Below are 56,552 nucleotides of genomic sequence, written 5' to 3' on the forward strand. Positions count from 1 at the left end.
AGTTGCCGTTATATTATTTGAAGGAAGTTTAAGCCTTGATTTTCGAGAAATACGTGGCTTTAAGAAGTCCATATTGCGTATTTCCACAGTAGGGGCAGCCATCGCTTGGATTGCAGGCTCTACTGCCGCGCATTTTGTTGCAGGGCTATCATGGCCAGTCTCTTTTGTCATTGGTGGATTATTTATTGTGACAGGTCCAACCGTTATTTTGCCTTTATTGAGACAAGCAAAATTGAAGGAGCGACCAGCAGCTATCTTAAAGTGGGAAGGCATCGTTGTAGATCCTTTTGGCGCATTGTTAGCGCTATTTGCGTATCAGGTCGTTTTGGGTATATATCATTTAGAAGGTGGGACATCTCTTACCGTTTTCTTTGTTTCCGCCTTTTTAGCCGCCCTGTTAGGAGGGGTCGTCGGTTATGTAATGGGGCAATGCTTGGAGCGTGGTTTAATTCCAGAGTTTTTGAAATCACCTTTGTTACTTGCTACTATTTTACTTGTTTTTGCCCTAAGCGATGCCATCATGCACGAGACGGGCTTACTGGCTGTGACAGTGATGGGGCTTGTGATGGCAAATATGCATTTAACAAGCCATCATGAGCTGTTGCATTTTAAAGAAAATATTTCGGTTATTTTAATTTCAAGTGTCTTTATTATGCTGACGTCGTCTTTAACCATCGATACGTTATGGCAAATCGTTGATTGGCGTATGCTACTATTCGTGCTAGCAATGATGTTTATTGTTCGACCGTTATCAATTTGGATTGCAACCATTAATACGGGCTTAACATTGGAAGAACGGGCCTTAATTGGGTGGATTGCACCGAGAGGGATTGTAGCATTAACCGTTTCAGGTTACTTTACAACGGCACTACAAGACGTAGGTTTTCAAAGTGCACAATTATTAACAGCGCTCACATTAGCACTTGTTTTTGCGACAGTGGTTGCCCATGGCTTTAGCATTGGCTGGCTTGCGAAAAAATTAGATCTACAAGCTTCCACTGGGAAAGGTATTGTGATTGTAGGCGCTTCTCCATTTACAACACAGCTTGCAACGTCCCTGCAAAATAACGGAATTGATGTGTTGATGATGGATCGTGCATGGGAAGATTTATCTGCTGCTCGACAAAATGGTATTAAGACGGAAACAGGTGATATTTTAAGCGAGCATACTGAGTTTTATGTTGATTTAACCCCATATGATCAACTAATTGTAGCAACAAAGCAGGACGCCTATAATGTCCTTGTTTGTGCAGACTTTGTTCCAGAATTAGGGCGTCTCAATATTTTTCAAACGGCTTTACATTCTACAGACCCTAAAAATTACTCACGGAAGTACGGGGGACAGCTTCTTGTCGATGCACAGCATGATATTCATCAGCTCAATGAACTGATAGAGCAAGGTGCACAACTTCGTCAAACGAAAATTACAGAAGTATTTACATGGAAGGATTATGTAGAACAAAATCCTCATGCCGTCTGGGTGTATGCTATAACACAGGATGGAGCTATCGTGTTGGATATGGTCAATAAATATGACGATATAAAACATGAACCACATACTATTATTAGTTTAATTCGCTAAAACCAGCCACCTGTTTGTGCAGGGCGGCTGGTTTTTTGATGCAAGAGAAAGGAGACTAGTTGACTGAAAATGACCATGCTTGGAATTAGTGTTCTGCCTGTTTTATACAAAACAAGAACAGCTAGCTTAAAGAGAGCAACTCCATATTCCGATGATGAATAATGGTAATCCCACCCCGAGAGAGCATTTAATTAGGAGATTTTTCTAACCCATTTCTACTAAAAATCGCAGTGTTAAATGGCTAGCCATACTTTCCTCCTCATTACGCAATCTGCTGTAAATGTGTCTTCTTAAAAGCGTCATCATATTTTAAACCATAGCCAAGTGCGCGATCTAAGAAAATATGTGCGAGCCAAATCAGGGCAGCCATCAGAGGTATTGATGTAGTCGTTAGCAAACCAATCACCATCAACATGGCAGGTAACACAAAACTATGCCCCATATTATAGAAAAGAGCGCCTATTTTCGTATTGATGAGATAGCCAACCATGGTGATGTCTGGGAGCAATAAAAACACAATAAAATAAAGCCATGGAAAATTTAGATGACCATAGAAAGAAGCTGTGATGATGAAAGCAAGGATATATTCGATTGAGATGATTTTACGTAGTGACATTTAACCACGACCTTCCAGTAAATTTTGATACATATCCTCAATGAGTAAGGCAATTTTTTCTTGATTTTCTTCAAATTGTCCGTCAGCCATTAACGTTTTTGTCAGTTGTAACGAATGAAGCGCATGCTGATAGAATCGTAGTTGCTGCTCAATTTGGGCAATCTTTGTGGAAAATAGCTGTACCGTTTCTTCATTACATGCTGTTGAAATAGGCTTTTGTTCGAGTGTCAGTAAATGTTTAATTTCTTGAAGCGTAAAGCCTAGCTGACGTAAAACGATAATAAATTTCATTGTATGTTCACACATGGCATCATACACACGGTAGCCATTGTCTTGTTTTTGCGGCTGTAAGAGTCCCTCTTTTTCATAGTAGCGAACGGTATCAGTTGTTAATTGAAATTTCTCGGCGAATTGTTTAATTTTCATGTAAGTACCTCCTAAATTCATCCTAACATTGGAGTATGCTCCAAGGTCAAGGTGCTTGAGGAAAAAATTTAAAAAAATGAAACGGTCATTCAGTGGCAGTCGTTTATAGTGTAAGAAGGGGAGGTGGACGGCATACTTGAGGAAATGATCGAAGAACATGCAGCACATTTATTACGTCTCGCCTATTTTTATGTAAAAAACCGACAAACCGCAGAGGATATTGTGCAAGAGGTCTTTATTAAATTTTCTCAGCGTGGTTATGAAGAACGCGGGCAGTTGCGTGCGTATTTATCCACTCTAACGATTAATCAAAGCAAGGATTATTTAAAAAGCTGGCATTATAAGAAATTACTATTACAAGAAAAAATATTTCCTATTCAGGGGAATAAACAACGAGATGAGCTTGTGGCAGCAGAGGAACGGTCTCACATTGGGGCAGCTATTTTAAAGCTTTCACTTACCTATCGGGAGCCTATTATCCTTTATTATTTTGAAGAAATGAAAATTCGTGATATTGCCCAGCTACTTGGCATTGCGGAGAATACGGTGAAAACAAGACTGAAGCGGGCAAGAGAAGCATTAAAGCCTCATCTAAAGCAGGAGGAATGGGAGGTGCTTAGACATGAATGAGATACAGAAGGAATTACTCAAAGTCGCTGGTGATATGACAGCAAGCAAAGAACGAGTCAAAAAACAAGTACTAAAACAGTCTATCAATAGAAGGAAGCCTTTTCGTTTCACTCTATTAACCATCCTACTGACACTTTGTGTGGTGGGGTTTATGATGGTGCAGCTTCTTACGAACGAAACAGAGCAAACAACCTCACTATTTCATGAAAGACAGCTTGAGCATTTCGAACGGATTAATCGGCTAATGTGGCCAGGGAAAGAGCAGGAATTTTATAAAGAGGAAGCCTATCTATCGTATGAGAAGCTCGTTGCCGCCTACTATTTTGCGAAATCATTAGGGATTGATTATTCTAAGGCAGAGCTAGAGGCGGAGAGAAAGAAGCAGGTAGAACAGTTGGAAATGCTTTATCAAGCATCTGAATACGAAGCACTATTTCAGGGATTAGCACCGAAACAGTATGTTGAAACATATCTCGAGCCCCTACTGCCGATGTATACAACGCGAACAAAGCTATATGCCTTCTATAAAGAAAAATATCCAACTTTTTATGCTTACCAAGAAGTAGCCAATATTGATGCCAAACGATATTTCCAAGCGCATTATACTGATCAGGCAACAGCCTTTCAAGAGGAGCATAAAATCGTAATACGGACCAGTTCACATGGCTCTTCAATGGTTGGAACAGTTGCAAAGGTTGAAGCGAATGTTTTCTTATTTATTGAAGGAGTGATTCCCGAGGACCTTGATCATATGACGGAAGAACAGCTTGCTGAAAAATATGAACAGGCCAATTGGTATCCTGTGCTGGATGATTTTCCTGTCAAGCAGGGGGATTATATTACTTTAACTTCTATGGGAACAGGCAGTATAGAGGAAAACGGGGTCGTAAGAAATTATGGTTTATTATCTAAACTGGAAAAGCTAGAGCCAACCATTACAAAAAAGCTTGAGCTAGAAAATGACAAAGAGGTCGCTCAGTTTTTACAGGATATCCCTTGGCAGCCCGCAAATTATATGAAAAGGCCACCCGAATATTCATTTGAAGTAGAAGGCGTCCGTATTGAAATGTGGAAGGGCTATGGGGGTTCAATTTATCTCCAAAAGGCTGGAAGCGGAGAAATTCACCTTAGTGCCAACAGAGCGAAGGCATTAATAGCCATCCTAGGCATAGAAGAATCTTAACAAGTCTCTTGAAAGAGGCTTGTTTTTTGTTTAGGGGAAAATTATAGTGAAAGTACCATGTTAAAATAACCTTTAATTGAATGTAGGAAAAAATACACAGTGATTTTCTTTATTAGGCCGAATTACTTAATGTCGAAAAAATAAATGAGTCCAAAGAATTGTAATATTTTAAGGTCAAAGGTAGTATTAAAGAAGTAAGGATGAAGAAAAGGAGGGGCGGTATGAACGCACAAGAATTTGAAGAACTATGGATTACGCTTAATGAGTTATATAATGCGGATCGTTTTTTAGAATATATAGAAATAAGTAGTGCCGCAATTGAAAGTGCCATTAAGCTTGAAATGTATGATAAGGCTATCCTTCTATTACGTTATAGCTGTGCCAGTTATTTTCAAACGGGTGATTTACAGCTTTCTATAAGTGTCCTTGAACAATATCGTGAGCTAACTTTTCAACATGGCAACGATATTGATGTAATTCAATATTACAATTTAGCAGCCATTTATTGGGGAACATTTGGTCATTTAAAGAAATCAGAAGAGTTGATGCTGAAAGGCTTAAAAATTGCTGAAGCAATTCAGCACGTGGAGAGCATGGGGAAAATCTATAACAATCTGAGCGACTTAGAAATATCCATGGGAAGCTATCGGACAGCTAAGGAATTTGCCTTAAAGAGTTTATATTATGCGAATGCGTTTGAAATAAAGCATAAAGAGCCTTATACAGGGATTATCCATCCGAAGACAAACCTAGCTGTTGCACTTATTTGGCTTGAAGAATTTGAGGAAGCCAATACGATATTACAAGAATTAATGGCAACGATTCATCATCCACCCTATTCGAAAGTACAACTTGAGGTACTCAATGCCTATGCCTTCCTGTGTGAAAGACAGGGACGTATAAGTGAGGCCATAGATTTATATCAAAAGACAAAGCATTATGCTTTACAAAACAATGACCTTTCTTTACTTCAACTAATTTATAATTCTTTAGTGAAGCTAATTGAGGAGCAAGGCAATAAAATTGTATTATGTGCGATACAAAAGGAATATATAAATATTTTGTTAGAAATCCAGCGTGAAAACTATTCACATGTATTGTTTGAAATGGAATATAACGATCATAAGAAGCAGTTTGAAAAAAATGCCTATATTGATCCTCTGACGAATATTTACAATCGTCGCTATTTTGATGAACAGGCCAAAAAGATGGTCGAAAAGGCGACTGAAAATCATCAGCAATTGGCCCTGATGATGGTGGATTTAGACCATTTTAAAGAAATCAATGACATGAATGGCCATTTATTTGGCGATGATGCTTTGACGAATACAGCCAAAACTTTACAGGACTATTTTCAGCCCTTTGATTCCATTGTTGCCCGTTTTGGTGGGGATGAATTCATTGTGTTGAGTCAAGTAAAGGAAGGTGAATCAGTGCAAACATTGGCTGACAACCTGTATCAAACCTTAGCGGCACTGTCACTAACAGTGAATAATCAAACGGTTCAGTTGGAATTTAGTATAGGTGTCAGTACGAATGATCATGGCAAAATTCAGAAAGTAGAGGAGCTTATCCAGCATGCGGATGAAGCGCTCTATAAATCAAAGCGTAACGGCCGCAACCAAATTACGCACTATAATCATTATTGCGATGTGGGAAATGGTATTTAAAAGAGAGAGAGGCATATCTACGCGGAAAGTGCCTCTTTCGTAAACGTGTTGCTAGTGTGATGGATTAAGCAAGCCATAAAACACAATATCTTCAAAAGTCCCATTTTTATAAATATGCTCCTTTAAGGTTCCCTCATAGTGCATGCCACATTTCTCCATAATTTTCCCAGAGGCGGGATTAGATTGGAAATACCGGGCATAAATACGATGATACTGTTTCACCTGAAATGCAAATTCAATCATCGCTTGAGCAGCCTCTGTTCCGTAGCCATTACCCCAATAGGGCTCTCCAATCCAATAAGCGATTTCTCCTCTTTGATGTTGGGATTGATTTGACAGTCCTATCGCTCCATATAATTGTCCACTTTGTTTGTCTGTTATCGCAAATTCGTAACTTCGATTTTCCTCAAAGTTTTGTTGATGCGTGGAAATCCATGATAATGCACATTCTAATGTATAAGGATAAGGTAAACTCAATGTGCTTTTATAGATCGCATAATTGTTACATAAAACACTTACTTCCTGTGCATCTGCATTCGTAAAAAGTCGAAGTATTAAACGTGTCGTTTCTATCGTCTTTTCGGTTGGCGAATAAATCATCGAATACCCCCTTTTCAATGGTTGGATTGATTGTAGCACAATAAAAAGTAAAGTAAACCAAATAATGGGTGTTATAACGCATCATGAATTGGAATAAAAATTTATTGAAAAACGATAAACTATATGATAAATTAAACAGGAGAATAAATAAAAGAGGTGCGTAAGATGAAACGAGAAACGCTCTTTTTAAAGATAGCTGTTTTTCTAATAGGTATACCCGTTCTTGCCTTATGTGTATGGGTGGTGCCTCGTGTTGCTTTGAATACAGTGGAGCATTCTCCCATTTTAACCATTGTTGCTTTAATTGGCGTCTATGCAACGGCTATTGCTTATTTTGTTGCGCTATTTACGACGATCAAACTATTAAGCTATATTGACCAAAACATTGCATTTTCAGAGCTGTCTGTCAAAGCTTTAATCAAGATCAAATATTGTGCAATTATTATTAGTAGTGTTTACGTGGTTGGCATGCCACTGATATACTATGCTGCGGAAGTAGACGATGCCCCAGGTCTTATCCTTATCGGAATGGTCATTATTTTTGCTTCCTTTGTCGTGGCAGTATTTGCTGCTGTGCTGCAAAAGCTTCTAAAAAATGCCATCGATATCAAATCAGAAAATGATCTAACGGTTTGAGGTGAATACAATGGCAATGATCATTAACATTGATGTAATGCTGGCGAAACGAAAAATGAGTGTTACAGAGCTTTCAGAAAAAGTTGGCATCACGATGGCGAACCTTTCGATTTTAAAAAACGGCAAGGCCAAAGCCATCCGCTTTTCAACATTAGAGGCTATTTGTGAGGCATTGGATTGCCAGCCTGGCGATATTTTGGAATATCGGAAGAACGAGGAACTACAAAAATAAGGATCTGCGTAAAGCAGATTCTTTTTTTTGTAGAAATTATTGCCAACAGAAGTAGTCCTATGCTAGGATAAAGAAAAGATATATCGACAGGCAGTCGGTCAATTATAAGGAGTTGTCTTATGAGAGAAATAAAAAAAGCGGAAGAACGCAGAAATGAAATATTAGATGCAGCGGATGAATTATTTGCACAGAAGGGATTTGATGGCACTAGTACGAGTAATATTTTGGAAAAAGTAGGCATTGCTCGAGGTACCCTCTATTATCACTTTAAATCTAAGGAAGACATTATGGATGCGCTCATTGAGCGTTATACAAGCACAATGCTCGCAAAGGCGAAAACCGTTGCAGCAGACAAGACTATAGCTGTAAATGAGCGGATATTGCGTGTTGTCATGGCATTGAATATGCAAAATGAACAGGGTGGACAGGAAATGATGGAGCATGTTCATAGACCGCAAAATGCCTTGATGCACCGTAAAATACAGCAAGTGGTCATCAATCAAGTGCCACCAATCCTTACTGCCATTATTCGGGAGGGCATTGAGCAAGGTATTTACCAAACGCCTTATCCCTATGAGTGTATGGAAATGATTATCGCTTATACCAATACGGTATTCGATGATGATCTCGTCTTGATGACAGATGAGGAAAGAGCTGCTCGTATTCCGGCATTGATTTTTAATATTGAACGAATGCTAGGGGTGGAAAGTGGTAGCTTATTGTATATGATGCAAATGTTTGGAAATAAAGGAGAAGGCAGTCCGAACTAAATATTTTAGGTCTTGTTAGATTTGATGGCGATTAACAATATACAAAGAGGTGACTTATGTATTGGAAAATTGTGCGAAATGATATGGCAAATAGCAAGCTAATTACAGGTATGACCATGCTATTTGTGGCGGTAGCAGCTTTACTTGTCACACTATCAGCAGTACTTATGGTCCATTTGACAAGCGCAATTGACACACTGATGAAACAAGCAGAAACGTCTCATTTTCTTCAGATGCATGCAGGGGAAATCGATAAAGTGCGGCTTACTGAATTTGCAGAGCAAAATAAATATGTAGATGAATATCAAATGAATGAATTTCTAAATGTGGAGGGCTCGAAGATCCATATTGCGGGTACCACATTGGCACATAGTGTGCAGGACAATGGTTTCAGCACACAAAGTGAGAAATTTGATTATTTACTTGATCTTGATGGTCATGTGATTGAAGTGGCAAATGGTGATATTTATGTACCTGTAAGCTATTGGAAGGACGGTATTGCTGACTTGGGGGATACTGTCATCGTTCAAGATCAAACCTTTACAATAGCTGGATTTCTAAGGGATTCACAGATGAACTCAATGCTGGCTTCCTCCAAACGCTTTCTTGTCAGTGAACAAGATTATGCAGCAATCCAGGAAGCGGGAACAGTTGAATATTTAATTGAGTTTCGTTTGAAAAATTTGGCGGATTTAAAGAATTTTGAAGAAGCCTATACAAGTGCAGGGTTAGAAGCAAATGGACCAACCATTACCTATAAGCTTTTTCAAATGCTGAATGCCATATCAGATGGGCTTATGATTACTGTTATCTTGCTCATCAGTGTCCTTGTAGTCGCTATTGCGTTTATGTGTATTCGATTTACATTGCTCACTAAAATTGAAGAGGATACTCGAGAAATCGGTGTGATGAAAGCAATTGGCCTACGAGTGGCAGATATTCAGAAAATGTATCTAGCCAAATATGGCGTTATAGCTGTGATTGGTTGTATGCTCGGTTTTGCCTGTTCCTTCTTCCTTCGAGATATTCTATTAGAAAATATCCGTCTGTTCATGGGAGAAACGGACAATGTTTCACTCATTTGGTTGTTCACAGGTCTGGGGTTGTTGCTCGTGTTTATCGTGATTATGGGCTATGTACAATCGGTACTGAAACAGTTTCGCAAGCTATCAGCCACGCAGGCTCTGCGCTTTGGCACAATGCAAGGAAAAGGGCAACATGCAAAATTATTGAACCTCAGCGCCAATAAAAGGCTACCGATTAATCTTTTCCTTGGCATAAAGGATGTGCTATCACGAAAAACACTTTATGCGACAATGCTCGCAGTATTAGTATTGGCAACATTTATTATCATCGTCCCTCAAAACTTACACAACACAATTGCAGCTAAAAGCTTTATTACGTATATGGGTATTGGGAACAGTGACATCCGAATTGATATCCCACAAGGCAAGCAAAATGAACAACAGGTTTCAGCGGTGATGGATAGGCTTGAGCATGACACAGCCATTAAGAATTACACTGTTTTGACAACAAAAAAATTCACAACGATTGCTGAGGACGGAACAGCGCAAAACCTAAAAATAGAGCTGGGTGACCATACGATTTTCCCCTTAGAATATGCACACGGAGAGGCTCCAGTTGCTCCTAATGAAGTGGCACTTTCGGTGCTCAATGCAGAGGAGCTTCAAAAAAAGGTTGGCGATAGTTTAGCAGTGGTCATTAATGGACAGAAGAAAAATTTGAGGATTAGCGGTATTTATTCAGATATTACCAATGGAGGCAAGACTGCGAAGGCAGCTTTCTCTGACCATTCTACGGATAGCATGTGGAGTGTCGTCTATAGTACGATGGCAGATCCATCTCTTGTTGCAGATAAAAGGGCGGAATATGCAAAAACCTTCTCATTTGCCAAAGTGTCAGGTATTGATGATTATATTTCTCAAACTTTTGGTACGACGATTCATGCCATCGAAAAGGCAGCTCGTGCAGCACTCGTCATTGCCTTATTGCTGTGTGTGCTCGTGACATTATTATTTATAAATATGCTGATTGCGAAGGATCAAGCGCCCATCGCTATCATGAAGGCATTGGGATTCACGAATGTCGATATAGCTACACAATATGCTGCACGTTCGATTTTTGTATTACTGCTTGCTATCTCGATGGGGACGTTGCTCGCAAACACGTTAGGTGAATATTTAACTAGTACGGTCATTGCCTCGTTCGGGGCGGCTTCCTTTGATTTTATGATTAATCCACTAGCAGCGTATGTTTTTTGCCCACTAGCGCTTACAAGCGTTGTTCTGCTAGCTACGCTATTTGGTACGTCAAGGGCAGGGCAGGTAAAAATTATTGAGCATATAAAGGAGTAGAACCTATGAATATCGTAAGTGGTGAGCAAATAGCAAAGACGTTTCAGGTAGGCAAAGAACAGCATCCCGTTTTACTGGATGTATCAGTTGCCATCAATCAAGGGGAGTTTATTTCCATCATGGGCCCATCAGGCTGTGGTAAATCGACACTGTTGTATGCCCTTAGCGGGATGGACAGTATTGATCAAGGTCAGGTCATCTTTGATGGAACGGATTTAACGACATTAAGTGACAAAGAACTGGCTGATTTGCGTAGAACGAAAATGGGCTTTGTCTTTCAGCAGCCGACCTTTCTAAAAAGCTTAAATATCCTCGATAATATCCTGTTACCTGCGATGCGTGATGAGCGAAAAAATGTCAGGGCCTTGACAGAAAGGGCACTACAGATCATGAACAAAATGGGGATTGCAGACTTGGCAAAGCGAGATATTACACAAGTGTCTGGTGGGCAGCTTCAACGGGCAGGCATCTGCCGCGCCTTGATTAGCAACCCGCAAGTGATCTTTGGAGATGAACCCACAGGCGCATTGAATTCAACGTCTGCACAGGAAATCATGGATTTATTAGCCTCCATCAATAGTGAAGGCACTACGGTGATGCTTGTGACCCATGATCCAAAGATTGCCGCAAGAACAGAGCGTATCCTTTTTATGTCTGATGGTGCTATCGTGAATGAATTGAGATTGCCTCGATTCACAGGCGCCGATTTAGACGATCGAATGGTCAAAGTTGTCTCTACTATGCAAAAAATAGGTATTTAGCTTGAAGAAATCCGTAATGATTTAAAAATTACGGATTTTTTTTGATAAAATGAATCGCATTCTTTACGGCGACCGTCAGTAGTGTAGAAAGTAGGTGAGGGCAATGATGGCTATTGAACAGATAATCGAGGAGCACGGTGATTACTTATTAAAGGTCGCCTATCTATATGTAAAAAATAAGGCAACGGCGGAGGACATCGTGCAGGATGTGTTCATCGCCTTTTATCAAAAGCAGGGACAGTTTCGTCAGGAAGCATCCTTACGTACATATTTAGTGAAAATGACGGTTAATCGAAGTCACGATTATTTACGAAGTTGGAAAAGTAAACGACTGACATTGTTTGAAAAGATCACGGGGCGCACAACAGCTATGACACCTGAAAAGGAGATGCTAGAGAAAACTGTAAAAAAAGAGCTGGTGGAGGCACTGTTTACATTATCAGTTGCCTATCGAGAGGTCTTGATTTTGTATTATTTTGAGGAGATGTCGACAGTGGAAATTGCACAGCTTGTACACTGTCCGGAAGCAACGATTCGCACAAGATTACAGCGAGCTCGTAAACAATTAGCAACAGCAATGGGTGACTTTGATTGGGAGGTGCTACGCCATGAATCAATTTAAAGAGGAACTATTAAAGGAGCTACAAGATGTCAAGCTCTCACAGCAGCGCAAACAAGTAATCGCGGAAAAAGCACGACGAAAAGTTCAACGTAAAGCAGATGGTCAATGGACGTATCGCATCGTGTTCGCAACCTTTACTATTTTTGTTATCGGTTTTAGCTATATCTTGACACAACAGAAGGGGCAACAGGGTTCAGGCCATCAGGCGGCTAGCCTACAGTCCGATAATTGGCATTGGTGGTCGCTATTTGCTTCGGATTATGTAAGAGGAATGATTTTACTGAGCATTTTTATAGGCGCTACATTTATTGTCAAACGCTATCTATTGAAAAGGGGGTATGGTTTACCTGTTTGTATTGAATGTGGGGAGAGTTGGTCTGAGAAGGATGCACGTAAATTATATCGCAAAAATAGTGAAATTGTGTGCCCTCATTGTGGACAAAAACAATATCGCACAAAAAAATCCATGCAAATCAGTGGTGTAATGACGATGCCAGTGCCACTGCTGATTATGCTACAGCATGTTTTCCATCATTTTGTTATCGGTCTCATTTTCTTTTTAGTGGGCATGTTCTTCTACCATTATCAAATTGCGCCATATGTGTTTAAGCTACAAGAGAAAGACCCGATGAATGAACCTTTATGGTAATGATTTTGGCAAGAAATTGCTAGGCTAATTAGCAATTTCTTTTTTTATTCTAAAATAGATTGACAATGGTTTTCATTTGCTTTATCTTTGTGTTAACTTATTTTTATTATTAGTTAACGCACAAGGGGAGGCTTTTTACATTGAAAAAAGGAAGTACATATCAATATGTGTTAGCAGCATTTGGGGCAGCAATAATCGCAGTTTTAGCACAGGTAACAATCCCACTACCACTTATCCCGATTACAGGTCAAACGTTAGCGGTTGGAATTATCGTGACGATTTTAGGGACAAGATTAGGCACGTTATCTGTTCTATTATATATTTTACTAGGGGCAGCAGGTTTACCTGTATTTAGCGGTATGTCAGGTGGACTAGGAATTTTAGTTGGTCCAACAGGTGGATATATTGTAGGCTTCCTTGCCACAGCCATTATTATGGGCTTATACTTAGATAAATTTGGTATTACATTTACTCAAGCTATTATTGCGAATATCATTGGGATGATTGTTACATTAGCGTTTGGGACAGTGTGGTTAAAAATTGTAGCAAATTATACATGGACAGCTGCCTTTATGGGTGGTGTTGCACCATTTATCGTGGTTGGTATCGTCAAAGCGGTACTTGCAGCATGGATTGGTGTGATCGTTCGGCGTCGCTTAGAAAGAGCGCACTTAATTGAAGCAATAGCATAGGACATGGGAGGAATTGTTTTGGCAACATTATGGACAGGTGGTAAGATTTACACGATGGCTCAGGTTGGTGAAACAGTGGATGCAGTCCTTGTTGAAGATGGAAAAATTGTGGCGACAGGCTCAGTGGAGAGCTTGTCGCCACTAGCTGCTTCTATCCAACATTTAGAGGGTAATATCATGTATCCAGGCTTTGTCGACAGCCATTTACATATTATTGGCTACGGAGAAAAACTCAAGCATCTTGATGTATCGGCAGTTACGAGTAAAGAGGCGTTACTTGTGAAGCTTCAGGAGCGAATGGCTCAGGCGTCAGCACATGAATGGGTCATTGCGATTGGACTAAATGAAAACCAATTTGAGGAGCCCGTTTTTCCGACCTTAGCAGAGCTAGATGCCCTTGGAGATGCTCATTTAATCATTAAACGGAGCTGTCATCATTTGATTCTAGCCAATTCCAAGGCACTCGCTTTTGCAGGAATTACAAATAGGACTCCTTCGCCAGAGGGGGGTGTCATTGACAAAGTAGATGGTCAGCTCACAGGGATCCTAAAGGATGCTGCATTGTATTTAATTGTTAACCAGATGCCACATATTACACCTGCTTATATTGAGGATGCACTGACAAAGGCGGTGACCTCATTGCAATCCTATGGTTTAGTAGGGGGACATTCAGAGGATTTAAGCTATTATGGACCGCCAAGCCAGCCGATTCAGGCTTATCGCAAAATAGTAGAGGCACAGCAATCCTTTAAGGTGCATGTATTACAGCATCATACAGTCTTTGAAGAGGTTGCGAAGATGGATTTAGTTTCCTCACCATTTTTGGAGTTTGGTGCGATGAAAATTTTTATTGATGGAGCCTTTGGAGGTCGTACGGCTGCACTACGTCAGCCTTACTGCGATGATTCGGACAATGCAGGGATGCTTATTCATACAACTGAGCAATTAACAAGCTATGTTCAGCTGGCACGTCAATATGGACAAACCGTTGCCGTGCATGCCATTGGGGATTTAGCAATCGACACGATTTTAGACGTTTTTGCGGCATATCCTCCTCAGGAAGGTCAGCTTGATCGCGTAATTCACTGTAGCTTAGTCGATGAGGAACTATTAGCCAAGCTAGCTGCATTACCAGTGGCAGTGGATATGCAGCCGCAGTTTGTACAGGGAGAATACCAAGCAGAGCTATCGAGACTTGGAGAGGAGCGCGCACAGGGCTTACATCCTTTAAAATCGCTTCTTGACAGAGGGCTGATTGTCGCAGGCGGCAGTGATGCGCCAATTGAAGTGCCAAACCCGTTGCATGGTATTTATGCGGCTGTCACTAGAAGAAATTTTGAGGAAACACATGATGGCTATAACCCTCATGAGAAAATTTCCCGATTTGAGGCAGTCCGTTTGTATACAGTAGGAGCGGCTGAAATCATTGGACAGCAATTGATGCGTGGCAAAATTGCAGAAGGCTTTGCTGCAGACTTTACGATTTTACAAGAAGACGTTTTTACGGTAGAGATGGAGCAGCTTCCACACATTCAAGTCGCATGTACGGTTGTGAATGGTCAGATAGTATATGAAAATCGCTGAGAAGGTTATCCTTCCCAGCGATTTTTTTATGGGACTATTGTTTGTCAGTTAATTGTTTTACTTGTTGTTCTAGGGTCGACACACGTTTTGATAAGTCCTCTACTTGCTGTTGCATGGTTGGTGGAGGAGACACAGGGGCAGTGGATTTCATTTTTTTGATCATATGGATCATTACGAAAAAGATCGCTAGAAACATACATAAAAGAACGGTTGTACTAATGATATCACCAAGGTTGAATTTCATGTTTGCGCTCCTTTCTGTAGCGGGTATCTAGTTATATACAGGGTAGCCTGCTAAAAAGTTTCAAAAAAATGGTGAATGTCACGATTAATACAAAAATTGACGCCTACTTTGGTGTAGAGGAGTGCTATTTTATTGGCTTCGAGGAATGGGTCATAGCAGTCAAAACATACGTTAGTAGTGAGCGATTTTAACAGCATGATAGGGGTGAGTATGTGCACAAGGCAGGACAAGTAATGCGACAGGCTGTCCATAATATTTATGTTTATCGATTCGATTATGTACAGGTTTTCGCATTAATTAGAATCTTTCAGTTTTTATTAATGATCCCTGTAACCTCTATCGTTTTGAAGCTCATGCTACGAGTAACAGGGTTTACACATATTACTGAGCAAAATTGGCAAAGCTTTGTGACGAATCCCTTTGTGATGATAATGATTTGTCTATTAATTTTGCTGTTTTTATTATTTGTATATTATGAGATGGGCTTTCTATTTCTCATGGCCTTTCATCAGCAACGAGGACTTCGCTACCGATTTCTTCCTTTATGGCAACAATTAAATCGCAAGGTTGTCTATTTTTTTAGTGTGCAAGTTCTATTTCTCATCGTCTATTTAGCACTATTAATGCCACTAGCTTCCTTTATGCTACCCCTTACATTGACTCAATCCATCTCCCTACCACATTTTCTAACTGAAGAAATCATGAGTAGTCGAGCGGGTAGGCTAGCATATGCTGCGGTGGCAAGCATCATCGTGATGATAGGTATTCGAAGCATCTTAACGTTACCCATCTTTACAATCCAGCCGAACATCTCTATTTTGCGTTCTTTTAAGCAAAGCTGGCGATTTTCCAAGCGTGGATTATTTGAACTAGTCGTGCTACTAGCTATGCTTTTAACAGGTCATCTGTTGATGATGCTTGGTATCACAGTGGTCGCTACGTTTCCCCTCTATTTAATTGAACGTTTAATGCCAAGTGCAGCCTTGGTTACGGCTGGGCTGACACTAGCCTTTTTAGAAATGGTCTTTGTGGTGCTATTTAGTTTATTACAGGCGATGTTTTCACAAGTTATGGTCGCCATCACGTATAATACGCTAGTTATAGGCAAAGTGAGCGGAACTACACATCGGAAGCGGCACTATAAGCCATTACTGTTGATCAGTGGCATTGTGTTTCTCGTATTAAGTATGATGAATATCAATTCATTAGAGAAAAGTGTCTATGCGCCAGATACCAAAATTATTGCCCACCGCGGCTATGTAGCAGGCAATGTAGAAAATACAATTAGTGGATTGGTGAGTGCAGCCAATGCGGGGGCAGATTTAATTGAAATCGACATTCAACAAACGGTGGATGGGGAATTCGTCGTCTTCCATGATCGAACATTACGAAGGTTAGCAGGTAAAAATGGTGTTATTGCGAATATGACCCTGAGCGAACTAAAAACGTTAACCATTCATCAAAATGGCTTTAGCGATAAAATTGCTTCATTAGATGATTGTATTGAAATTGCCAAAGCGTTAGATGTGGCGCTTCTAATCGAATTAAAGGTGCATGGTCAAGAAACAGAAGATGTTTTACCTAAATTAGTAGAGAAGCTACGAAAATACAAGGTGCTAGATTCCTATTATGTGCAATCCGCTGATGGACAGAAAATGACGCAATTAAAAAAATTGGTGCCGAATTTGCGAGTCGGTATTGTCTATGCACTCAATATTGGACCGATGGAGGAAAATGTTGATTTTATCGCACTGGAGGAATCCTGGGTAACGGAGCAGCTTATCCAAGAATTGAAGCAACATCCGACCGATTTATTTGTTTGGACACTCAATGACGACCGCTCCCTGCAAACCTTTATCGAAAAAAATGTCAGCGGCGTCATCACTGACCACCCCGACGTCGCCCGCGAGCTAAGAACCCAGCAAAGCGAAAACCAGTATTTCTTACAGCGCATCCTGAATCGTCTGAGATTTATCTTTTGATCGGGGGAGAATAAAATTGCGAAGAAGCGAATATCCAAAAGCAAAGCACCGCCATCTAGTAAATCGAATATTCAAGAGAAGTCGCTCGCAAATCGCTATCGCTCAAAATGAGGAAGCAAAGCTCTAGCCATAAAAATGGAGACAGTTTGTAACCTTTTTCGTGTGAACACGACTACTTTATTGAATTCGGGAAAATGAAGGAGATGCTTTTTGTATGAAAATGACGAAAGTCGTACCATTTGCTATGTCAGCATTATTATTAGGGGGCGCGATTGGAGCTCCAACTGCATCAGCGAACGAAGGAGAGGCTACTGTGATTAACGCAGAAACTTCGGAGCAACAAGTGCAGCCTATTTTTATTAAAGTGACAGGTACAGTTGAAAACGTAGAAGTACGTGAAAATGCCACATACTATACAGTGGTTGATGGTGACAATACAAATATTGTGATTGCCAATAAAGACTCATTAGTTTTTGACAATATGGGAAAAGAAGCCAAGCTTCAAAAAGGAGATAAGGTGTCAGCTTACTCATATGCCAAGAAGCCGATGCTTGCGATTTATCCACCACAATACAACCCAGAAGTAATCATTGTAGAAACAGAAGAAATGGGTAGCGTGGAAGTGGATTTCTTCAATAAAGATTTAGTGGATACTGAAAATAACCTCAAGTTAAATGTTGGGGAAGACACGAAGCTAGCAAGTGCTACTGGCAAAGCTGTGAAAGTGGACGATTTAAAAGAGCAACATTTAGTGGTGTTCTACACAATCGCAACGATGAGCATCCCTGCTCAAACACCGCCATCAAAAGTGATAGTATTAGATACAATTGAGAAGGAAGAGCCTGTTGAAGTGGATCCAGTTCCAACACCAGAACCAGCTCCAGTTGATTCAGCGGTTCAAGAAATTATCAATAAAGACTTTTACGAAGTAGATGGGACAAAAATGGTGCCGCTACGCTTAATCGCTGAAAAGCTAGGCTTTAAAGTAGAAGTAACGCCAAAAGGTGCCATTGTTTCAAAAGGAGCCCTTTCGTATACAATTACGCGAGGTCAAAAAGAATATGGTTATAATAAAGCGCTTCGCCAATTTAAAGTAGCCCCTGCTTTATTAGAATCTGGCAAAACATACGTACCTGTTGAATTTGTAGAGGAATTAACAAAATAATCTCGTCATCTCCCTTTATGGTTTCAACCATGAAGGGGGATTTTTTATGGGAAAAAATAGTTGTAGAAAAATATTTTAAAAAAGGTTTTAGAGAGCAGTTGGAGACAACTGAAATTGGTTTTTTGTGGAGTTTTCATTTTACGCTTAAGAGAAATAAGTGGCTTTAGAGAGAAAAAATCATACAGAAAATAAGATTCAGAGTATTGACAATTATTAAACTATTATTTAAAATTCAAAACAAATCCACATAAATACAGAAATAAAGTGTTGGATTTGTGGATTTTGTTGGATTTAACTTTGTGTTTGGAGTGATGATGTATGTCTCTTTCGTTTGAGGAACGTAAAAAAGTGATTTTAGATATTTTAGATTTAGAAGGAAAAGTGAAGGTAAGTGATGCAGAGCAGCTATTAAATGTATCAGGCGAGACTATACGTAGAGATATGGATCGATTGGAGAAGGAAGGGCTTCTACACAAAGTCTATGGGGGGGCTGTGAAGGCAAAGGAAAAGTATGAGAGGACCTTTGAACAGAAAACGTCACTTAACAATATAGAGAAGAGAAGGATTTGTAAGGCTGCTGCAAGTATTGTGGAAGACGGTGATGTTATCTTTATCGGTCATGGTACAACAGCCTATGAAATTGTTCGTTATTTAGGTGATAAGCCCAACGTCATTGTCGTCACAAATTCACTCCCAGTTCTATCATTAGCCGCAGAATGCTTTCAAGGGAAGGTGCTCTTTGCGGGAGGAGAATATGAACATCGACAAAAATTTATGGGAGGTCCATTAGCTGATTTATTTTTTAATCAACTAAAGGCAAATAAAGCCTTTGTTGCTGCAGGCGGAATTTCGTTAGCAGATGGTATTACCGACTATGATATTACGGGCGCAGCGATTTCAAAGAAATTAATAGAGCGGGCAGAAAATACGATTATTTTAGCAGACCATACGAAATTTGGTGTCTCTACATTTGCGCATATTTGTCATTTAGAGGACGTTTCGATGGTGATTACAGATCAAAAGAGCTCCACACAATGGCAGGAACGATTACAGCAGAAAAAAGTGGAATTATTCATTGCAGGTGAAATGTTGGATGACGTCAATGTATAGGAAGGTGGAAACTATGGACTATTTTGCAAATAAACAGGCAACCTTACAAAAATCAATTGACTGGTGGAATCCAGGAAAAACGAAACAGTGGCAAATCGATGGTGTTGATGTCGTTATCGGGAAACGAGAGGGCTATTATTTCTACGATGTGGATGGCAAAAAATTAATGAATGCGCATCTCAATGGCGGAACATATAACCTTGGCCATCGTAATCCAGAAGTCATTGCTGCATTAGTGGAAGGAACCAATTATTTTGACATTGGTAATCATCATTTTCCATCTACTGCACGTGCACAGTTAGCTGAAAAATTAGCAGCCTGCACACCAGAAGGCTTAACATATTCTATTTTCTCTAGTGGTGGAAGTGAAGCAATTGATGTGGCTCTAAAGTGTGCGCGTTATGCTACAAAACGTAAAAAAACGATTTCCATTAAAAATGGATATCATGGACACACAGGTCTTGCAGTTTCGCTTGGCAATGAACGCTATTCAAAACCATTTTTAAGTGAGGGCAGTCCCCATGAATTTGTGCACGTACCTTTCAATGATCTGGCGGCAATGGAACGAGAGCTTGCTAGAGGGGATGTAGCTAGCGTAATTATCGAGACTATTCCTGCGACATATGGTTTCCCCTTGCCCACTGCTAATTACTTGGCTGATGTCAAATCACTTTGTGAACGATACGGGGCATTATATATTGCAGATGAGGTGCAAACGGGCTTGATGAGAACAGGTAAGCTGTGGGGAATTGAGCATTATGGCGTGAAACCGGATATTCTGGTGACAGCAAAGGGGCTAAGTGGCGGTATCTATCCAATTGCAGCTACAGTGGTCAATGAACGAGCAGGCGGCTGGATGGAAGAAGATGGACTAGCCCATATTTCTACATTTGGTGGAGCAGAACTAGGTTGTGTAGTGGCGATGAAAGTATTAGAAATCTCCCAACGTCCTGAAGTAGTAAAGAATGTAGAATATGTTGCTCGTTATCTACGAAGTGGTTTAGAGCGTATTCAACAACAATATCCTGATTTCTTTGTGGGCATTCGTCAGCTTGGCGTTGTTATGGGCCTAGAATTTAATCATCCTGAAGGGGCTAAATATGTGATGAGCTCCTTGTACAAACATGGTGTATGGGCCATTTATTCAATGCTGGATACACGTGTGTTGCAATTTAAGCCAGGGCTATTATGTGATAAAGCGTACTGTGATGAATTGCTTGAAAAATGTGAGGCGGGCATAAAAGAAGCAGCGCAGCTTGTGAAATTTGCACGCTATTAAAGGAAAGAAAGCTTGTCAATTTAGTAAACAGGGGGTTTTCTAGATGGGTCAAATGGATTTCATAGATTTAGAATTGGTCCTTTCCAACTTTCATCAAGCAGCAAATGATGCATTAAAGGAGTTTAGTTGTTTACTAGAAGCATCTTGTAAAATGATTGATTATTCCGAAAATGCGACGTATCTCGTAGAAGATGGGCAGGGCAAAAAATATATTCTGAGGATCAGCCGACCAAATTACCATAAAAAAGAGGAGATCGAAGCGGAGATTGCCTGGTTAAACTCGCTCCATGAGCAATCTCCTATTGATGTATCACTACCGATGCGAGCAGATGACGGTGACTACGTACATGCTCATTCGTATAATGACACGATATATTATAGCACATTATTTACATTTTTGGAGGGTAATGCTCCTGATGAGAATAATGAAGATGACTTAATTCAGCAATTTGAAACATTAGGCGAAATTACAGCCATGTTCCATAAACACACAATCGAGCAGCATGATTATTACCAAGCCTTTCAGCGCATGACATGGGACTATGACACGATTCTAGGTCAATCTCCAAAATGGGCGAGATGGCAGGATGGACTAGGAATGACCCCTGCACGAATCGCTTTATATGAGGAAGCATCACATATCATTCAAAAGAAGCTTGAGGCATTTGGGAAAGATAAAACACGATTTGGTCTTATCCATGCGGATTTACGCTTAGCTAATTTACTCATCTATGGGGACGAAATTAAAGTGATTGATTTTGATGATTGTGGTTTTGGGTGGTTTTTATATGATTTAGCAACATCGGTGAGCTTTATTGAGCATATGCCTTATCTTGATGAGTTGATCGCTTCATGGGTTAAGGGCTATAGCAAAATTCGATTATTAACAGACGCAGAAAAAGAAATGATTCCAACTTTTATATTAATGAGAAGACTACAGCTTATTTCGTGGATTGGAAGTCGTGATAATGAGACAACGCGCTTACTTGGTGAAAATTACACGCTTCAGAGTGATGATTTAGTGAAAGCCTATGTAGAAAAGTATCAAGACTGTACCAACTAAATAACGATAAAAGGTGGCGAATAACATGTCTTCGAAAAAGGATGAAATCATCGTATTAAAGAAAGCCCTTACACCCATCCATTTATGGACAATTGGCGTCGGCATTGTGATTTCTGGGAACTACTTTGGCTGGAATTTTGGTTTAAGTCAATCTGGTTTTTTAGGAATGCTCATTGCCACATTATTTATGGCGATTATGTATTTAACGATGACCTTAGGTATTTCTGAATTATCGACGATGTTACCTTATGCAGGAGGACCTTACTCCTTTGCTCGACGGGCGATGGGGCGTTATATCGGTTTTATTACAGGAGTTGGTGTCGTGCTGCAATATGTCATTGCCGCACCAATTATCGCGATTGGTATTGGGGGCTATATCAGCTTTTTGTTTCCAGCCGTACCGACAGTGGTGGCAGCTGCCTTTATGTATGCTCTGTTCATGGGGGTTCATATTATTGGCATTAAGGAATATGCCACGATCGAAATGGTGCTTGTTTTTATCGCTTTAGGCTTACTAGTCTTAATGTATTTTGTTGGTTTACCGCAAATTAATGTGGTCCATTTATTCCCTGAGAATGGCGATCTTATACCAGGTGGATTTAAAGGCATCTGGTCAGCATTGCCCTATGCTATGTGGCTATTCCTAGCAATCGAGATGTTGCCTATGTTATCGGAGGAGACGAGAGATGTGCAGAAGGACATGCCGAAGGGGTTAATTTCAGGTATGGTGACTTTGCTGATTTTATCCATTTTGACAACAACTGTTGCCATTGGGCTAGCTGGCATCGATGTCATGACGGTTGCTGAAGATCCATTGCCAGCAGCGATTGCCGCTGTTTTTGGAAATACGTATTGGTTGGCGCAGATTTTAGCATCTGTTGGCTTAGTAGGACTAATTGCAAGCTTTTCAGGTGTGATTTTGGCTTACTCTCGTCAGGTCTATGCTTTATCACGTGCAGGCTATTTGCCAAGCATGTTATCGAAGATGCATAAAAAGCGTCAGACACCATATATGGCCATTATTTTGCCAGGCTTTATCGGGTTAGTGTTAGTCATTTTATTTAATCCAGATGATTTAATTTTAATTTCTACATTTGGGGCATTAGTATCGTATATTACGATGAATTTATCGGTGTTGATTTTGCGTAAAAAAGAACCTCATTTAGTACGTACCTTTAAGACACCGCTGTATCCATTTACGCCTATTGTCTCACTTGTGCTAGCCGTCATTGCTATCTTTGCGAGCTTCTTTGCGAATTTGACTTTTTTCATCGTTTGTTTGGCTGTTTTTGCTGTGGCAACGATCTATTATTGGGTGTGGGCAAGACACCATATTAACGAGGATGCACCAGAGGAACGCTTTGCGAAGGACGCTACAGTGCAGGTAGAGGTGCAAGCACCAGTATCGACAATAGAGGCTATACGAGAATAAATAAAGGGATGGGTTTTCCTATGACAAAAGTGGAATGGGTCATTTTTGATAAGGATGGAACAATCATAGAAATGGATTCTTTATGGATTGCCTGGGCCAAAAATTTATATGCTAATTTAACTGAAAATTCAGACTTAGAGATCTATTTTTCCTTACAAACTTTTTTAAGAAACATAGGGGTTAATGACAATGGAACAACGATTGACCCAACGAGTCCTCTAGCTATTGGAAGTATACAAGAAGCTGAGACGATCGTGGCGTTCTTACTCTATCAGCAGGGAATCCCATGGAGCAGAGGGGTAACACTTGCGAGAGCAGCTTCCAACTTAGCCACATCGCAGCAGGAAAATAGCAAGGTACAGGCATTACCAGGTATTCGTAATCTCTTAATAACCTTAAAAAATAAAGGGATGAAATTAGGGGTGATTACAGCTGATCAAACGGCACGAGCCAAATCACATTTACAACAGCTAGAGTTATTAGCTTTGTTTGATTTCGTTCTAGGAAGTGACCAAGCTACATCCAGTAAGCCCTTCCCAGACTTAGCCTATGTGGCAAAGGAACAATTTCAAGTATCGCTTGAGAAAGCCGTGATGATTGGCGATTCGAATGCAGATATGCTCTTTGCTAAAAATGCTGGCATGTGCTTTTCAATTGGCATCATTCCTAGTGCCACATACCCAAAGGATTATTTACCTGATGCAACCGTAATTATTGAAGCGTATGACGAATCTGTTCTCACCATGCTAATCGAAAAGGAGTGAGCATATGGACAATCAGCTAATTGCCAAGATTACTGAATTGGTATTGGAAAAACTAACGCAAGGCTCTCAGCCTGAACAAGCTTCTAAAACGTTATCAAATGAGGAATTACAGGAATGGCAATCATTTCGATTAATAAAAGAAAACCAACATCAGACGCAGCAAACAACTGCCCCTGCCTATGTAGCATTATCTACGCATGAATTACAGCATTGGCAAAGTCTGCACCAGCAATCATCAGGCACTGTCTCTGTAGCTAATTCGAGCGACTTAATTGCCCTAAAAAAATTTACATGACGGGAGGTTCGTCATATGGTGAGAGACCAAGATTTGGTTTCGATACAAGAGGCAAGAGACGGAATAGCAGCCGCTTCGATTGCGCAAAAAATGTATGCCAGCTTTACGCAAGAGCAGGTCGATCGAATTGTCGAGGCCATTGCCCAAGCTACTTATAAACAGGCAGAAAATCTTGCTGTATTAGCTGTTACGGAAACAAAGATGGGCATTATTGAACATAAAAAAATAAAAAATGAGTTGGCTTCTCAAGGTGTCTATGAAGCCATTCGGCATGAAAAGACAATCGGCATTATACATGAGGATAGGATAGCAAGGCAGGTGGAAATTGCTTATCCATTCGGTGTTATTGCGGCAGTTACACCTGTCACGAACCCGACTGCTACAGCCATTTTTAAAACGCTAATTGCCTTAAAGGCGCAAAATGCCATTGTCTTTAGTCCTCATCCAACAGCAGTCAACTGCACCATCGAGGCATTGAAAATTTGTCAGCAGGCAGCCGTTCGTGCAGGGGCGCCAGAGGGACTTATTCAATGGATTAGCCATCCAACAATAAAAGGAACAGAGGAACTTATGCATCATCGTGATGTACAGCTAATTTTAGCAACTGGTGGAGCAGGGCTTGTCAAAGCTGCCTATAGCTCAGGGAAACCAGCTTATGGTGTTGGCCCTGGGAATGTTCCTGTCTATATTGATCGCACAGCAAATGTGAACGAGGCAATGAAGCAAATTATCGATAGTAAATCATTTGATAATAGTACGATCTGTGCCACAGAACAAGCTATTGTCGTACATCAGGAGGTCAAAGCACAGGTGATGGCTGCTTTAGCAGAAAATGGGGCCATCCTTCTAAGTGGGCAGGATAAGGAAAAATTAGCAAAGGTGATTTCACCAGTAGCTCGTACATTAAATAGCCAAATTGTCGGGAAGCCAGCAACCGTAATAGCCCATATGGCCAATATTGATGTCCCTCGGCATACACGCGTATTAGTAGCGGAGGAACATCAGATTGGGAAGGAGTATCCATTTTCCATGGAAAAGCTTTCTCCCATCCTAGGTCTTTATACGGCTCGTTCTCAGGAAGAAGCCGTAAAGATTTGCCGTCGCTTGCTTGACGTTGGAGGGAGAGGACATAGCCTGGCTGTTCATGCACAGGACGAAAATTTTGTTAAGCAGTTTGCCGCTCAAATGCCCGTGTCCAGAATATTAGTCAATACTTTAGCATCTGTTGGGGCTGCAGGCGGTACGACAAGTTTAACGCCTTCCTTTACATTGGGCTGTGGGGCCTATGGGGGAAATATTACGAGTGATAATATTTCTGCACATCATTTATTAAATAAAAAAAGAGTGGCCTATGGTGTGAAGGCACTAACGATTCCACCCCCAAAGCATCCACAAAATATACAGGCTCCAGCGATGCAAGCAATTGAAGGGGTGTCTATTGACAGGTTGTCCATTGAAAAGATTGTAGAGGAAGTACTCACAAAGCTAAGTAATTAGAGGAGGAAAAGGAAATGAGCGTAGAGATAAATGGAGCTTTAGGCATGATTGAAACAAGAGGCTTAATCGGATCAATTGAGGCGGCAGATGCCATGGTGAAGGCAGCAAACGTCAATATTGTAGGGAAAGTACATGTTGGTGGCGGCATTGTGACGGTGCTGGTGACAGGTGATGTCGGGGCAGTCAAGGCAGCGACGGATGCAGGCTCTGAGGCCGCACGTCGAGTAGGTGAGCTATTATCGGTACATGTTATTCCACGCCCTCATTCGGAATTATACGCAATTTTACCTAAGTGAAAAGTGAGGGATTGTGATGACAAACAATCAAAAACATGTCACTGAAGTTACAAATCAAAGTATCCCGATTGCGATTTCTGCCCGTCATTGTCATGTTAATGAGGAGGATTTCTATTATTTATTTGGTAGAGACGCAGCGTTACAGAAATGGAAGGAACTTTCCCAGCCAGGTCAATTTGCTTCACAGCATGTTCTAACGATTAAGGGACCCAAAGGCCAAATTGACAAGGTTCGGGTTTTAGGCCCATTTCGCACTGCAACCCAAATCGAAATCAGTCAAACGGATGCCATCAAGCTGGGTGTAACACCACCGATTCTTATGTCAGGCGACTTAGAAAAATCTGAATCAATCACATTGATTGGACCTCATGGAACTCGCCATAAAACACAAGGATTGATTATTGCACAAGCACATATTCACATGGCTGTATCCGATGCTGCTGCCTTCAATGTCCAAGATAAGGAAATCGTGACGGTTGAAATCTGTGGGGATGGGCGTCAGCTACGATTAATGAATGTGGTTGTGCGTGTCTCCTCAGCATTCGTCCTTGAGATGCATGTAGATACAGATGAAGCGAATGCCGCCGCTGTTCAACAGCATTCAATTGGCAAGCTTATCAAAATGGAGTGACAGGTATGGATATAAAAGAATTACAGAGAATCATCGAAGAAGTAGTCATATCAATGATGGATAAAAAGCATAAAAGACTTTTGCTTGTCCATTCTCATACGACCATTTCTAAGAAACAGGTGGACGTATTACAAAGCTATTGCCATGTTGAGGAGTGGCAGGCAAATGAAACCACAAGTCCCACTCAGCTATTCTACGATGCTATTGTTTTTCTCGAAGTGGATCAAGCATTTATCGTCAGCAGTGCCCAAGGCTTGCCTACTACACCGGCAGCCTTGTACCTGTCTGAGTTGCTGGTTAGCAATCAAACAGCAATTTTAATTCCAAATGAAAAATTATCTGCTGTTGTCACAGCAAAGGAACCGAATCCTTACATGAAAATGTTGCTGCATCATATAGAGCGCTTAAAGGAGTTTGGCTGTGACATTCAGTTATTTGCACAGCTTATTCGATTTTTAAAGCAGCAAGAGGAACCGGCTCGTTCGACTATAGTGGCAAACTATTTGACAGCAGAGATGCTTCAATCGTACAAGGGGCAACGGCTGACACTACCTGCCCACACAAAACTTACAGCACTAGCACAAGAAATGATTCAGGAAAAAGGGATGACGATACAAAGATATTAGCAGGAGTGTTGTTACATGAAATCGATTGGTATTGTGGAGACAAGAGGACTTGCGATTTCAATACGAATCGCAGATGCTATGCTTAAAGCAGCGGATATTCGAATACTTCGACAAGAAACCATCGATTTGGCTCTAGTAACCATTGCCATTGAAGGGGACACAGCGGCCATTCAGGAAGCGATAGCCATTGGTACACAACTAGCTAAAGCAGCCAACCAATGGATTGCCTCTTCAACTATTTTAAGGCCAGATATCGCGGTGAATGGATTAGTAACAGAAATTGCGAAAAAGCCAAGTACTTAAAATGAATAAAAGGAAAGGTGGAGGAACGAGTTGAAGGTCGATTTAACAGGGAAGGTTGTAATAGTTACTGGTGGTAGTAAAGGAATTGGGAAGGGGATTGCTACCGTATTTGCTGAACAGGGTGCTCATGTGGTGATTGCAGCAAGAGGTATGGAAGCTGCCACAGATGTAGCAAATCAATTACAAGCGCAAGGATTCTCCGCTTCTGCTGCCACTGTTGATGTTGAAAACTATAAATCTGTTGAAAGCATGGCTACGGAGGTTGCTAACTCTTTTGGTTCCATCGATATTTTATGTGCCAATGCTGGTATTTTTCCCTCGATGAAACTAGAGGACATGACGACGGACCATTGGGATCAGGTATTAAATGTCAATGCCAGAGGAACGATGTTTGCTGTCAAAGCTTGCGTGCCCCATTTAAAGAAAGCGAATGCTGGCAGGGTCATTATTACCTCGTCGATAACGGGTCCAGTGACTGGCTATGCTGGATGGACACATTATGCCGCAAGTAAGGCAGCTCAATTAGGGTTTATGCGGACTGCGGCTCTTGAATTAGCACCCTATCATATTACGGTCAATGCCGTGTTACCAGGAAATATCGCAACAGAAGGCTTAGATGGTCTTGGTGACACCTATCTACAGAAGATGGCGAAGGCTATTCCATTTGGTAGCCTTGGTCGTGTGGAGGATATAGCGTATGCTGCATTGTTCCTTAGTAGTAAGGAGGCAGGCTTTATTACGGGTCAATCGATCATTATTGATGGTGGCCAAACATTACCTGAAGATGCAGAGGCATTTTAATAGAAGGAGGGATACGAAATGAATTTAGGCGCATTAGGAATGATTGAAACAAAGGGCTTAGTGGGCTCTATTGAAGCAGCTGATGCAATGGTCAAGGCTGCCAACGTGAATATTGTTGGTAAAGTCCATGTGGGTGGCGGTATTGTCACGGTGCTTGTTCGTGGGGATGTAGGGGCTGTGAAAGCCGCAACAGATGCAGGAGCAGCAGCTGCACAACGTGTTGGAGAGCTATTATCTGTACATGTGATTCCGCGACCACATGCAGAATTGGAAGCGATTTTAAAAATGCAATAATGAGTGAGGTGGCTATATGAATGAACAAGCAATAATAAAAATTGTTAATGATGTCATAGCCGAATTACTACCTAAAAAAGAAGCAGCTCCTACACCCAATGAAATTCCTATAGGTATCTCAGCAAGGCATATTCATTTACAACAAGAGCATGTCGAGCAGCTATTTGGCAAAGGTGCTACGCTGAGTGTAAAAAAAATGTTAGCTCAACCCGGTCAGTTTGCAGCACATGAAACGCTACAGGTGGTGGGACCAAAAGGAAGCATCCAAAATGTACGTGTATTAGGTCCAGCTCGCACCTTCACACAAATTGAAATTAGTCATACAGATGCCATTTCCCTAGGAATTCAACCACCTTTGCGTGAATCGGGAGAAATTGCTGGCTCAGCTAGCTGTATACTGGTAGGACCTAGAGGAAGTTTGATTTTACAAGAAGGGGTCATTATCGCACAAGCACATATTCATATGGCACCTGCTGATGCACAGCAGTTAGGGGTTCAGAACGGTCAATACGTCTCCGTTAAGGTGCAAGGGCGACGTCCCATTACCTTTGAGCAAGTGAAAATTCGTGTGGCTGATCACTATCATTTAGAAATGCATATTGATACAGATGAAGCAAACGCAGGCTTCATCCAACAGGGTGAAACGGGTACAATTATAACAGGCAAGATGGCAGGAGAGCCTTACAATAACTTCGTCAGTCCTCCAATTGAAATTAACCACAAGATTATAACGGCAAATGATGTAAGCCGTTATCAAGGTGAAACAGTGATAGTCCCCAAAGAGGCAAGGTTGACGGCACTGGCGAAGGAGGCCGTGGAAAAATTAGAAATTGAACTTCAGTTTCACGAAAAAGGATGAGGATGCATGCGGATAGGAACAGTAGTCGGAAATATCTGGGCAACACGTAAAGAGGAAGGGCTACAGGGATTGAAATTACTCATTATCCAGCCAATAAAGCTGGATGGTCAACTGAGTGATGAACAAATTGTTGCGGCAGATCGTATAGGTGCAGGTGTTGGAGATAACGTCATTTTAACAATGGGCAGTGCTGCTGTACGAAGTTTTTCTACGTCCAGTATTTGTCCAATTGATGCCATTGTTGTGGGCATTATAGATGGCACAGATGAATCGTGAGGTGAGCACAGTGACAGAAGCGATAGGAATGATCGAAACGTATGGCTTGATTGGCTCCATTGAAGCTGCAGACGCCATGCTAAAGGCAGCCAATGTCCAATTAGTGAAACAGGAGCTAGTAGACGGTGGTATCGTAACCATTATTGTCGAGGGAGATGTTGGTGCAGTACAGGCTGCGGTTGATGCTGGTAAAGCGGCAGCAACGCGAACGAGCAAGCTACTAAGCGCACATGTAATTCCACGAGCAGCCAATGAAGTATTCACAGCGATTATTGATGAAACACAGCCGATAAAAGCGACGGAGGCAGCAGCAAAAAAACAAGCACTCGCCAGAAGCCTCAACAAACAAAACTTGTAGAGGATGAGCAGGCAGATAAATAGTCGATGGATCTTTAGTAATGAATCTATGTCGTTAGGAGGGGGAGGCAGATGAGCTTTAGGCGACCCAAAATCGCCATCATTGGCGCTGGACATACAGGTGCAACCGTAGCGTTAATGGTCGCACAGAAACAGATCGGGGATATTGTGCTTATCGATTTACCAGACTTCGAAAATGCTGCGAAAGGGAAGGCATTAGATATTCTCCAAGCTGGACCAATAGAAAGATTTAACGTACAGGTGACGGCTACTTCAAAGTATCAGGAAATAGCTCATGCTGATATTGTGGTTATCACGGCAGGTATTGCAAGAAAGCCTGGCATGACACGGCAGGATTTAATTCATACAAATGCGGCAATCATCCGCACGGTAAGCGAACAAATCAAACGTTATGCGCCAACTAGCTATATTATCGTCTTAAGTAACCCTGTCGATGCCATGACCTATGTTTGTCTGGAAACAACGGGTTTTCCCAAAAATCGTGTCATGGGACAATCAGGTGTTTTAGATACAGCGCGCTTTAATACCTTTATCGCACAGGCTCTTCAGCTTGCTGTCGAGGATATATCGAGCTTCGTTTTGGGTGGACATGGCGATGAAATGGTGCCACTCGTTCGCTATACGTATGTCGGAGGAATACCATTAGAAAAATTAATGCCACAAGCACAGATTGAGCAATTAGTGGAGCGAACGCGAAAAGGTGGAGGCGAAATTGTCGCCCTACTTGGCAATGGCAGTGCTTACTATGCCCCAGCTGCCGCCATTGTCCAAATGATTGAAGCGATTGTGAAGGATCAACGGAAAGTAATGCCCATCATTACGTATTTACAGGGCGAATATCAAGTAGACAATGCCTGCATTGGTGTCCCTGTTGTTTTAGGGGGAGCTGGTATTGAAAGTGTAATTGAATTGCATTTAAACGAAGAGGAACAGCAAGCATTTAATCATTCGGTTCACCAAGTTTATCAAACATTAGCCTATATCAAATGATGCAAGCGCATGACACCATCTAATAGTGGCATGTATTAGATGGTACTGTACATAGTTGAGGCACCTTACGATGTTGTAAAGGTGCTTTTTGTTGTGCAAAATTTTCTTTTAATGGAAGATCGTTTTCTGTACAATTAAAAAAGTTACTACTGATGCACAAAGGAGGATACGATGAAACAAGCACTCATCATTATCGATATACAGGAGGCTTTCTTTCTAGATGGCCAGCAAAATCTTTGGAACAGTGAAGCTATTATCAAAAATATTAATGCCTCCATTACATGGGCACGGCGCAACGAAGTACCCGTTATTTTTATTCAGCATACAGACGCAGATGATGTGGATTTTGCAATAGGTCAGCCTGGGTGGGAACTGTATCATGGACTACAAAGAGAAGCGGAAGATCAAGTGATTCAAAAAACAACATGGGACGCTTTTTATCAGACGGAGCTAGCGGCTTATTTACAAGCGCAGCACATCGACCAATTGATTTTCGCTGGCGCTCAAACAGAGTTTTGTCTTGATACAACAATCCGCAGTGCTTTTAGTCATGGCTACCAGCATAATATTTTAATAGAAGATGCCCATAGCACCTTAGATAGTAATGTACTGGCAGCACCGCAAATTATTCAACATCATGAATCCATTTGGCATAATCGTTTTGTGCGAATTCAGTCTATTGGGGGGCTTCAACATGCTGATTGACCAGAAAGAGCTTCAGATAAAAGAGCTATCCTATACAATTCGCTGTGCCCGATGCGAAGATGCCCAAGCCTTATCGGATTTGCGCTTGCAATTAGACGGTGAAACGGAAAACTTCGATCGTGAACAAGGCGAGGCAGTGATTGATCGAGCAGGCTTTGAGCAGCTTATTCAAAAAGACATCGAAAGCCCCAAAAATCTGTGTTTAGTAGCGGTTGTCGGTGATCGAATCGTTGGGTTCTCAAGATGTGAGGGCTCTTCACTCAAAAGGCTTGCCCATAAAGTCACATTTGGCGTTGGTGTCAGTAAAGCGTTTTGGGGCTATGGCATAGGAAAAGCCTTGCTGCAACAATCCATTGATTGGGCAGATGCCAATGGTGTACGGAAAATAGCACTAGAAGTGTTAGAAACCAATGAGAAAGCGATACAGCTCTATAAAAAAATGGGCTTTTTAGTGGAAGGCATTGTGAAAAATGATAAATGCCTTGCAGATGGTATGTTCTATCATACGATCATTATGGGAAGATGGCAGGAATAGCAACGTAGAAGGAATTTAAAACAGCATGACAAATTTTATGTATATCTTTTGTTTAATTGTCTGGGGTCTTAATTTTATTGCAGTCAAAATTCAAGGAACGCCAGTCAGTTTAGAATTATCTTTAACCTATCGTTTAGTGATGACAGCCTTTTTATTTTTCATCCTTGCTTGGTTCATGAAACCACAGGGTAAACCTCAAAAGCATGATGTACCTTTTATCATCGTTTTTGGCGTTTGTAATTTTGCATTCAGCTATTTAGCGCTGTATTATGCGACGATATGGAGCTCGGCTGCTATTGTCACATTAATTTTTTCATTAAAAGTCATTTTAACACCCATCGCTCTACGGATATTTCTCAAGGAGCCATTGCATCGTCGTGTTTTAATTGGCGGCATTTTAGGTGTCAGCGGCGTGGGGGTGCTGATTTATCCATCTTTACATAATATGGAGTTAAAAGGAGTTTTGATTGCCTTTGTAGGGACTGTCCTGACAGCCATCGGGGATGCAAGCTCTGCCAGAAATGCCAAGCATCAAATAAACCCCATTTATGCGAATGCCATTGGTTTTGCAGTGGGCAGTGCAGTCATGTGTGCCATTGTTTGGCTACAGGGACAAACAGTCGTGATACCCAAATCCTTTACCTACTTATCGGCTCTATTGTATTTAACGATTATCGCATCTTTTCTCGCATGGTTATTTTACTTAAAACTAGTCGAACGAATTGGTGGGGCAAAAAGTGGCTATATGGTGGCGTTATTCCCCGTGATTGGCGGTATTGCTTCTGTTGTCATTGGGGAATCAACACTCAGTATTTATTTAATCTTAGGCTGTCTTTTTAGCTGCATCGGGGCTGCGATTGCCTTAGGCTTTAAAATTAAGCCTATTTTACGATGAACGAAAACCCTCTTCCCTTCATAAACTAGAGAAGAACGCTTGAAAAGGGTGAGGGGCAAAATGTCATTCGTTCCATTGAATGCGATGGGTATTTTGAGAGAAAAAGATGAGGATCACTGGGACATTGATCGCTGGGAAAATGATGGTGGCAGAAGCCTAGAGGCGTAAGGGAGACAGAAATTTGTCTCCCTTTAAATATTTTTGAAACCTTTTGATCGAATGCTCGTATGATAAGTAGATAAGTTTTCATTGTTAGCTATAAAAAAAGGGAGAAATGATTTTTTTGAACCATTGAACAAAACGATTACTATTCATTATTTACGTGATTGTCATTGCGGATGCGTATTACACAACGCTCTATATTGAACCAAAAACACCGCCGCAACACCAAACCATCAAAGCAACAGCCATCACGGTAGACCAACTTCGGTAGCAAGCCTCACAAAAGGAAGCGGACAACCCGTCGTTTGAAGCCTTTTTCCTTCAAGCAATTTCTTCAAAGCGTGGTCCAGGAATTGGTGGTGCAAGAAAAATTCGTAGAAGCACGAACTCCAAAGCGTGTCTATTTACACGATCAACAGCTACGTTGCTGACACCCTGTACATTTACAGGGTTTTTTTAATAGGAGGAGCAAAATATGAGTATGGCAACCTATATAGGCTTCAATTTTCCAGTTGAAATACAGGATGACTATACAGAAAATGAAGTTGACATAAATTATTTTTTCTCGGTAAAAGAGAATCGCCAAATTGTACAGGCAAAGCATTTTACAACACCCTATGTATATGAAATCGAAACAAAGGGAGAGCCCATTTGGCAAATGCATAACGAAAATAAAGTGTATTCCCCCCATAACTATGAAAAAGCCAAAAGAACTTTTCACCATGTATGTGACTTTCTAAAAAAATTCCTTCCCAAAGGAGATTATTGCGAAATCTACATTTGCTGGATAGGAGAAGAAGGAGAGGAACATGAGAAAAAACTGGCACTTCTGTTAGACCAACTGTCAGTAGATGAGGTAGAAATAGTTGAGAAATGTTTGCTGATGTTGAGAAATTAAAATCTTCATAAAGTAAAAGATTGAAGCAATAAGCCTCAATCTTTTTTCTGTTTGCTAGGAAGCTGATAGCCCTCTAAGTCTGGAATAAATTCTTGTGGGTCAATAGATACATTCACTTCAAGCCTTTCTGGATGAACATAGCTTGTCAGCTCACCATTTTGGTCATATGTTTCACTTTTAACGAGAATCCCAGTATCTTTATCCACCCAAAAACGAAACGCTTCTGTCGTGCCTTTTAAATTTTCACTATTTGTCACCGTTTCATCCATTTTCCCAGCTAATACGATTGTATTATGACCTAACAACGCTTCATTTTGTTTTTCAATCTCCCAATGCTCCATATTTCTTAAATAACTAGCAGCTTTCTCATAAGCGAATAACGACATACTTGAACTTCCAAATGAAGGTCTTTCTCTCAATTTATTATATGAAATAGGCGGATATTTCAAGTCAATACTAAAAGCTTGCTCAGGAGTAACTACGTCTCGTTTTGATTTCTGTTTCGTTTCACTAACTGTATAAACTTTTTGTCCATAAAGTGCTGTATATTTTAACCAGCTCTTTCTGTTGTTATAAAAGTACTCCTGTGTATCGTTCTTGATTCCCGTCGTGTTATCATCTAAAGCGATTATTTTTTCATAGCCTCCAACTTCTTTTTTGGTACTTACTTTATAAGTAACACCCAATGTTCTAGTGGAACCGTCTTGAGAAATTTTATGTTCTTCAAATTTTCCAGCTGCTGAGTGAAAATAATCAATCGAATTTAATAATTTACTCACGACATCCTCTTTCGTCATATCCCCGTAAAATTCTTCTTGGATCGGGGGATGATAAAGAGTAGTTTCCATTATAGGTTCTTGTGAACGGTCTCCCTTATCAACTGGTTGTACTGTCAGCTCCGTGACCATAAAATAGCTAGCTCCTATAAGAAAAAAACCAATGACTGCTATAGGTAACAAATGATTGAAAATGGATTGGAATTGGGGCTGTTTCTTGTAATCTTTTCGAAGCCTCTGCCTTACTTTTTCTTTATGTTTCTCATTAAAATGAATGTCCTGGAATGCCGTGTCATCCAATGCCTTGCCTATATTTTTAAACATATCATTCATTTATCTTGCACCCTTCCATTGATTTTTTGAGCATAAGTCGAGCCCTATGAAGTCGAGACTTAATGGTTTGTAAACGCAAATCTAACAAATCAGCTATTTGGTTATAGGACAGCTCTTCATAATAATAGAAAATAATGAGTTCTCGGTATCTTATTGGTAGAGCAAGGATTTTTTCAGAAAGTAATCGTTTATCCTCCTGTCCGACTAATTCCAACTCAGGGGATTGACTAGTACTCTTAATTTTTGAGAAAAATTCTGTCAGAACAATATTTCTATAAGACCAGCTTTTTAATTTATCTTTACATAGATTGACAGTAATTCGATATAACCATGTTTTATAGGAAGATTCATTCCTGAAATTATCTAAATGCTCATAGCACTTTATAAACACTTCTTGCGCAATATCTTCCGAAAGCTGCTTGTGCTTCATATACGTAAAGGCAAGACGTGCTATGTCATCTCCGTATGCCTTCATCAACCATTCAAGCCTCTCCTCCTTACTACATTCACCGCTAACTTCTATTGATGTTCTCACATGTTCAAGCATCTTCCACACCCTTTCAATTATTAGACGGAGTTGGTGCCATTTGGTTGTAATCAATTTACTATAATAACGAGTGATTTGTAATAGCAGTAAAAGAGAGTATGAGAGATTTTTGTGTTATTATTCAATAGTAAAATGCTAATAAATGGTGAAAAAGGGGAGTAGTATGCATACACAATTCGAATTTACGGTTTTTCCTCAATTGGAAACAGAACGTTTTATTTTACGAAAAGGGATAATGGATGATGGCCAAGATATTTTGAGACTTTATTCTAATGAAAATGTAGTGAAGTACCTGCCATTACCATTGTTTGCTTCAGTTGAAGATGCTATTGATGAAATCAATTGGTATGAGAAAATTTTTAAAGAACAAAAAGGCTTAAGATGGGTAATCGAGGAAATTCAGACCAACAAGGTGATTGGCACATGTGGCTATTTGAATTATGAAAAAGAGCATAATCGTATAGAAATTGGCTATGATTTAAACCCTGACTATTGGGGGAAGGGTGTGATGCAAGAGGCTTTAAGTTCGATCATCCACTTTGCCTTTACATCCATGGGAATCAATAAAATCGAAGCAAAAATAGAGCCAGAAAACACAGCATCTATCAAACTATTGGAAAAATTAAACTTTTCTCAAGAAGGTCTTTTGAGGCAACATGAATTTGAAAAAGGGAAGTATGTGGATCTCGCTATCTTTTCCCTATTGAAAAGTGAATATTAGGAGGTTAGGAAAGTCGCTCTCATCATGAGGGTGGCTTTTAATTTTGCTATTACTGCGAGATACATAGAGAATCAGCCATGTTAAACGTAACTTTTAAATGGAAAATATTATAAAAATTAACTAGTGTAAGGTATTATTATAATAAATGGCTAACCTTCTAAAGAGGAGTGAGAGAGATGAAGCTCGTAAATGTTGTATTGACAGGACTATTGATAAGTGGATTGTTAATAGGTTGTACCGAGGAAGGAGAAACGAAAGGGGAACAGGTAAAAACAGAAGAAACAACAATCAAACACGTAGCAGCAGTAAACCCTTCGAAAATCTGGAATGATGTATCAACCCCTGAAGGCTTCAATAACTATGAGATTGAACCAACGTTGGAAGCTTGGATTGCCTATCATGCCCAAGATATTAACAAAACAACAGACGTAGACGAATATTATCTAAGGGCAGATCGTCTCACGAAGGAAATGATATATTTTAGGGTTCAAGGGGAAGACCTTCAAAAGGATTTTGAAAATTTAAATGTACTGCAGATTTTGATGGGACATCTGGATTATGTAATATCGGTTGAGAAACAGCAAGGTCTTGATACAGCTGAGTCCTATGAAGAATTAACTAAGTGTTTTACGTATTTCACTGAATTACTTCACGATCTCAACGTAATCATCAATAACGATGGCAAGGGTGAAACATATGGGCTCACACACCAATTAGACGGGAGCAAGGTGGACGAACTCGAAAAACTTCTTTATACAGAGGCCAGAAAGGAGTAAAAGCTCAAAGTGAAATATTTATTAGCTATATTGAAGGGGGATATTTTTGAATAATAAACAACTAATTCCTACAAATGAAATTAAAGAAGAGTTTGAGGCTATTTTATTAGAACATGCTAGTATTGCGCATTGTGAGATTAATTTAAAAAACGGCACGATCAAAAATATACAACGATTAGACACCCGCTATGACGAGTTTGCTTTGGATATTATGAATAATGAATTTTGTTTTAGTCTAAAAGAAAAAAATAACATAAACTTTTATAGAATTAATCTTGAAACATTTAATCAAATACATGCTATCACATTAAATTTAAATAATTATTTTTCTTCTGAAGAAATTAAGGATGAAAGCTATTATTCAAAGTTAATTTACCTTAATCCTCAATATTTGTTGTATTTTATTACGAAAAGAGAAATTAACTATGGACGTCCTTTTTATCAATGTATTTTTTTGATAAACACTTCAACAGGAGAGATAAAACGATTAAATCCTTACCTTCCAAACGGAGATAATTTACTTAGATTAGATACTTCCAAAAACATCTATCTAAGCAATCACAATCACTTATTACTATTAAAAACTGGGAGAATTAGACCCTTTGAGAAACAAGCAATGTATAATGGAGTAGATATTGAAAGTCCTTATCATGACCACCTTGAATCGATTTACTTAATGGAGGTTTCATCTTTAATTAACCAACAGAATTTTAATAATGCGACATTACTATCTTTATTAAATTATTCAGGTGTTTCTGAAAACTTACGATATGAGAACAATATTCTTTCATACGTAGTATCTGATTTTACGAACAACACTAAAGAGTTAATAAAACATGATTTGTTAGACGGGGATGTTTCAAAATTTCAAGATGACCAATTAATACGAGATTATTTAAATTATGATTTTGAAATATTACCAAACTACTATCATTATATCTCTAAATTATCTAAACAAGATAAAGCTGATACGTTTAATCTAATTGACGATGAATTGTCGTTTAATGTAAAGCTGGATAAAATAAGCTGAGAGAATTTTAACTAGTTATAAGCATCTGTAATGGAGTATGGATTACATAGGAGGCAGAATAAACCACTCTCCGATGAAGTGACTGCATAGGATAGATACAATTATTTTCATTTGGAAGCTGTTTGGCATGGATTCGATATTCTATCGAGATTCATGTCTTTTAATTTTGCTTCCATCCATGCTAAAGATATTTCTCATAAACAAAAAAAGATTGAAGCCCATTAGCCTCAATCTTTTTATGGTCGCTTTCATTATTTTACGTTCGGATAAATCATTGTTGCTGGGTCTACATATTCATCGAACTGTTCTTCTGTAAGTAAGCCACTTGCGATGGCTGCTGCCTTTAAGGTCGTGCCTTCTTTGTGGGCCTGTTTTGCGATTTTTGCTGCGTTTTCATAGCCAATATATGGGTTTAATGCTGTTACAAGCATTAATGAATTTTGTAAATTATGATCGAGTACCTCTTTGTTTGGCTCAATGCCTACTGCACAATGGTCGTTAAATGATTTCATTGTATCTGCTAATAGGCGAGTTGATTGCAAGAAGTTGTAAATGATGACTGGTTTAAAGACGTTTAATTCAAAGTTACCTTGAGAAGCGGCGAAGGCAATCGTTGCGTCATTTCCAACTACTTGCGTGACAACCATTGTCATTGCTTCACTTTGGGTAGGGTTTACTTTACCTGGCATAATGGAAGAGCCTGGTTCGTTTTCTGGGATCGTAATTTCCCCAATACCTGAACGAGGGCCACTTGCTAGCCAGCGAACGTCATTGGCAATTTTCATTAAATCAGCTGCTAAAGCCTTTAATGCACCGTGTGCTACAACTGCTTCATCATGACTCGTTAGGGCATGGAATTTATTTGCAGCTGATGTAAATTGTTTGCCTGTTAGCTCACTAATTTCCTCAGCCACACGATCACCAAATTCAGGGTGAGCATTGATTCCTGTACCGACTGCTGTACCACCAATTGCAAGCTCCTTCATATAGTCAATATTTTGGATAATCATATGCTCTGATTTTGAGAGCATGGCTGCCCAACCGCTAATTTCTTGACCTAATGTGAGAGGTGTCGCGTCCTGTAAATGCGTACGACCAATTTTAATAATGTCCTTAAATTGAGCTGCTTTATCTTCCAAGGTTGCTTTTAGTAAACGTAGTCTTGGTAATAAATAATCTTCCACTTTTAAAACAGCCGCAATATGCAATGCTGTTGGGAATGTATCATTTGAGCTTTGTGATTTATTGACATCATCATTTGGATGAATACGGTCAGCTTTACCAGCATCCTCTAATAGTTGATTCGCACGGTGAGCAATGACTTCATTCACATTCATATTGGATTGTGTACCACTACCAGTTTGCCAAACCACAAGAGGAAATTGATCGTCCCATTGACCATTTAAAATTTCATCTGCAGCCTGCACGATGGCATTTGCTTTAATATCAGAAAGTTTGCCTAGTTTATTATTCGCAATCGCCGCACTTTTCTTTAGGATTGTCATAGCTTGCACAAGCTCAATTGGCATTTGTTCTGTACCAATTTGGAAATTTTCTTTACTGCGCTGTGTTTGCGCGCCCCAAATTTTATTAGCAGGTACTTTAATTTCACCCATAGTGTCTTTTTCAATACGATAATCCATGTCAAAACAGCTCCTTTAGTATGTAAAGTTCTCCTCATGTACAGATAAAAACGGATACTCTTAGTCTGATGTAAGAATATCCGTTTGATACATGCTTATTCAAAAAAGAGGGGGATTCTGAATGAAGCAATTTGGAGAAAGAAATAATCTATTGATAATGATAATTGTTATCAATTAAAAAGTCAACGGTTTTGCTTGAAGAAATTTAAAGTGAATGATTCGCAATTATTACCTATTTTATTCCCGAAAATTAAGGGAATAAACCATGTTTAAGTTGATTATCTCTTTTTCTTTCCAAGGTCTTTAAGAGGCTGCTTTTTAGGGATTTTTTCGAATAATATCTTCACATGAAAATTGTTGTCATCAACTTGAAGTACCTCCAACACCTTTGCCTTGCGCCCTTTAATGCGAATATCTTCTTCCACAGTAGGTAGCTTGACAAGCAATTGACTTAAAACGGACGTCTTGTTTTCGTAGTAATGCGTCACAAACATCGCGATTCTCCTTCTGACTTTTGATTGTTACTCAATTTATGAGCGTGGGATAATAGTTAGAACTTTGGAGATGGTGATCAAAGAATGAAGAACTACGAATAGATGCTTAAGATAATTAAAAATTGAAAGGGGTCTGTACAGTTTTTTAAAAATAAAGTATTTTGGTTCACTACATAGAAAATAGATAAAACTATGTGATAAGAGCTAATAAAATAATTGGGTGTAAAACATGTTTGACACCTTATTTGTCTTACATTAATATTATGGTGTAAAAGATCTTTTACAAGCCAGGAGCGGAGTGGTGTTAGAAATGGAAAATAAAATAAGAGTATATCGTGAAAAAAATAGCCTCTCACAAGGTAAATTAGCGGAGTTATGCAATGTGACAAGGCAGACCATTAATGCCATTGAAAATAATAAATATGATCCAAGTTTGGAATTGGCTTTTACTTTGTCCTATATTTTAAGTGCTCCTATAGAAGAATTATTTATTTTTACATATGGAAGGAATGAGAAAAAGTGACGATTACAAAAAAGGTAAGTTTAATCGGTTCTTTAGTTATTATTGTTTCTATTGGTAGTTATGGTGTATATGAATGGATAACGAAAGAAATGATTGATGCAGCGACAATTTTCTTTGTATTCTTAGGAATAGGTCTTTTATTTCAGTCCATTACTTGGGGAGAAATGAACGGAGTAAATGAAGGAAAAAAAGATGAGTTAGAAAAACATATCACACTTATTAGTTCAAAAATTAGTTACTATCTTTTACTGTTATTTATGGTTATTGTTTTAGTGATCTCAGAAAGAGTAACCGCTTTAAATGATATTAAGAATATTCCACTTGTTATTGTCATAGGACTTGCTTGGATTACTATGCCAATTACTGAGTTTGTGGTTTCTAAAAAATATAGTTAAATAAATTGATCTTTGTAAAGAAGGCTGATTTATTTTGATGAAATTTAATTTTAGATCAACTTACCTCGATAGATAGATTAAGAGGTGAGTTGATTTTTTTTTGGATATTTATGTTAAAATAACTATGGAATTTTATGACAGTTTATTGTTATTAGACTACCATGACAAAAAAATTTAGAAAAAGGGGCGAGAAAGAAGAATGACGAATAATATCATCGAACAAGCGAAACGAGGGCTGGAGGGTTTTGCTATTGGAGGTTATCATACTAGCGGAAATTTTAGTAAGTATCGGGAGGAATACTATAAATATTTTGGAGATCCAGATGATGAAACGAGAAAATACGCTATAGCTGCATTTACTTGTATGCTGGGTACTTGGGAAACGGGTTCTCTTCAGATATTTCAGCCCATACAAGAGTGGGAGGAAAATAAAAAATGGAGCTCCAATCCATTAGACCAGAAGCGATTTTATCGTTTTAAAGATTATCTTTATGCACTGTTAGCACATCATGAGCAGATAGAGAAAGAATTCCCCTATATGTATGAAGATATTATTTTATTTTTAATAAAAATAGAATTAAATCAAGGGATCAGATATGAGGAATGGTTTCCAGAGCATAACCCGAATTTGTTTCAGCGATTAAGAGAAGAAATTTTAATACCTAAACAACATTTGGTAGATAAAAGAAGTCATCGGAAATTCTTATTAAAAGAAATAGGTATTGAAGCTTTTTTCGAATCGGATCAATTTAGGTAATGAAAGTAATCCAAAAGTGGATGGAATCGCTCAGAAAGGGCTCCAAGGTGATCATCGGATGAGAGGCTACGTGCTTATTAGAGACAATAATTTAGCAAACCACTGCGAAATAAAATTGCAATGGAAAACACTACTGCCTGTTGCAGGGAAATCATTCACTTAATCAGTTAGTGAGGAGGTCAATGTCCACTTGTTTTATAAAAAAATCAAAAATATGACATGATATTACAGGTGGAAATTGCAACTTTCGACATGTTTTTTATTTATTTCTCGGGAAATATCTCATAGCGATTTGTGAAAATGGTAGGGACTTCGTCAGCTGTTTTAGGCTATTTATGTTTGGCAGGCTCGGGTGGATACATAAAAAGGTAACATTTCAATCAAACAGGTGGGTGGAATACGTTTCAGCTAGGGGGATGTTCGCTATAATAAGAGTGAGGAGGAAATGAAATGTATTTAAAATCATGTAAGGTGTTACAGGATACAATTCCAAATAAACAGGAGTATCCTTTTAATATTCCAAGCTTGCAGGATTTGCATGAGCTGGAGTTCCCAACGAATGTGACGTTCTTTGTTGGGGAAAATGGTTCGGGGAAATCAACATTACTGGAGGCGATTGCTGATCGCTGCGATTTCAATACGGCTGGTGGCGGTCGTCAAAATTTATATGAAGTACATAAGGCGGAATCTTCATTGGGGGAATATATCCGTTTGTCGTGGCTGCCGAAAATATCGAATGGGTTTTTCCTTCGATCAGAAACATTTTATCAATTTGCCAGTCATATTGATTTGATAGAAGATCCAAGGAGATATAACGCTTTTGGTGGGAAATCACTACATCATCAATCTCATGGTGAATCCTTTCTTGCGTTATTTATGAATCGTTTTAAGGGTAAAGCCATTTATTTATTGGATGAGCCTGAGGCGGCATTGTCACCAACGAGGCAGCTGAGCTTGCTGAAAATAATGAAGGACCTTGAGCATGAGGCACAATTTATTATTGCTACACACTCACCCATTTTGCTTGGCTATCCGAATGCAACGATTTATAGTTTTGATCAAGGAGAAATTGAATCCATTCGCTATGAGGATACCATTCACTACATCGTGACCAAACGTTTTTTGGATGCACCACAGTCGATATTAAGAGAGTTATTTGATGAGGAGAGGGAATCATGAATCAACGAAAAGGCTTAATCATGCGAGAAATTCGATTGGATGAAATGGCACAGTCCATTGATTTACTGAATTATGTCTTTCAAATGTCAATGTCCATTCACAAGGATCGTCGCTTTGTGAATGCGAAGAGTAGGCAATTTAATGAAGGGCATGCTATCGGGTGGTTTGATGGTTCACAGCTTGTATCGCAAATTTTAAGTTTGCCTTTTGAGGTGAATGTGCATGGCAAGATTTATGAAATGGGTGGCATCACAGCAGTTGGGACATACCCTGAATATTCAGGGCATGGCTTAATGGAGAGCTTGATCATTGAAAGTCTGCAAAGTATGCGAAATGAAGGACAGTATATATCCTATTTATTTCCATATTCTATTCCTTATTACCGCAAAAAGGGATGGGAAATTATGAGTGATATTGTGGAATTTCAAGTGAAGGATACACAGCTTCCTCATTATGCTGGGCTTAATGGGAAAATTCGCCGTGTTGATCCCAAGCATGAGGATGTGGTGGCTATCTACGCACGCTATGCGCAGAAAACGCATGGGGTAATGGTGCGCAATAGTATTGCCTGGAACGAGAAATTTCAGGAGGATTTCTGGGAGGAGAAATTTATAGATAGTGATGTGAACCTTCAGGCGGCGGTCTACTATGATGAAGAAGATGTGGCACAGGGCTACATGTTCTATCGCATTATGGAGGAAAATTATTACATCGATGAAATCGTCTATTTGCAGGAAGAGGCTCGAAAAGGTTTATGGAATTTCGTCTCGGCTCACAGCTCGATGGTCTACAATGTCTACGGGAAGACAACTGGAAATGAAGCGGTTGCCTTTCTATTGGAGGACAGTGAGATCATTCAAAAGGTATCGCCTTATTTCATGGCAAGAATCGTTGATGTCAAAGAATTTTTACTGCGCTATCCATTTATCGGTCAGAATTTCGAGCTTCAGCTAGCTGTCAGTGATCGCACTGTGGCGTGGAATAATGGTAGCTACATCATCAAAATGAAAGATGGAAACCTTTCTGTTCAGAAGGTAAGTGAGACGTTGAACGCGAATGCTGTGCATTTAACAGTGCAAACACTGGCAACTATGCTATTAGGCTACAAACGTCCAACCTATTTAGAAAGAATTGAACGATTACAGGGATGTGCAGAGGAAATTGCATTGCTCGAGGCGGTTTTACCAGTAGGTATCCCAACATTTATTGATTATTTTTAAGTGGTATGGTAAGAGCCATAACGTTGAAGGTTATGGCTGCCACGCCTCTTTTAACAGCTCGATGCCCAGCTTGATTTCTTCCAACGCTAATTTACTAAAGCCTAATTGCAGCATTGGTTCCTCATTTTTTTGATGGATAAAAAAGGGGCTTGTCGGATAAACCTTCACACCGTAAGTCGCCGCTCGTTGGATCAGCTGCTGCTCGGAAAGCGGAGACTTTATCTTCACTAATACATATAGTCCTGATTGCTCGCCTAACACGGATATTTGCTGACCGAAATGTCGTTGTAGCTCCTGTACAAGGTGCTGCATTTTTTGTTTATAGGTCAAACGCATTCGTTTAATATGGCGTGACCATTCTCCCTGCGCCATAAATTGGGCCATTGTGCGTTGATGGAGGGACGAAGCATTTTGTTCAAAATGAGCAAAACGCTCTTTATAGGGCTGAACAAGTGCATTTGGTAGCACCATATAGCTTAAACGCACACCTGGTAAAAACGATTTGGAGAAGGTGCCGAGATAGATTACCCTTGATGAGTCGATGGAAGCAAGGGCAGGAAATGGCTGTTGCGTATAGCGAAACTCTCCATCATAATCATCCTCTAGAATATAACCATCGACTTGTTGAGCCCATTGTATTAAGGTCTGTCGCTGCTGAATAGACATGGACACACCGTATGGGAAATGATGTGACGGGGTGACATACATTAAGCGTGATTGACAGTTTTGGAGTATGTCAAGTTGAGCTCCTGTTTCCATTACAGGTAGTGGCTCTATTTCGAAGTGATGTAACTGGAAGGCTTCACGTGCACCATCATAGCCAGGGTCTTCCAAAAGAATGCTTGGGAAAGATTCTTTTAGTAAAAAGCCAAGATACAAGAGCATTTGCTGTGTGCTACTACCAATAACGATATTGTCGCTCGTTGTATAAACCCCTCTTGCTTGCAGTAAATACGGCACAAGCTGCTCCTTTAGCACTGATTCTCCAAACAGTTCTCCATATTCGTAACAGGTTGATTCCTGTAATACTTGATTGGCAATTTGGCGCCATGTTTTCATAGGAAAATGTTGCTGATCGACAGCCCCTGCGCGAAAATCTACAAGATAGGATGCAGCCTTCTTTTTTGGCTGTGACATAGGGGGCTGTTCCTGCTCCTTTAGAAAAACCTGCTCTAGTGCATTGACGAAATAGCCTTTTCGTCCCTCCCCACGTATGTATCCTTCTGCTACAAGCTGTTCATAAGCGGTTAATGTAGTATTACGACTGACCTGTAAAGTTTCTGCAAGTTTTCGTATAGAGGGCAGGGAATCATCTGTTTGAAGTGAACCTTGCATAATAAGTGCTTTAATTTGCTGGTACACTTGCTTATATTTTGCCTCTTTTTCTGTTAATAGAAAGATAAAATCGTCCATAAGGCACCACCTTGACATGTTAAAATGTTTGGAACTGTTTCTTTTGAAATGTCAGATTATTTACTACCATCATACTAGAAGGACAATCAAAAGGAAATGGAGATTAAAATATGAAAATTTGTATGGTGACACAGCAAACGATGGGAGACGTAGTCCCATTATTTAATGCCTATCGTGAATTTTATGGACAATCATCTGATTTACAGCAAGCTGAGCAGTTTATACAGGAGCGAGTAATGGGCGCAGAGTCTATTATTTTCCTGGCATATTTGGAGGAGGAGCCAGTTGGATTTGCACAATTGTTTCCAGTCTTTTCATCCGTAGCTATGAAACGAGCGTTTCTCTTAAATGATTTATTTGTGGCGAAACAAGCCAGAAAACAAGGTGTAGCACAGGCGTTGATGGAGCAATGCTTTATCTATTGTCAGCAGGAAGATGCGCGTTACATGATGCTAGAAACTGCCAGAGATAATGTCCAAGCACAGAAGCTCTATGAAAAAATGGACATGACGATTGATGAAACTGTTTATTATTACAGTATTTATTGGTGATTTTTTCGATGTGATGGGTGTTGGTGGAGAACCCGCTCAATACCACTATAAATCTAAGTTTCAGCCCCCACCATTGATTGTGACTATGGTGGGGGCTTTGTGGTTATGCGTGGCTCATCCATCCTGCGAAGAGACCTGAGGAGAAAAAGCAGGTAATGTTTTGAAAGCCCGCTTCACTTAATAGCTGTTGGATTTCTTGATCGGAGAGGAAGGAAATATTCATGATGCCCTTGCCCATGCTATCTACCTTTTCTTTTGTATAGCCGGCCTCTAAAAAGTAGCTTTGCCATATTTTGATGCGATCTTGTAGCTCGTCACTTTCTCGTTCTCCGTAGGCACAAGCGAGGACAAAGGGCTTTCCAGGTTTTAATTGCTTGTGAATATTTTGCAGTAGATGGAGTTTCTCCTGTCGATCTTCAATAAAATGAAGAACGAGGATACAGCTTGCCGCATCGAATTTCGGTGTTGATTGGGGTAAGCGCTCAATTGTTCCTTGTAGTAGCTGAACGCGACTTTCAATATCCAGTTGCACGGCTTTATGTTGTGCGATTTGGAGCATTTCCTCAGATGGATCAACCCCAGTGAACATCCATTTAGGGTTTGTTGGTCCCCATGCAGAAAGCTCGTTGCCCCCACCAGCTCCTACAACAAGCAGGGATGCTTCTTGTTCTCCTAAATGCATCCGGAAATAGGCTTGTGTCACGGCAAATAATGTGTCATAGGCAGGCACTGAAATTCTTGTGCTGTGCTCATATGTTCGTGCCTTTTCTAATAAATGTGTAGATAATGTACGCATTGTGATAGCCTCCAGTGTTTTATCGTCTCTATTACAGACCTTTAATATCTGTAATAGAGTATAAATGAAAATAACTGAAAAGACAAAGGAGAAGCCCTTTGACATCGTTTTTTTATTGTAAAACATTTAATAATTAACAATAAAGATAAATAATTTAATGTTTATCGTTAAATAACTATTGAAAAAAATGGCACTTTCTTCTATGCTTGTAGTAAACAGGAGGGGAAATAAGATGATGAATAGTTTAATCAGTGCCATTTTGCAAGTGATGTTATTTTCAGTGATTCCGTTTATTTGGTGGCTTTGTACAGCGAGAAAAAAACAGCCCTTTTTAACGTGGATAGGATTGCAAAAGCCTATTATTGTGCACAAGGGAAGGTATGCTATGTACATTGTACTTTCTACTTTCACGATGTTAATACCGAGCTTTGCGCTAGTCTTTTTCTATATTGATCGCTCCTTGCTAGCGGCGAATCAATTCGCGGGACTTGGAGCTGCTGCCGTCATTCCAGCACTTTTCTACGCTATTATTCAAACAGGTTTATCAGAGGAGCTATTATTTCGCGGCTTTTTATTAAAGAGATTGATGAAGATTTTTGATTTTCAAGTAGCAAATCTCTTGCAAAGTATTGTTTTTGGCTGTGTTCATGGGGCCATGCTATGGTCGGTGCTTCCGCTTCATGTAATCTTATTAGTTGTGCTTACTACAGCGCTTGCTGGCTATGTGATGGGCTGGGTGAACGAACGAATTGCTGGAGGTTCCATTGTCACTAGCTGGAGTATCCATAGTATTGTAAATTTCATAGCGGCGTGCTTGTATATGTTTAAATTTTGACTTATTTGCATTTCTTTGCTGTCACTTGCATAATAGGGCAGAGAAGATTTTTTCGTGAAGGGACGTGCAAGCATGACAGAGTGGCCTAAGGGAGTAGCAAAACCAGCAATTCGCGCATTACATGCAGCGGGCTATACAGAATTGAAGCAGCTAGAAAGAGTTAAGCTTTCTACATTAGCTCATCTTCATGGAATGGGTCCAAAAGCTTTAGCAGCGATTGAGGCGGCACTAAAAGAAAGTAGGGAACTTCGTGAATAAGCTGACATTGTTTTTACTGGCGATGGTTGTCTATTATATCCTCGTTGTAGTCGTTATTAGCAAGCTGTTTATTATTCCTATTATGAAAGTGATGGCTCTTATCTTTTTTATAGGGGCAGGCTATATCTTTTCTCGTAAAATGCGTAGGAAATTACAGTAGGAGGTAATATGAAAATTGTTAAATTAACATTCTTTTATTTAGCTATTATTTTATTGGCATTGACGCTGTCCTTAGCGGGTGTTCGTCTATCCATCTCTCTTGGGATATTTGCATTAATTGCGGTAGGGATGATTTATCGCCATATACATATTTTATATCGCACAAACAATATGGAGCAGGTGGATAAATGGGTTAAAAATCACCGAAAAGAGCCTATATTTGCTGCTCTCTATGCATCAGCTTACGGGACAAAAGAGGAACAGATTCAGGCAATCGATGTCATCATCCATCATTATAAGCAGCCAGCCATTAAGTACAATTACCTCTTTATTAAGGCCATTATGGAGGAAAATCTTGGTGCTGCTAAAGTAGCCGCAAGACAAATTGATAAGGAGCCTTTAACTAGCTATGCACTATGCTATATTGCTGCGCTGGAAGGTCGAGCGGCCGATATGAGAAGTGATAAATTAACACAGCCGTGGATGCAACCTGCAATTGAAGCGGTCTATGCCTGTACAATAAAGGATCAGGCTAATTTCCGCCAATTCGCGGATGCCAGCATTCAACAAGCACGTGGCATACAGAAATACGGTTTAATACATAATTTTAAGCAAATGGAAGATGAATTGGTAAAGGCATAATGGAAGGGCTACTTGATAACAGTATCAGGTAGCCTGATTTTGTGTCAGAAATCAAAAATTAATACAATGAGGTGAAAATGTTTGTCTAAAATGGATCATATGATGCAGATTTTATGGATGTTGAATTCAGGTAGGAAAATTACCGCGAAAGAAATCGCTGAAAAATTAGAGATTAATATCAGATCCGTTTACCGCTATATTAACTCACTTTCTGCCAGTGGTGTGCCGATTATAGCTGAAACAGGTCATCATGGAGGATATACCCTGTTGAATAATTTTATTAAAAGTCCTCTTATTTTTGATGTTGATGAGAAAGCGGCATTACTTCATGCTTCTATTTTTGCAAAAGAAGCTGGCTATTTTTTAGATAAGGCATTAAACAGTGCAACAGCAAAGCTTACAATGTATTCAAATCAAGAGCAAGAAAAAATGATTCAACAGCATTTACAAGGTTTCGAGATAATCGGTCCTGATGAATCCTCCTTGGAGCCACTGTTAAAAAAATTAGAAGAGAGTATAGTAAAGAGAACATCTATAGAGATGGAATACCATACTAATAATGAAGAGCAATCTAAGTCTAGGGTGGTTAATCCATATGGTTTGGTTTATTGGAAACAAAACTGGTATGTCGTTGCATTTTGTCATGTAAGAAATGAAATCCGTACTTTTAAAGTAGGCCGAATTAGTAGTCTACATCAAACAGGCATTCCTTTCCAACGACCACAATCTTTCTCTGCCAGCGATTTTTTTATGAAAAGCCTTTTTCCTCAAGCCGAACATAAACAGAACCTTGTGCACTTCATCATTTGTGGAAAGACAAGTGCTGTGGATGCGATCAGTCAGCATTGGTTTTTAAAGTATCACCTCCAAGAACGCACCAATAAGAACGCTATATTTTTAGTAGATGAGGAAGCATTACATACCTATGTCTATGTACCCTATTTACTTTTTCCCTATGGAAAATCAATCCAAGTAGTAGAACCCATAAGTCTAAAGCAAAAGATAATTGACGTTCTATATGAGCTCATCCATTTTTATGAAAATGAAAACTTTACTGACGGAGAATGTCAGTAAAGTTTTTTTATACTAAGCATAGTTTCAATAAAAGGAGTGTTTATTATGCAGACAAGAAAAGTGTATCTTTATGTATTTGATACGATGGCAGATTGGGAGATAGGGTATTTAATGGCCGAATTAAATACAGGTAGATATTTTAAAAAGGAATTAGTGCCTTTAGAGGTGATGACAGTAGGGATTGATAGAAGTCCTGTTACGACGATGGGTGGCATCACCATACTTCCAACGATGGCCGTTGCTGAATGTCACTTGAATAGCATGGATGTCTTGATTCTTCCAGGAGGCAATACATGGCTAGAATCTATTCATGAGCCTGTATTGAATAAAGTTTCAAAAGCGTTGAATGAAGATGTTTTCGTAGCTGCAATTTGTGGTGCAACGTTTGGTCTTGCAAAGGTTGGTTTGCTTGATACAAGACAACATACGAGCAACGATCTCGAATACTTGAAGATGCTTTGTCCACATTATATTGGGGATGAACATTTTAAACAGAAGCCAGCCGTAACTGAAAGGAATTTAGTAACGGCATCTGGCATTGCACCGTTGGATTTTGCCTACCATGTTTTGAGGCTGCTAGATGTTTTTACACCTGAAACATTACATGCTTGGTATAAGCTTTATGAGACGCAGGAGAAAAAGTATTTTTATGAATTAATGACATCCATTGAATAATAATTAGTCTAAGAAGAGCATGTTCATTGTTAAAACATGCTCTCTTTTTTTACATTAACTTTTTTTAGCCAACAAAATGCCTCGCACAATCCCTATCATGAAGATGCCAAATAACAGCAGTAAAAATAAGTAAGCATGCCATTGTTGTAAAATACGTTCACGACCTAGAGCTACCGTCAGGTCATTGAATAGGGAGTAGGTAAAATACAATAGAATACTATTTTTGATGAGACAAAACGTAAGGATGCCATTTTGTCGCTGTTTATGGGAGAGAGGTGCTTTATTTTTACGCATCACAGGATAAGCTGCCTTTATCTCTAAATAGTGTAAAAGTAGAAAGAGCATAAGAGCGACAAAGGGTAAATAAAAAATAGCAATTTTCGGACCGAATTGGGCATGTTCACTCGTGAAGCTTTGCAAGACAGGAATCATGGCAGGGAGCTTGCCGTATTGAATGAGTGTCGCTGTAATGCCAGCTAGAAAAATAGTCGCCACAATAACCGTTAACTGGTGACAAAAGCGTGGTGTAGGTGTTTTTTGTTGTATATGCATCCTTGCTCCTCATTTCCATCATCATTGATAATAACAATCTGTTATACTGTATCATAGAATGATTGCTTTTTGTGTTAGGGAAAGAAGGATATTATGGAATACTTGTTGTTTTTACTTATTGGCATCATTGGGAATGTCATTGGTACGTTAGTTGGGGGTGGTGGCTTAATTACCTTGCCAACGATGATGCTAATGGGTGTACCCGTCCATTCGGCTATTGGCGCAAATAAAGTGTCCAATATGGTGAGTGCTTTTTCAAGCTTTTATACAATTTATCAACGTAAGGAATTAGCATGGAACGAAATGCGTTCGGTGTTACTTGTCTCTTTAATCGGAGGTACATTGGGGGGACTTTTCGCTTCATTCATGAGTAGTCAATCATTAACGTTCATTGCTATTATTTTACTTGGCTTTGCGCTTGTTATGTCCTTTATGGGTGGAGCTGATTTTGGCGACAAGGAACGTTTTACGATGAATCGAAAAAACGGTCCTATCCTTCTTGGAGTTGGCTTTTATGACGGTATGTTTGGTCCGGGCAGTAGTACATTGGCGCTTTATACATATGCACATGAGAAGATTTCCTATATTAAAGCCGTGGGGCTATCACGGGTAGGGGTATTTGCCATGTGCTCAGGAGCAGCGATTACCTATATTGCTACAGGGAAAATCGAATGGCCGTTAACGCTTATTTTAATGATTGGCTCGACGATTGGTGCACAAATTGGGCTTGTGCTAGCCAGAAAAGTGGAAGCACATCAGGTAAAGCTTTTACTGCGTATTGTAACGATTGTGCTGATTATACAGCTTGTTTATGATTTCATCCATCAGCTTTAGGAGGTGATTGTCCTGTTTGAAATTTCACCCTATCCAACCTTTTCGTGGTCGTTATCGCGTCATAAAACATTGACAAGCTGCGCCCGCAAATACGGCTATGAATATTACTTTTCACATAACGGGTGGCTCAGTTACAATGTGGAGCCATATCATCAACAGGTGTATCGCTTAAAAAAGCTGCAATCGATGCCTATTTTATTTGGGCAAATTGTCCATCGATACATTGAGCAGGCCATTAATGATTATTTACAAACAGGAAAAGCTCCAACTGTAGAGGAGCTAATTCAATTGGGGCGCGGGCAGCTGAATGCAGCCTTTATTGACTCCACTCGTCGTCTTGAATTTTGGAGGCAAAAACCAAATAAGTATTATATGATGCAGGAAATCTATTATCATGGCACCCTTTCTCCTGAGCTTGTGCAAGACTATAAAGAACGTTTACGACTAGTTTTTAATCATTTTTTAATGAGTGAAACATTCCAGCAAATCACCTCACAAAAAGGCTCTCTCCGTATCGGAGAACCAGAGCAATTCCGCTCCATGAAAATAGACGATGTCCAGGTATTCGTTGTTATGGACTTTCATTATTATGATGAACTGAGGGATAAATGGATTATTGTTGACTGGAAGACCGGTAGAGAATCTGATGATGACCGTCAGCAATTAGCCCTCTACGCGTACTATGTTCAGCAAAAATACCGTGTGTCTCTAGCGCAAATCGAGGTCTATAATGAATATTTATTAACAGGCAAGCGCAAGAAATATAGTTTTACAGACATCGATATGGAGAACATTTTGTATACGTTTCAGCGCAGTGTTTTAGAAATGAAAAAGTATCAGGCTGATATTTTTTCCAACGAGCCCGTGGACATCGAGGACTTTGAACAAACACAAGAAAAATGGCATTGTCGTGGCTGTAATTTTAGGGAGTTATGTGCGCAGAAATATGATGAAAAATTGAGCAAGTGACCAAAAAGTCATCGAAATGGTCGCTTGCTTCATTTTTATCCTTTTTGGTTAAATGACTATATGTGTTGATTGTCATTTTTATATCAGAGTGACCGAGTTGCTCCTGTATGATCTTAAAATTTACATACCGACTGACCATAAATGAGGCATATGAATGTCGTAAAGCGTGAAAATTCAACTTTGGTAAACTATACTTTTCAATAATTCTTCTCCAAGCAAGATTTATAGCAGCAGGTTTTGATGGATTACCATCTGATTTTTTGTAAAGTTTAAGTTTAAGGGAGTTCCATCATCATCTTTTATCAGATTCCAAGCATCACTCTTTTCATTTTTTAGTTCCTAATAGCCATCAACAAATAACTTTAGTTCACGCATCAAACTCTTTGGGACGTTAACTAATCGAGGCTTTTTGTTTTTTGGGGGTAAAATTTTTAGTTTTCTAACTTCAATATCAAATTGAAGGGTTTTGTCTACATAGATAGTATTATTTTCAAAATCAAAAGATTCCACACATAATCCTGCTATTTCTGCTAGTCGTAGTCCAACCATTGCTGCCAACTTAATCTGGAGCTTGAGTTTAGGATTTACGTTTTCTAATACTCTGAAAAGATGTTTTAACTGTTCTTCGTTGTAAAATTCTAAGTCCTTCTTTTTAGGTTCCAAACGAGAAGATTTAATGTTTGTCCATAGGATTATCTTTAATTAATTTCCATTCAATCCCTTTAGAGAAGATGCTTTTTAAAACAGTATATTGTCCTTTTGCTTCACTAGGACATCTTTCTCTCCATCTTTTTAGACATTCTACTAGATATAGGGTTTAGATGTTAGAATGTTTATAGTCACCTAAATCCTCTATAATACATTGATCAATAAAATTTGCAAATTTAATATTTTCAACTTTTCATCTTCTTTATTTAATACTTCGATTTCAAAATCTGTAATAGCTTCCTTTATTGCATATTGCACGATCAGACATGGATTTCGTACGTATGGTTTTAGTATATCTAAGTCGTTTACCAGTGTCTTCATCATACCCATGTTCAACAGTAACTTTTATTCGAGGTTCTCCTTTCTTGGTAGGTGGTAAAACTACATATAAATCCTACTTACTCTTGTACCCTTCAAGAGCTTCATCTAAAAAGTCTTCAGTTACGTTAAGAAAATCAGCTAGCTCATAACGATTCACTATTTGTAATTTATGAGCTTGTATTATTTTTGAAAAGGAAACAAGTATCATGTATCCCAATCCACGTGCTCTCAACTCTTGTGGAAACTCTGTTCCGCCACCATTTGCCGAAGCATTTGTATGAGCAAATTTACCTGAGATGTGTGCAACTAGCAGTAGATACGCAATGAATATTTGATAAATTTTGTAGAGAAGGGAGAATGGAAATGAACAACATAGTTATCCACGAATTAAGGAGGAAGTTGCAGCTATTTTAAAACAATCACCAGCAGAGCCCACATTTGAAGATACAGTTATAGAAGGAAAAGAAAGACGTTATACAATAATTAATGAGCTTGATGTTGAAAAGTATTTAAACATTGGAGAGCGACAAGAACTAGCGATTGTGTTAGTTAGGATCTCCAAAACATTAAGAATGGGATAAACCGTTGGGAAAGAGTTGCAGATTTTCCTTAGAGTTAATGAACAATATGCTATTTCTTTTCATATTTTTTACTATCCCATGCCCAATTTAAAAAAGCATAAACAATTACTGCCCATAAAGAAAAGAAGAGATTATTAAGAAAATCCCAATTACCTTTTTTGAAATAATCCGAAACAGATAAAAGTAAAAAAAGTATAACGAAGTAAACAATATTCAAGTATTTTCTGATAAATGTCATTAGAATCACCTTAATATGTATTTTGTGTAAATTATAACATAAAAAGTCTTAGTGATTTGTGACTTAATGCTTCTAGCCAATGATGACTACTACCAAAACCTAAAACGCATCATCAAGACTGTGGAAGACCTATACAACGAGTTAGGTGAGGATATGCATACCATTGTAGATATGCGTTACTGGATACAGATGACTGTTATGAATGCGAGGACATAGCCGATAAGCTTATATTTCACGTCATAAGGTATTGTGTAAACGTAACATTTTAATAGATAAAACAGCAGAAAGTATTGGTTGGGTTTAAAATTTATTTCATTTCATTTGTATTTTTTAACACTACTAAAGTCATGTTTTATTATAAATTAAATATTATTATAGTAGAATCTTGATTTGAAAAAATAGATGATTCAATATAAGAACCTTCATCATTAAAGAATGGAGGTTCTTTGGCAATGAATTGGTGATTTAACACTTTATAAATTGTAACTATTTGTCATTTAATAAAAGGTAATTAAATACTATTTAAGTTTATTTTGTAAAATTATACAATTGCGGTGTACCCAGAAAAATAAAGGAGTGGAAAAATGAAGAAATTTAGCGGATTATTGATAGTTTTATTTATGACTATATTAGTAATTCCTGTAACAGCAAAAGCTAACGATGATATTTTATCGGAGTTAGTAAAAAAAGAGGCACAAGATTACTGTGGTGTTTACACTCTAAGTCCAATGGACGGTTTTGAACCTATAGAAGTGCCTGAAGGCGAAATTCCAACTGATGAAATAAACTTTGCTGAAGAGAACGAGGCAATGAAAGCAGCGTCACCGATGAAAGATCAGGTGGCAACATCATCCTCTGGTTCAAAGATTGTAATGCCAGCAGCTAAAACTAGAAATTACGGTTATTGTCATATTTATGAGTATCATATGAAGTTTTCTAAGGGGAAAATAAAATATGAAACTCAAGTAAACAATGAATGGAAATCACAATTCAAATATGCTTATTATCCAGCAAAATCTATGGATATCGCAATGGAAGTAATAA

The 56,552-nt window shown here is 39.3% G+C and carries 67 protein-coding genes and 1 pseudogene (2 of these 68 cut by a window edge); 54 read left to right on the forward strand and 14 right to left on the reverse strand.

Going from position 1 to position 56,552, the window contains the following annotated elements; all coding sequences use genetic code 11:
- Nucleotides 1–1,582, forward strand: the 3' portion of a protein-coding gene (locus tag EW028_RS03155; RefSeq protein WP_054550908.1) for a cation:proton antiporter. 194 nt of this gene lie to the left of the window's left edge; only the last 1,582 of its 1,776 coding nucleotides appear in the window; the start codon falls outside the window, past its left edge; its stop codon occupies nt 1,580–1,582.
- A gap of 262 nt (nt 1,583–1,844) precedes the next feature.
- Here the strand turns inward: EW028_RS03155 and EW028_RS03160 are convergent, their stop codons facing one another.
- Together EW028_RS03160 and EW028_RS03165 are read right to left on the reverse strand one after the other, a co-directional pair.
- The gene (locus EW028_RS03160) at nt 1,845–2,198 is read right to left on the reverse strand and encodes a DUF4260 domain-containing protein (RefSeq protein WP_048390391.1); all 354 of its coding nucleotides are present in this window, start codon (nt 2,196–2,198) and stop codon (nt 1,845–1,847) included.
- Nucleotides 2,199–2,624, reverse strand: coding sequence for a MerR family transcriptional regulator (locus EW028_RS03165; protein ID WP_048390393.1), 426 nt, complete (start codon nt 2,622–2,624; stop codon nt 2,199–2,201).
- Between the two features lie 123 nt (nt 2,625–2,747).
- On the opposite strand from EW028_RS03165, the gene EW028_RS03170 reads away from it, so the two are divergent.
- The 3 genes from EW028_RS03170 (at nt 2,748) to EW028_RS03180 (ending at nt 6,107) form a co-directional block, all read left to right on the forward strand.
- Complete coding sequence (locus tag EW028_RS03170) at nt 2,748–3,254, forward strand: sigma-70 family RNA polymerase sigma factor (RefSeq protein ID WP_066037455.1); 507 nt, start codon at nt 2,748–2,750, stop codon at nt 3,252–3,254.
- Nucleotides 3,247–4,437 (forward strand): hypothetical protein, encoded by a 1,191-nt coding sequence (locus tag EW028_RS03175; RefSeq protein ID WP_131519864.1) that lies wholly within the window; start codon nt 3,247–3,249, stop codon nt 4,435–4,437. Before EW028_RS03170 ends, EW028_RS03175 begins: the two co-directional genes overlap by 8 nt.
- A gap of 221 nt (nt 4,438–4,658) precedes the next feature.
- Nucleotides 4,659–6,107: a tetratricopeptide repeat-containing diguanylate cyclase gene (locus tag EW028_RS03180; protein ID WP_131519865.1), complete on the forward strand. Its 1,449-nt coding sequence runs from the start codon at nt 4,659–4,661 to the stop codon at nt 6,105–6,107.
- Nucleotides 6,108–6,158: 51 nt separating this feature from the next.
- On the opposite strand, the gene EW028_RS03185 is transcribed toward EW028_RS03180, so the two are convergent.
- Nucleotides 6,159–6,707 (reverse strand): GNAT family N-acetyltransferase, encoded by a 549-nt coding sequence (locus EW028_RS03185; protein ID WP_131519866.1) that lies wholly within the window; start codon nt 6,705–6,707, stop codon nt 6,159–6,161.
- Between the two features lie 165 nt (nt 6,708–6,872).
- Between EW028_RS03185 and EW028_RS03190 the strand changes: the two genes are divergently transcribed.
- The 9 genes from EW028_RS03190 (at nt 6,873) to EW028_RS03230 (ending at nt 15,028) form a co-directional block, all read left to right on the forward strand.
- Nucleotides 6,873–7,343, forward strand: coding sequence for a DUF2975 domain-containing protein (locus EW028_RS03190; RefSeq protein ID WP_048390401.1), 471 nt, complete (start codon nt 6,873–6,875; stop codon nt 7,341–7,343).
- Nucleotides 7,344–7,353: 10 nt separating this feature from the next.
- Nucleotides 7,354–7,575: a helix-turn-helix domain-containing protein gene (locus EW028_RS03195; protein WP_004229042.1), complete on the forward strand. Its 222-nt coding sequence runs from the start codon at nt 7,354–7,356 to the stop codon at nt 7,573–7,575.
- 119 nt (nt 7,576–7,694) lie between these two features.
- Complete coding sequence (locus EW028_RS03200) at nt 7,695–8,345, forward strand: TetR/AcrR family transcriptional regulator (protein WP_131519867.1); 651 nt, start codon at nt 7,695–7,697, stop codon at nt 8,343–8,345.
- A 56-nt stretch (nt 8,346–8,401) separates the two neighbouring features.
- Complete coding sequence (locus EW028_RS03205) at nt 8,402–10,720, forward strand: ABC transporter permease (RefSeq protein ID WP_131519868.1); 2,319 nt, start codon at nt 8,402–8,404, stop codon at nt 10,718–10,720.
- A 5-nt stretch (nt 10,721–10,725) separates the two neighbouring features.
- Complete coding sequence (locus tag EW028_RS03210) at nt 10,726–11,481, forward strand: ABC transporter ATP-binding protein (protein ID WP_048390407.1); 756 nt, start codon at nt 10,726–10,728, stop codon at nt 11,479–11,481.
- Nucleotides 11,482–11,584: 103 nt separating this feature from the next.
- The gene (locus tag EW028_RS03215; protein WP_004229035.1) at nt 11,585–12,103 is read left to right on the forward strand and encodes a sigma-70 family RNA polymerase sigma factor; all 519 of its coding nucleotides are present in this window, start codon (nt 11,585–11,587) and stop codon (nt 12,101–12,103) included.
- Nucleotides 12,090–12,752 (forward strand): TIGR04104 family putative zinc finger protein, encoded by a 663-nt coding sequence (locus EW028_RS03220; RefSeq protein WP_131519869.1) that lies wholly within the window; start codon nt 12,090–12,092, stop codon nt 12,750–12,752. The genes EW028_RS03215 and EW028_RS03220 overlap by 14 nt, the downstream gene beginning before the upstream one ends.
- 140 nt (nt 12,753–12,892) lie before the next feature.
- On the forward strand, nt 12,893–13,444 hold the full coding sequence (locus EW028_RS03225) for a biotin transporter BioY (RefSeq protein WP_131519870.1): 552 nt from the start codon (nt 12,893–12,895) through the stop codon (nt 13,442–13,444).
- Between the two features lie 18 nt (nt 13,445–13,462).
- Entirely contained in the window at nt 13,463–15,028 is a 1,566-nt protein-coding gene (locus EW028_RS03230) for an amidohydrolase (RefSeq protein ID WP_131519871.1), read from the forward strand.
- A gap of 34 nt (nt 15,029–15,062) precedes the next feature.
- Here the strand turns inward: EW028_RS03230 and EW028_RS03235 are convergent, their stop codons facing one another.
- Nucleotides 15,063–15,272: a hypothetical protein gene (locus EW028_RS03235; protein WP_048390417.1), complete on the reverse strand. Its 210-nt coding sequence runs from the start codon at nt 15,270–15,272 to the stop codon at nt 15,063–15,065.
- Between the two features lie 212 nt (nt 15,273–15,484).
- Between EW028_RS03235 and EW028_RS03240 the strand changes: the two genes are divergently transcribed.
- The 23 genes from EW028_RS03240 to EW028_RS03350 all read left to right on the forward strand — a co-directional run bounded on the left by EW028_RS03240 (nt 15,485) and on the right by EW028_RS03350 (nt 34,508).
- Complete coding sequence (locus EW028_RS03240; RefSeq protein WP_131519872.1) at nt 15,485–17,254, forward strand: glycerophosphoryl diester phosphodiesterase membrane domain-containing protein; 1,770 nt, start codon at nt 15,485–15,487, stop codon at nt 17,252–17,254.
- 214 nt (nt 17,255–17,468) lie between these two features.
- Nucleotides 17,469–18,419, forward strand: coding sequence for a stalk domain-containing protein (locus EW028_RS03245; protein ID WP_131519873.1), 951 nt, complete (start codon nt 17,469–17,471; stop codon nt 18,417–18,419).
- 318 nt (nt 18,420–18,737) lie between these two features.
- Nucleotides 18,738–19,529 (forward strand): DeoR/GlpR family DNA-binding transcription regulator, encoded by a 792-nt coding sequence (locus tag EW028_RS03250; protein WP_004229022.1) that lies wholly within the window; start codon nt 18,738–18,740, stop codon nt 19,527–19,529.
- Between the two features lie 13 nt (nt 19,530–19,542).
- Nucleotides 19,543–20,808: a class-III pyridoxal-phosphate-dependent aminotransferase gene (locus tag EW028_RS03255; RefSeq protein WP_004229019.1), complete on the forward strand. Its 1,266-nt coding sequence runs from the start codon at nt 19,543–19,545 to the stop codon at nt 20,806–20,808.
- 43 nt (nt 20,809–20,851) lie between these two features.
- A complete protein-coding gene (locus tag EW028_RS03260; RefSeq protein WP_054550922.1) occupies nt 20,852–21,871 on the forward strand; it encodes a phosphotransferase enzyme family protein in 1,020 nt (339 codons plus the stop codon).
- 25 nt (nt 21,872–21,896) lie between these two features.
- Nucleotides 21,897–23,303, forward strand: a complete 1,407-nt coding sequence (gene eat, locus EW028_RS03265) for an ethanolamine permease (RefSeq protein WP_131519874.1) — start codon at nt 21,897–21,899, stop codon at nt 23,301–23,303.
- Nucleotides 23,304–23,323: 20 nt separating this feature from the next.
- Entirely contained in the window at nt 23,324–24,067 is a 744-nt protein-coding gene (locus tag EW028_RS03270; protein ID WP_115673994.1) for an HAD family hydrolase, read from the forward strand.
- 4 nt (nt 24,068–24,071) lie between these two features.
- Entirely contained in the window at nt 24,072–24,362 is a 291-nt protein-coding gene (locus EW028_RS03275) for a hypothetical protein (protein ID WP_004229009.1), read from the forward strand.
- A 15-nt stretch (nt 24,363–24,377) separates the two neighbouring features.
- Nucleotides 24,378–25,859: an aldehyde dehydrogenase family protein gene (locus EW028_RS03280; RefSeq protein ID WP_131519875.1), complete on the forward strand. Its 1,482-nt coding sequence runs from the start codon at nt 24,378–24,380 to the stop codon at nt 25,857–25,859.
- A 14-nt stretch (nt 25,860–25,873) separates the two neighbouring features.
- The gene (locus EW028_RS03285; RefSeq protein ID WP_004229005.1) at nt 25,874–26,155 is read left to right on the forward strand and encodes a BMC domain-containing protein; all 282 of its coding nucleotides are present in this window, start codon (nt 25,874–25,876) and stop codon (nt 26,153–26,155) included.
- A gap of 16 nt (nt 26,156–26,171) precedes the next feature.
- Nucleotides 26,172–26,786, forward strand: a complete 615-nt coding sequence (pduL, locus tag EW028_RS03290) for a phosphate propanoyltransferase (RefSeq protein WP_131519876.1) — start codon at nt 26,172–26,174, stop codon at nt 26,784–26,786.
- Nucleotides 26,787–26,791: 5 nt separating this feature from the next.
- Nucleotides 26,792–27,412, forward strand: a complete 621-nt coding sequence (locus tag EW028_RS03295; protein ID WP_115673997.1) for a hypothetical protein — start codon at nt 26,792–26,794, stop codon at nt 27,410–27,412.
- 15 nt (nt 27,413–27,427) lie between these two features.
- Complete coding sequence (locus tag EW028_RS03300; RefSeq protein ID WP_112117869.1) at nt 27,428–27,715, forward strand: BMC domain-containing protein; 288 nt, start codon at nt 27,428–27,430, stop codon at nt 27,713–27,715.
- Nucleotides 27,716–27,745: 30 nt separating this feature from the next.
- Nucleotides 27,746–28,516 (forward strand): 3-oxoacyl-ACP reductase FabG, encoded by a 771-nt coding sequence (gene fabG / locus EW028_RS03305; protein ID WP_131519877.1) that lies wholly within the window; start codon nt 27,746–27,748, stop codon nt 28,514–28,516.
- An 18-nt stretch (nt 28,517–28,534) separates the two neighbouring features.
- Nucleotides 28,535–28,810 carry a BMC domain-containing protein gene (locus EW028_RS03310; protein WP_048390439.1) on the forward strand — a complete coding sequence of 92 codons (276 nt, stop codon included), beginning with the start codon at nt 28,535–28,537 and terminating at the stop codon, nt 28,808–28,810.
- A gap of 16 nt (nt 28,811–28,826) precedes the next feature.
- On the forward strand, nt 28,827–29,669 hold the full coding sequence (gene pduL, locus EW028_RS03315) for a phosphate propanoyltransferase (protein ID WP_131519878.1): 843 nt from the start codon (nt 28,827–28,829) through the stop codon (nt 29,667–29,669).
- A 6-nt stretch (nt 29,670–29,675) separates the two neighbouring features.
- Nucleotides 29,676–29,945, forward strand: coding sequence for a EutN/CcmL family microcompartment protein (locus tag EW028_RS03320; protein WP_016995124.1), 270 nt, complete (start codon nt 29,676–29,678; stop codon nt 29,943–29,945).
- Nucleotides 29,946–29,955: 10 nt separating this feature from the next.
- Nucleotides 29,956–30,303, forward strand: coding sequence for a BMC domain-containing protein (locus tag EW028_RS03325; protein ID WP_305036169.1), 348 nt, complete (start codon nt 29,956–29,958; stop codon nt 30,301–30,303).
- A 71-nt stretch (nt 30,304–30,374) separates the two neighbouring features.
- Nucleotides 30,375–31,313 carry a malate dehydrogenase gene (mdh, locus tag EW028_RS03330; RefSeq protein ID WP_048390446.1) on the forward strand — a complete coding sequence of 313 codons (939 nt, stop codon included), beginning with the start codon at nt 30,375–30,377 and terminating at the stop codon, nt 31,311–31,313.
- A gap of 171 nt (nt 31,314–31,484) precedes the next feature.
- Complete coding sequence (locus EW028_RS03335; RefSeq protein WP_131519879.1) at nt 31,485–32,018, forward strand: cysteine hydrolase family protein; 534 nt, start codon at nt 31,485–31,487, stop codon at nt 32,016–32,018.
- Nucleotides 32,008–32,553, forward strand: coding sequence for a GNAT family N-acetyltransferase (locus EW028_RS03340; protein WP_131519880.1), 546 nt, complete (start codon nt 32,008–32,010; stop codon nt 32,551–32,553). The genes EW028_RS03335 and EW028_RS03340 overlap by 11 nt, the downstream gene beginning before the upstream one ends.
- A 25-nt stretch (nt 32,554–32,578) precedes the next feature.
- Nucleotides 32,579–33,448, forward strand: coding sequence for a DMT family transporter (locus EW028_RS03345; RefSeq protein ID WP_131519881.1), 870 nt, complete (start codon nt 32,579–32,581; stop codon nt 33,446–33,448).
- A 637-nt stretch (nt 33,449–34,085) separates the two neighbouring features.
- Nucleotides 34,086–34,508 (forward strand): hypothetical protein, encoded by a 423-nt coding sequence (locus EW028_RS03350; protein ID WP_131519882.1) that lies wholly within the window; start codon nt 34,086–34,088, stop codon nt 34,506–34,508.
- Nucleotides 34,509–34,543: 35 nt separating this feature from the next.
- On the opposite strand, the gene EW028_RS03355 is transcribed toward EW028_RS03350, so the two are convergent.
- Both EW028_RS03355 and EW028_RS03360 read right to left on the reverse strand, forming a co-directional pair.
- A complete protein-coding gene (locus tag EW028_RS03355; protein ID WP_054550935.1) occupies nt 34,544–35,617 on the reverse strand; it encodes a hypothetical protein in 1,074 nt (357 codons plus the stop codon).
- Complete coding sequence (locus EW028_RS03360) at nt 35,610–36,164, reverse strand: sigma-70 family RNA polymerase sigma factor (protein WP_054550936.1); 555 nt, start codon at nt 36,162–36,164, stop codon at nt 35,610–35,612. Before EW028_RS03360 ends, EW028_RS03355 begins: the two co-directional genes overlap by 8 nt.
- A gap of 163 nt (nt 36,165–36,327) precedes the next feature.
- Here EW028_RS03360 and EW028_RS03365 point away from each other — a divergent pair, with 163 nt between their 5' ends.
- The 3 genes from EW028_RS03365 (at nt 36,328) to EW028_RS03375 (ending at nt 38,691) form a co-directional block, all read left to right on the forward strand.
- Nucleotides 36,328–36,885 (forward strand): GNAT family N-acetyltransferase, encoded by a 558-nt coding sequence (locus EW028_RS03365; RefSeq protein WP_048390456.1) that lies wholly within the window; start codon nt 36,328–36,330, stop codon nt 36,883–36,885.
- A 176-nt stretch (nt 36,886–37,061) separates the two neighbouring features.
- Nucleotides 37,062–37,661, forward strand: a complete 600-nt coding sequence (locus EW028_RS03370; RefSeq protein WP_131519883.1) for a hypothetical protein — start codon at nt 37,062–37,064, stop codon at nt 37,659–37,661.
- Between the two features lie 46 nt (nt 37,662–37,707).
- Nucleotides 37,708–38,691 (forward strand): hypothetical protein, encoded by a 984-nt coding sequence (locus tag EW028_RS03375; protein WP_131519884.1) that lies wholly within the window; start codon nt 37,708–37,710, stop codon nt 38,689–38,691.
- 251 nt (nt 38,692–38,942) lie between these two features.
- Here the strand turns inward: EW028_RS03375 and fumC are convergent, their stop codons facing one another.
- Both fumC and EW028_RS03385 read right to left on the reverse strand, forming a co-directional pair.
- A complete protein-coding gene (gene fumC, locus EW028_RS03380) occupies nt 38,943–40,334 on the reverse strand; it encodes a class II fumarate hydratase (protein ID WP_131519885.1) in 1,392 nt (463 codons plus the stop codon).
- 278 nt (nt 40,335–40,612) lie between these two features.
- Nucleotides 40,613–40,828: a hypothetical protein gene (locus tag EW028_RS03385; RefSeq protein ID WP_054550939.1), complete on the reverse strand. Its 216-nt coding sequence runs from the start codon at nt 40,826–40,828 to the stop codon at nt 40,613–40,615.
- A gap of 310 nt (nt 40,829–41,138) precedes the next feature.
- Here EW028_RS03385 and EW028_RS03390 point away from each other — a divergent pair, with 310 nt between their 5' ends.
- The 5 genes from EW028_RS03390 to EW028_RS03410 all read left to right on the forward strand — a co-directional run bounded on the left by EW028_RS03390 (nt 41,139) and on the right by EW028_RS03410 (nt 44,902).
- The gene (locus EW028_RS03390; protein ID WP_039884758.1) at nt 41,139–41,351 is read left to right on the forward strand and encodes a helix-turn-helix transcriptional regulator; all 213 of its coding nucleotides are present in this window, start codon (nt 41,139–41,141) and stop codon (nt 41,349–41,351) included.
- Complete coding sequence (locus EW028_RS03395; protein WP_131519886.1) at nt 41,348–41,746, forward strand: hypothetical protein; 399 nt, start codon at nt 41,348–41,350, stop codon at nt 41,744–41,746. The genes EW028_RS03390 and EW028_RS03395 overlap by 4 nt, the downstream gene beginning before the upstream one ends.
- A 199-nt stretch (nt 41,747–41,945) precedes the next feature.
- Nucleotides 41,946–42,503 carry a hypothetical protein gene (locus EW028_RS03400; protein WP_131519887.1) on the forward strand — a complete coding sequence of 186 codons (558 nt, stop codon included), beginning with the start codon at nt 41,946–41,948 and terminating at the stop codon, nt 42,501–42,503.
- A 450-nt stretch (nt 42,504–42,953) separates the two neighbouring features.
- The gene (locus EW028_RS03405; protein WP_036081249.1) at nt 42,954–43,682 is read left to right on the forward strand and encodes an AAA family ATPase; all 729 of its coding nucleotides are present in this window, start codon (nt 42,954–42,956) and stop codon (nt 43,680–43,682) included.
- Complete coding sequence (locus EW028_RS03410) at nt 43,679–44,902, forward strand: GNAT family N-acetyltransferase (protein ID WP_131519888.1); 1,224 nt, start codon at nt 43,679–43,681, stop codon at nt 44,900–44,902. The genes EW028_RS03405 and EW028_RS03410 overlap by 4 nt, the downstream gene beginning before the upstream one ends.
- Nucleotides 44,903–44,932: 30 nt before the next feature.
- Here EW028_RS03410 and pdxR read toward each other — a convergent pair whose 3' ends face one another.
- A complete protein-coding gene (gene pdxR / locus EW028_RS03415) occupies nt 44,933–46,315 on the reverse strand; it encodes a MocR-like pyridoxine biosynthesis transcription factor PdxR (RefSeq protein ID WP_131519889.1) in 1,383 nt (460 codons plus the stop codon).
- A 110-nt stretch (nt 46,316–46,425) separates the two neighbouring features.
- On the opposite strand from pdxR, the gene EW028_RS03420 reads away from it, so the two are divergent.
- A complete protein-coding gene (locus EW028_RS03420) occupies nt 46,426–46,866 on the forward strand; it encodes a GNAT family N-acetyltransferase (RefSeq protein WP_131519890.1) in 441 nt (146 codons plus the stop codon).
- Between the two features lie 103 nt (nt 46,867–46,969).
- On the opposite strand, the gene EW028_RS03425 is transcribed toward EW028_RS03420, so the two are convergent.
- Nucleotides 46,970–47,662: a class I SAM-dependent methyltransferase gene (locus tag EW028_RS03425; protein ID WP_131519891.1), complete on the reverse strand. Its 693-nt coding sequence runs from the start codon at nt 47,660–47,662 to the stop codon at nt 46,970–46,972.
- Nucleotides 47,663–47,894: 232 nt separating this feature from the next.
- On the opposite strand from EW028_RS03425, the gene EW028_RS03430 reads away from it, so the two are divergent.
- From EW028_RS03430 to EW028_RS03450, 6 genes are all read left to right on the forward strand, one after another.
- Nucleotides 47,895–48,497 (forward strand): CPBP family intramembrane glutamic endopeptidase, encoded by a 603-nt coding sequence (locus tag EW028_RS03430; protein ID WP_004228915.1) that lies wholly within the window; start codon nt 47,895–47,897, stop codon nt 48,495–48,497.
- A gap of 72 nt (nt 48,498–48,569) precedes the next feature.
- A complete protein-coding gene (locus tag EW028_RS03435; protein ID WP_054550968.1) occupies nt 48,570–48,755 on the forward strand; it encodes a helix-hairpin-helix domain-containing protein in 186 nt (61 codons plus the stop codon).
- Nucleotides 48,748–48,915 (forward strand): hypothetical protein, encoded by a 168-nt coding sequence (locus tag EW028_RS25075; RefSeq protein ID WP_016993359.1) that lies wholly within the window; start codon nt 48,748–48,750, stop codon nt 48,913–48,915. The genes EW028_RS03435 and EW028_RS25075 overlap by 8 nt, the downstream gene beginning before the upstream one ends.
- A gap of 8 nt (nt 48,916–48,923) precedes the next feature.
- A complete protein-coding gene (locus EW028_RS03440) occupies nt 48,924–49,556 on the forward strand; it encodes a hypothetical protein (protein WP_131519892.1) in 633 nt (210 codons plus the stop codon).
- Nucleotides 49,557–49,637: 81 nt separating this feature from the next.
- Entirely contained in the window at nt 49,638–50,630 is a 993-nt protein-coding gene (locus tag EW028_RS03445) for a helix-turn-helix transcriptional regulator (protein ID WP_131519893.1), read from the forward strand.
- Nucleotides 50,631–50,675: 45 nt separating this feature from the next.
- A complete protein-coding gene (locus tag EW028_RS03450) occupies nt 50,676–51,305 on the forward strand; it encodes a type 1 glutamine amidotransferase family protein (protein ID WP_131519894.1) in 630 nt (209 codons plus the stop codon).
- A gap of 54 nt (nt 51,306–51,359) precedes the next feature.
- Here EW028_RS03450 and EW028_RS03455 read toward each other — a convergent pair whose 3' ends face one another.
- Nucleotides 51,360–51,857 (reverse strand): hypothetical protein, encoded by a 498-nt coding sequence (locus tag EW028_RS03455; protein ID WP_066037492.1) that lies wholly within the window; start codon nt 51,855–51,857, stop codon nt 51,360–51,362.
- A 93-nt stretch (nt 51,858–51,950) separates the two neighbouring features.
- Between EW028_RS03455 and EW028_RS03460 the strand changes: the two genes are divergently transcribed.
- A complete protein-coding gene (locus EW028_RS03460; RefSeq protein WP_131519895.1) occupies nt 51,951–52,691 on the forward strand; it encodes a sulfite exporter TauE/SafE family protein in 741 nt (246 codons plus the stop codon).
- Nucleotides 52,692–52,703: 12 nt separating this feature from the next.
- Nucleotides 52,704–53,660, forward strand: coding sequence for a PD-(D/E)XK nuclease family protein (locus EW028_RS03465; protein WP_131520019.1), 957 nt, complete (start codon nt 52,704–52,706; stop codon nt 53,658–53,660).
- On the opposite strand, the pseudogene EW028_RS26030 reads toward EW028_RS03465, so the two are convergent.
- The 3 genes and pseudogenes from EW028_RS26030 to EW028_RS25080 form a co-directional block, all read right to left on the reverse strand.
- Nucleotides 53,614–53,901 (reverse strand): annotated as a pseudogene (locus EW028_RS26030) (tyrosine-type recombinase/integrase); the annotation flags it as partial. The gene EW028_RS03465 and the pseudogene EW028_RS26030 sit on opposite strands and share 47 nt — an antisense overlap.
- A 98-nt stretch (nt 53,902–53,999) precedes the next feature.
- Nucleotides 54,000–54,323 carry a site-specific integrase gene (locus tag EW028_RS25785; protein WP_066037494.1) on the reverse strand — a complete coding sequence of 108 codons (324 nt, stop codon included), beginning with the start codon at nt 54,321–54,323 and terminating at the stop codon, nt 54,000–54,002.
- 189 nt (nt 54,324–54,512) lie between these two features.
- Nucleotides 54,513–54,698: a hypothetical protein gene (locus tag EW028_RS25080; RefSeq protein WP_066037495.1), complete on the reverse strand. Its 186-nt coding sequence runs from the start codon at nt 54,696–54,698 to the stop codon at nt 54,513–54,515.
- 1,394 nt (nt 54,699–56,092) lie between these two features.
- On the opposite strand from EW028_RS25080, the gene EW028_RS03485 reads away from it, so the two are divergent.
- Nucleotides 56,093–56,552, forward strand: partial view of a hypothetical protein gene (locus tag EW028_RS03485; protein WP_066037497.1) — the 5' portion only. The gene runs 173 nt beyond the window's last position; only the first 460 of its 633 coding nucleotides appear in the window; the start codon lies at nt 56,093–56,095; its stop codon lies beyond the right edge, outside the window.

Source organism: Lysinibacillus sp. OL1 (assembly GCF_004332175.1).
Classification (GTDB): Bacteria; Bacillota; Bacilli; order Bacillales_A; family Planococcaceae; genus Lysinibacillus; species Lysinibacillus capsici.

Bases quoted from the DNA above. Each gene is read 5' to 3' on its own strand.
- EW028_RS03160 (WP_048390391.1), bottom strand. From the start codon at position 2,198: ATGTCACTACGTAAAATCATCTCAATCGAATATATCCTTGCTTTCATC.
- EW028_RS03165 (WP_048390393.1), bottom strand. From the start codon at position 2,624: ATGAAAATTAAACAATTCGCCGAGAAATTTCAATTAACAACTGATACC.
- EW028_RS03175 (WP_131519864.1), top strand. From the start codon at position 3,247: ATGAATGAGATACAGAAGGAATTACTCAAAGTCGCTGGTGATATGACA.
- EW028_RS03180 (WP_131519865.1), top strand. From the start codon at position 4,659: ATGAACGCACAAGAATTTGAAGAACTATGGATTACGCTTAATGAGTTA.
- EW028_RS03185 (WP_131519866.1), bottom strand. From the start codon at position 6,707: ATGATTTATTCGCCAACCGAAAAGACGATAGAAACGACACGTTTAATA.
- EW028_RS03190 (WP_048390401.1), top strand. From the start codon at position 6,873: ATGAAACGAGAAACGCTCTTTTTAAAGATAGCTGTTTTTCTAATAGGT.
- EW028_RS03195 (WP_004229042.1), top strand. From the start codon at position 7,354: ATGGCAATGATCATTAACATTGATGTAATGCTGGCGAAACGAAAAATG.
- EW028_RS03200 (WP_131519867.1), top strand. From the start codon at position 7,695: ATGAGAGAAATAAAAAAAGCGGAAGAACGCAGAAATGAAATATTAGAT.
- EW028_RS03205 (WP_131519868.1), top strand. From the start codon at position 8,402: ATGTATTGGAAAATTGTGCGAAATGATATGGCAAATAGCAAGCTAATT.
- EW028_RS03210 (WP_048390407.1), top strand. From the start codon at position 10,726: ATGAATATCGTAAGTGGTGAGCAAATAGCAAAGACGTTTCAGGTAGGC.
- EW028_RS03215 (WP_004229035.1), top strand. From the start codon at position 11,585: ATGATGGCTATTGAACAGATAATCGAGGAGCACGGTGATTACTTATTA.
- EW028_RS03220 (WP_131519869.1), top strand. From the start codon at position 12,090: ATGAATCAATTTAAAGAGGAACTATTAAAGGAGCTACAAGATGTCAAG.
- EW028_RS03235 (WP_048390417.1), bottom strand. From the start codon at position 15,272: ATGAAATTCAACCTTGGTGATATCATTAGTACAACCGTTCTTTTATGT.
- EW028_RS03245 (WP_131519873.1), top strand. From the start codon at position 17,469: ATGAAAATGACGAAAGTCGTACCATTTGCTATGTCAGCATTATTATTA.
- EW028_RS03250 (WP_004229022.1), top strand. From the start codon at position 18,738: ATGTCTCTTTCGTTTGAGGAACGTAAAAAAGTGATTTTAGATATTTTA.
- EW028_RS03255 (WP_004229019.1), top strand. From the start codon at position 19,543: ATGGACTATTTTGCAAATAAACAGGCAACCTTACAAAAATCAATTGAC.
- EW028_RS03260 (WP_054550922.1), top strand. From the start codon at position 20,852: ATGGGTCAAATGGATTTCATAGATTTAGAATTGGTCCTTTCCAACTTT.
- eat (WP_131519874.1), top strand. From the start codon at position 21,897: ATGTCTTCGAAAAAGGATGAAATCATCGTATTAAAGAAAGCCCTTACA.
- EW028_RS03270 (WP_115673994.1), top strand. From the start codon at position 23,324: ATGACAAAAGTGGAATGGGTCATTTTTGATAAGGATGGAACAATCATA.
- EW028_RS03275 (WP_004229009.1), top strand. From the start codon at position 24,072: ATGGACAATCAGCTAATTGCCAAGATTACTGAATTGGTATTGGAAAAA.
- EW028_RS03280 (WP_131519875.1), top strand. From the start codon at position 24,378: ATGGTGAGAGACCAAGATTTGGTTTCGATACAAGAGGCAAGAGACGGA.
- EW028_RS03285 (WP_004229005.1), top strand. From the start codon at position 25,874: ATGAGCGTAGAGATAAATGGAGCTTTAGGCATGATTGAAACAAGAGGC.
- pduL (WP_131519876.1), top strand. From the start codon at position 26,172: ATGACAAACAATCAAAAACATGTCACTGAAGTTACAAATCAAAGTATC.
- EW028_RS03295 (WP_115673997.1), top strand. From the start codon at position 26,792: ATGGATATAAAAGAATTACAGAGAATCATCGAAGAAGTAGTCATATCA.
- EW028_RS03300 (WP_112117869.1), top strand. From the start codon at position 27,428: ATGAAATCGATTGGTATTGTGGAGACAAGAGGACTTGCGATTTCAATA.
- EW028_RS03310 (WP_048390439.1), top strand. From the start codon at position 28,535: ATGAATTTAGGCGCATTAGGAATGATTGAAACAAAGGGCTTAGTGGGC.
- pduL (WP_131519878.1), top strand. From the start codon at position 28,827: ATGAATGAACAAGCAATAATAAAAATTGTTAATGATGTCATAGCCGAA.
- EW028_RS03320 (WP_016995124.1), top strand. From the start codon at position 29,676: ATGCGGATAGGAACAGTAGTCGGAAATATCTGGGCAACACGTAAAGAG.
- mdh (WP_048390446.1), top strand. From the start codon at position 30,375: ATGAGCTTTAGGCGACCCAAAATCGCCATCATTGGCGCTGGACATACA.
- EW028_RS03335 (WP_131519879.1), top strand. From the start codon at position 31,485: ATGAAACAAGCACTCATCATTATCGATATACAGGAGGCTTTCTTTCTA.
- EW028_RS03340 (WP_131519880.1), top strand. From the start codon at position 32,008: ATGCTGATTGACCAGAAAGAGCTTCAGATAAAAGAGCTATCCTATACA.
- EW028_RS03345 (WP_131519881.1), top strand. From the start codon at position 32,579: ATGACAAATTTTATGTATATCTTTTGTTTAATTGTCTGGGGTCTTAAT.
- EW028_RS03350 (WP_131519882.1), top strand. From the start codon at position 34,086: ATGAGTATGGCAACCTATATAGGCTTCAATTTTCCAGTTGAAATACAG.
- EW028_RS03355 (WP_054550935.1), bottom strand. From the start codon at position 35,617: ATGAATGATATGTTTAAAAATATAGGCAAGGCATTGGATGACACGGCA.
- EW028_RS03360 (WP_054550936.1), bottom strand. From the start codon at position 36,164: ATGCTTGAACATGTGAGAACATCAATAGAAGTTAGCGGTGAATGTAGT.
- EW028_RS03365 (WP_048390456.1), top strand. From the start codon at position 36,328: ATGCATACACAATTCGAATTTACGGTTTTTCCTCAATTGGAAACAGAA.
- EW028_RS03370 (WP_131519883.1), top strand. From the start codon at position 37,062: ATGAAGCTCGTAAATGTTGTATTGACAGGACTATTGATAAGTGGATTG.
- fumC (WP_131519885.1), bottom strand. From the start codon at position 40,334: ATGGATTATCGTATTGAAAAAGACACTATGGGTGAAATTAAAGTACCT.
- EW028_RS03385 (WP_054550939.1), bottom strand. From the start codon at position 40,828: ATGTTTGTGACGCATTACTACGAAAACAAGACGTCCGTTTTAAGTCAA.
- EW028_RS03390 (WP_039884758.1), top strand. From the start codon at position 41,139: ATGGAAAATAAAATAAGAGTATATCGTGAAAAAAATAGCCTCTCACAA.
- EW028_RS03400 (WP_131519887.1), top strand. From the start codon at position 41,946: ATGACGAATAATATCATCGAACAAGCGAAACGAGGGCTGGAGGGTTTT.
- EW028_RS03405 (WP_036081249.1), top strand. From the start codon at position 42,954: ATGTATTTAAAATCATGTAAGGTGTTACAGGATACAATTCCAAATAAA.
- EW028_RS03410 (WP_131519888.1), top strand. From the start codon at position 43,679: ATGAATCAACGAAAAGGCTTAATCATGCGAGAAATTCGATTGGATGAA.
- pdxR (WP_131519889.1), bottom strand. From the start codon at position 46,315: ATGGACGATTTTATCTTTCTATTAACAGAAAAAGAGGCAAAATATAAG.
- EW028_RS03420 (WP_131519890.1), top strand. From the start codon at position 46,426: ATGAAAATTTGTATGGTGACACAGCAAACGATGGGAGACGTAGTCCCA.
- EW028_RS03425 (WP_131519891.1), bottom strand. From the start codon at position 47,662: ATGCGTACATTATCTACACATTTATTAGAAAAGGCACGAACATATGAG.
- EW028_RS03430 (WP_004228915.1), top strand. From the start codon at position 47,895: ATGATGAATAGTTTAATCAGTGCCATTTTGCAAGTGATGTTATTTTCA.
- EW028_RS03435 (WP_054550968.1), top strand. From the start codon at position 48,570: ATGACAGAGTGGCCTAAGGGAGTAGCAAAACCAGCAATTCGCGCATTA.
- EW028_RS03440 (WP_131519892.1), top strand. From the start codon at position 48,924: ATGAAAATTGTTAAATTAACATTCTTTTATTTAGCTATTATTTTATTG.
- EW028_RS03450 (WP_131519894.1), top strand. From the start codon at position 50,676: ATGCAGACAAGAAAAGTGTATCTTTATGTATTTGATACGATGGCAGAT.
- EW028_RS03455 (WP_066037492.1), bottom strand. From the start codon at position 51,857: ATGCATATACAACAAAAAACACCTACACCACGCTTTTGTCACCAGTTA.
- EW028_RS03460 (WP_131519895.1), top strand. From the start codon at position 51,951: ATGGAATACTTGTTGTTTTTACTTATTGGCATCATTGGGAATGTCATT.
- EW028_RS25080 (WP_066037495.1), bottom strand. From the start codon at position 54,698: ATGGGTATGATGAAGACACTGGTAAACGACTTAGATATACTAAAACCA.